47 protein-coding genes and 1 pseudogene (1 of these 48 running past the window's edge) are annotated in these 57,671 nt (G+C 41.3%); 25 read left to right on the top strand and 23 right to left on the bottom strand.

The features are described from left to right. From ACYQ2C_RS14655 to ACYQ2C_RS14640, 4 genes are all read right to left on the bottom strand, one after another. Positions 1-523 carry the start of an efflux RND transporter permease subunit gene (locus tag ACYQ2C_RS14655; protein ID WP_460103837.1) on the bottom strand. 2,711 nt of this gene lie to the left of the window's left edge, so the window shows 523 of its 3,234 coding nt (coding positions 1-523); the start codon lies at positions 521-523; the stop codon falls past the left edge of the window. 13 nt (positions 524-536) lie between these two features. Continuing rightward, on the bottom strand, positions 537-1,739 hold the full coding sequence (locus ACYQ2C_RS14650) for an efflux RND transporter periplasmic adaptor subunit (RefSeq protein ID WP_460103835.1): 1,203 nt from the start codon (positions 1,737-1,739) through the stop codon (positions 537-539). A 32-nt stretch (positions 1,740-1,771) separates the two neighbouring features. Continuing rightward, positions 1,772-3,046: a TolC family protein gene (locus tag ACYQ2C_RS14645; RefSeq protein WP_460103833.1), complete on the bottom strand. Its 1,275-nt coding sequence runs from the start codon at positions 3,044-3,046 to the stop codon at positions 1,772-1,774. A 122-nt stretch (positions 3,047-3,168) separates the two neighbouring features. Next, a complete protein-coding gene (locus ACYQ2C_RS14640) occupies positions 3,169-3,552 on the bottom strand; it encodes a hypothetical protein (protein ID WP_460103831.1) in 384 nt (127 codons plus the stop codon). A gap of 572 nt (positions 3,553-4,124) precedes the next feature. On the opposite strand from ACYQ2C_RS14640, the gene ACYQ2C_RS14635 reads away from it, so the two are divergent. Then, positions 4,125-5,534: a M48 family metallopeptidase gene (locus ACYQ2C_RS14635; RefSeq protein ID WP_460103829.1), complete on the top strand. Its 1,410-nt coding sequence runs from the start codon at positions 4,125-4,127 to the stop codon at positions 5,532-5,534. A 49-nt stretch (positions 5,535-5,583) separates the two neighbouring features. Here the strand turns inward: ACYQ2C_RS14635 and ACYQ2C_RS14630 are convergent, their stop codons facing one another. Continuing rightward, the gene (locus ACYQ2C_RS14630; protein ID WP_460103827.1) at positions 5,584-5,817 is read right to left on the bottom strand and encodes a SlyX family protein; all 234 of its coding nucleotides are present in this window, start codon (positions 5,815-5,817) and stop codon (positions 5,584-5,586) included. Positions 5,818-6,043: 226 nt separating this feature from the next. Between ACYQ2C_RS14630 and ACYQ2C_RS14625 the strand changes: the two genes are divergently transcribed. From ACYQ2C_RS14625 to ACYQ2C_RS14585, 9 genes are all read left to right on the top strand, one after another. Next, positions 6,044-6,973 (top strand): UDP-2,3-diacylglucosamine diphosphatase, encoded by a 930-nt coding sequence (locus tag ACYQ2C_RS14625; RefSeq protein ID WP_460103825.1) that lies wholly within the window; start codon positions 6,044-6,046, stop codon positions 6,971-6,973. 860 nt (positions 6,974-7,833) lie between these two features. After that, positions 7,834-8,592 (top strand): DUF975 family protein, encoded by a 759-nt coding sequence (locus ACYQ2C_RS14620; RefSeq protein ID WP_460048031.1) that lies wholly within the window; start codon positions 7,834-7,836, stop codon positions 8,590-8,592. A 16-nt stretch (positions 8,593-8,608) separates the two neighbouring features. Next, on the top strand, positions 8,609-9,298 hold the full coding sequence (locus ACYQ2C_RS14615) for an RDD family protein (RefSeq protein ID WP_460048029.1): 690 nt from the start codon (positions 8,609-8,611) through the stop codon (positions 9,296-9,298). Beyond that, a complete protein-coding gene (locus ACYQ2C_RS14610; RefSeq protein ID WP_460048027.1) occupies positions 9,295-10,329 on the top strand; it encodes a stage II sporulation protein M in 1,035 nt (344 codons plus the stop codon). The genes ACYQ2C_RS14615 and ACYQ2C_RS14610 overlap by 4 nt, the downstream gene beginning before the upstream one ends. After that, positions 10,316-11,944 carry a DUF4129 domain-containing protein gene (locus ACYQ2C_RS14605; RefSeq protein WP_460103822.1) on the top strand — a complete coding sequence of 543 codons (1,629 nt, stop codon included), beginning with the start codon at positions 10,316-10,318 and terminating at the stop codon, positions 11,942-11,944. Before ACYQ2C_RS14610 ends, ACYQ2C_RS14605 begins: the two co-directional genes overlap by 14 nt. After that, the gene (locus ACYQ2C_RS14600) at positions 11,934-13,235 is read left to right on the top strand and encodes a DUF4350 domain-containing protein (protein WP_460103820.1); all 1,302 of its coding nucleotides are present in this window, start codon (positions 11,934-11,936) and stop codon (positions 13,233-13,235) included. The genes ACYQ2C_RS14605 and ACYQ2C_RS14600 overlap by 11 nt, the downstream gene beginning before the upstream one ends. A gap of 8 nt (positions 13,236-13,243) precedes the next feature. Further along, positions 13,244-14,200, top strand: a complete 957-nt coding sequence (locus tag ACYQ2C_RS14595) for an AAA family ATPase (RefSeq protein ID WP_460048021.1) — start codon at positions 13,244-13,246, stop codon at positions 14,198-14,200. After that, positions 14,197-15,525, top strand: a complete 1,329-nt coding sequence (locus tag ACYQ2C_RS14590) for a DUF58 domain-containing protein (RefSeq protein WP_460103819.1) — start codon at positions 14,197-14,199, stop codon at positions 15,523-15,525. Before ACYQ2C_RS14595 ends, ACYQ2C_RS14590 begins: the two co-directional genes overlap by 4 nt. Before the next feature lie 254 nt (positions 15,526-15,779). Next, entirely contained in the window at positions 15,780-16,214 is a 435-nt protein-coding gene (locus ACYQ2C_RS14585) for a NifB/NifX family molybdenum-iron cluster-binding protein (protein WP_460048017.1), read from the top strand. Positions 16,215-16,283: 69 nt separating this feature from the next. On the opposite strand, the gene ACYQ2C_RS14580 is transcribed toward ACYQ2C_RS14585, so the two are convergent. Together ACYQ2C_RS14580 and ACYQ2C_RS14575 are read right to left on the bottom strand one after the other, a co-directional pair. Beyond that, positions 16,284-16,643 (bottom strand): DUF3192 domain-containing protein, encoded by a 360-nt coding sequence (locus tag ACYQ2C_RS14580; protein ID WP_460103817.1) that lies wholly within the window; start codon positions 16,641-16,643, stop codon positions 16,284-16,286. 483 nt (positions 16,644-17,126) lie between these two features. Then, the gene (locus ACYQ2C_RS14575; RefSeq protein WP_460103815.1) at positions 17,127-17,999 is read right to left on the bottom strand and encodes an ion transporter; all 873 of its coding nucleotides are present in this window, start codon (positions 17,997-17,999) and stop codon (positions 17,127-17,129) included. A 269-nt stretch (positions 18,000-18,268) separates the two neighbouring features. Here ACYQ2C_RS14575 and ACYQ2C_RS14570 point away from each other — a divergent pair, with 269 nt between their 5' ends. The 3 genes from ACYQ2C_RS14570 (at position 18,269) to ACYQ2C_RS14560 (ending at position 19,676) form a co-directional block, all read left to right on the top strand. Next, the gene (locus ACYQ2C_RS14570) at positions 18,269-18,580 is read left to right on the top strand and encodes a hypothetical protein (RefSeq protein ID WP_460048011.1); all 312 of its coding nucleotides are present in this window, start codon (positions 18,269-18,271) and stop codon (positions 18,578-18,580) included. 119 nt (positions 18,581-18,699) lie between these two features. Then, positions 18,700-19,014, top strand: coding sequence for an SUI1 family translation initiation factor (locus ACYQ2C_RS14565; protein ID WP_460103813.1), 315 nt, complete (start codon positions 18,700-18,702; stop codon positions 19,012-19,014). Positions 19,015-19,142: 128 nt separating this feature from the next. After that, positions 19,143-19,676, top strand: a complete 534-nt coding sequence (locus ACYQ2C_RS14560; RefSeq protein ID WP_460048008.1) for an energy transducer TonB — start codon at positions 19,143-19,145, stop codon at positions 19,674-19,676. 92 nt (positions 19,677-19,768) lie between these two features. Here ACYQ2C_RS14560 and ACYQ2C_RS14555 read toward each other — a convergent pair whose 3' ends face one another. From ACYQ2C_RS14555 to ACYQ2C_RS14540, 4 genes are all read right to left on the bottom strand, one after another. Next, complete coding sequence (locus tag ACYQ2C_RS14555) at positions 19,769-21,784, bottom strand: methyl-accepting chemotaxis protein (RefSeq protein WP_460103812.1); 2,016 nt, start codon at positions 21,782-21,784, stop codon at positions 19,769-19,771. A gap of 605 nt (positions 21,785-22,389) precedes the next feature. Next, positions 22,390-23,211: a tRNA isopentenyl-2-thiomethyl-A-37 hydroxylase MiaE gene (gene miaE / locus ACYQ2C_RS14550; protein ID WP_460103811.1), complete on the bottom strand. Its 822-nt coding sequence runs from the start codon at positions 23,209-23,211 to the stop codon at positions 22,390-22,392. Between the two features lie 170 nt (positions 23,212-23,381). After that, entirely contained in the window at positions 23,382-23,831 is a 450-nt protein-coding gene (locus ACYQ2C_RS14545; protein ID WP_460048003.1) for a DUF1289 domain-containing protein, read from the bottom strand. Positions 23,832-23,956: 125 nt separating this feature from the next. After that, entirely contained in the window at positions 23,957-24,103 is a 147-nt protein-coding gene (locus ACYQ2C_RS14540) for a hypothetical protein (RefSeq protein ID WP_460048002.1), read from the bottom strand. 65 nt (positions 24,104-24,168) lie between these two features. Here ACYQ2C_RS14540 and acnB point away from each other — a divergent pair, with 65 nt between their 5' ends. Further along, the gene (gene acnB / locus ACYQ2C_RS14535) at positions 24,169-26,793 is read left to right on the top strand and encodes a bifunctional aconitate hydratase 2/2-methylisocitrate dehydratase (protein ID WP_460048001.1); all 2,625 of its coding nucleotides are present in this window, start codon (positions 24,169-24,171) and stop codon (positions 26,791-26,793) included. A gap of 91 nt (positions 26,794-26,884) precedes the next feature. On the opposite strand, the gene yfbR is transcribed toward acnB, so the two are convergent. Then, on the bottom strand, positions 26,885-27,580 hold the full coding sequence (gene yfbR / locus ACYQ2C_RS14530) for a 5'-deoxynucleotidase (protein WP_460048000.1): 696 nt from the start codon (positions 27,578-27,580) through the stop codon (positions 26,885-26,887). Between the two features lie 267 nt (positions 27,581-27,847). On the opposite strand from yfbR, the gene ACYQ2C_RS14525 reads away from it, so the two are divergent. Beyond that, entirely contained in the window at positions 27,848-28,714 is an 867-nt protein-coding gene (locus tag ACYQ2C_RS14525) for a helix-turn-helix transcriptional regulator (RefSeq protein WP_460103809.1), read from the top strand. A 27-nt stretch (positions 28,715-28,741) separates the two neighbouring features. On the opposite strand, the gene ACYQ2C_RS14520 is transcribed toward ACYQ2C_RS14525, so the two are convergent. After that, a complete protein-coding gene (locus ACYQ2C_RS14520; protein WP_460103808.1) occupies positions 28,742-29,359 on the bottom strand; it encodes a TetR/AcrR family transcriptional regulator in 618 nt (205 codons plus the stop codon). A 559-nt stretch (positions 29,360-29,918) separates the two neighbouring features. On the opposite strand from ACYQ2C_RS14520, the gene ACYQ2C_RS14515 reads away from it, so the two are divergent. The 3 genes from ACYQ2C_RS14515 to ACYQ2C_RS14505 all read left to right on the top strand — a co-directional run bounded on the left by ACYQ2C_RS14515 (position 29,919) and on the right by ACYQ2C_RS14505 (position 35,827). Further along, entirely contained in the window at positions 29,919-31,145 is a 1,227-nt protein-coding gene (locus ACYQ2C_RS14515) for an efflux RND transporter periplasmic adaptor subunit (RefSeq protein ID WP_460103807.1), read from the top strand. Between the two features lie 224 nt (positions 31,146-31,369). Next, the gene (locus tag ACYQ2C_RS14510; RefSeq protein ID WP_460103805.1) at positions 31,370-34,546 is read left to right on the top strand and encodes an efflux RND transporter permease subunit; all 3,177 of its coding nucleotides are present in this window, start codon (positions 31,370-31,372) and stop codon (positions 34,544-34,546) included. A gap of 492 nt (positions 34,547-35,038) precedes the next feature. After that, positions 35,039-35,827 carry a 2OG-Fe(II) oxygenase gene (locus ACYQ2C_RS14505; RefSeq protein WP_460103804.1) on the top strand — a complete coding sequence of 263 codons (789 nt, stop codon included), beginning with the start codon at positions 35,039-35,041 and terminating at the stop codon, positions 35,825-35,827. A 56-nt stretch (positions 35,828-35,883) separates the two neighbouring features. Here the strand turns inward: ACYQ2C_RS14505 and ACYQ2C_RS14500 are convergent, their stop codons facing one another. Together ACYQ2C_RS14500 and topA are read right to left on the bottom strand one after the other, a co-directional pair. Further along, positions 35,884-36,450 carry a DUF6586 family protein gene (locus tag ACYQ2C_RS14500; RefSeq protein ID WP_460103802.1) on the bottom strand — a complete coding sequence of 189 codons (567 nt, stop codon included), beginning with the start codon at positions 36,448-36,450 and terminating at the stop codon, positions 35,884-35,886. 239 nt (positions 36,451-36,689) lie between these two features. Next, a complete protein-coding gene (gene topA, locus ACYQ2C_RS14495) occupies positions 36,690-39,344 on the bottom strand; it encodes a type I DNA topoisomerase (RefSeq protein ID WP_460103801.1) in 2,655 nt (884 codons plus the stop codon). A 293-nt stretch (positions 39,345-39,637) separates the two neighbouring features. Between topA and ACYQ2C_RS14490 the strand changes: the two genes are divergently transcribed. Then, positions 39,638-40,441, top strand: coding sequence for a hypothetical protein (locus tag ACYQ2C_RS14490; protein WP_460103800.1), 804 nt, complete (start codon positions 39,638-39,640; stop codon positions 40,439-40,441). A 134-nt stretch (positions 40,442-40,575) separates the two neighbouring features. Here ACYQ2C_RS14490 and ACYQ2C_RS14485 read toward each other — a convergent pair whose 3' ends face one another. Then, a complete protein-coding gene (locus tag ACYQ2C_RS14485; protein ID WP_460103798.1) occupies positions 40,576-41,067 on the bottom strand; it encodes a hypothetical protein in 492 nt (163 codons plus the stop codon). A 118-nt stretch (positions 41,068-41,185) separates the two neighbouring features. On the opposite strand from ACYQ2C_RS14485, the gene ACYQ2C_RS14480 reads away from it, so the two are divergent. Further along, positions 41,186-41,629 (top strand): universal stress protein, encoded by a 444-nt coding sequence (locus ACYQ2C_RS14480; protein ID WP_460103797.1) that lies wholly within the window; start codon positions 41,186-41,188, stop codon positions 41,627-41,629. A gap of 119 nt (positions 41,630-41,748) precedes the next feature. Here ACYQ2C_RS14480 and ACYQ2C_RS14475 read toward each other — a convergent pair whose 3' ends face one another. Further along, positions 41,749-43,677: an ATP-binding cassette domain-containing protein gene (locus ACYQ2C_RS14475; RefSeq protein WP_460048120.1), complete on the bottom strand. Its 1,929-nt coding sequence runs from the start codon at positions 43,675-43,677 to the stop codon at positions 41,749-41,751. Positions 43,678-44,248: 571 nt separating this feature from the next. Here ACYQ2C_RS14475 and ACYQ2C_RS14470 point away from each other — a divergent pair. Continuing rightward, positions 44,249-46,324, top strand: a complete 2,076-nt coding sequence (locus ACYQ2C_RS14470) for a transglycosylase SLT domain-containing protein (protein ID WP_460115703.1) — start codon at positions 44,249-44,251, stop codon at positions 46,322-46,324. 31 nt (positions 46,325-46,355) lie between these two features. On the opposite strand, the gene ACYQ2C_RS14465 is transcribed toward ACYQ2C_RS14470, so the two are convergent. The 3 genes from ACYQ2C_RS14465 to ACYQ2C_RS14455 form a co-directional block, all read right to left on the bottom strand. Then, a complete protein-coding gene (locus tag ACYQ2C_RS14465; RefSeq protein WP_460047984.1) occupies positions 46,356-47,300 on the bottom strand; it encodes a chemotaxis protein in 945 nt (314 codons plus the stop codon). Between the two features lie 64 nt (positions 47,301-47,364). Continuing rightward, positions 47,365-47,757, bottom strand: coding sequence for a glutaredoxin family protein (locus ACYQ2C_RS14460; RefSeq protein ID WP_460103794.1), 393 nt, complete (start codon positions 47,755-47,757; stop codon positions 47,365-47,367). A 40-nt stretch (positions 47,758-47,797) separates the two neighbouring features. Further along, the gene (locus tag ACYQ2C_RS14455) at positions 47,798-48,706 is read right to left on the bottom strand and encodes an FHA domain-containing protein (protein WP_460047981.1); all 909 of its coding nucleotides are present in this window, start codon (positions 48,704-48,706) and stop codon (positions 47,798-47,800) included. 215 nt (positions 48,707-48,921) lie between these two features. Here ACYQ2C_RS14455 and ACYQ2C_RS14450 point away from each other — a divergent pair, with 215 nt between their 5' ends. Further along, positions 48,922-49,701 (top strand): PP2C family protein-serine/threonine phosphatase, encoded by a 780-nt coding sequence (locus ACYQ2C_RS14450; RefSeq protein ID WP_460047980.1) that lies wholly within the window; start codon positions 48,922-48,924, stop codon positions 49,699-49,701. Between the two features lie 11 nt (positions 49,702-49,712). Continuing rightward, positions 49,713-52,010: a bifunctional serine/threonine-protein kinase/formylglycine-generating enzyme family protein gene (locus tag ACYQ2C_RS14445; protein ID WP_460103793.1), complete on the top strand. Its 2,298-nt coding sequence runs from the start codon at positions 49,713-49,715 to the stop codon at positions 52,008-52,010. Positions 52,011-52,357: 347 nt separating this feature from the next. On the opposite strand, the gene uvrB is transcribed toward ACYQ2C_RS14445, so the two are convergent. The 3 genes from uvrB to ACYQ2C_RS14430 form a co-directional block, all read right to left on the bottom strand. Further along, complete coding sequence (gene uvrB / locus ACYQ2C_RS14440) at positions 52,358-54,355, bottom strand: excinuclease ABC subunit UvrB (RefSeq protein ID WP_460047978.1); 1,998 nt, start codon at positions 54,353-54,355, stop codon at positions 52,358-52,360. A gap of 120 nt (positions 54,356-54,475) precedes the next feature. Beyond that, on the bottom strand, positions 54,476-55,558 hold the full coding sequence (locus ACYQ2C_RS14435; protein ID WP_460103791.1) for a DNA-binding protein: 1,083 nt from the start codon (positions 55,556-55,558) through the stop codon (positions 54,476-54,478). A gap of 775 nt (positions 55,559-56,333) precedes the next feature. Further along, on the bottom strand, positions 56,334-56,723 hold the full coding sequence (locus ACYQ2C_RS14430; RefSeq protein WP_460103789.1) for a hypothetical protein: 390 nt from the start codon (positions 56,721-56,723) through the stop codon (positions 56,334-56,336). A gap of 408 nt (positions 56,724-57,131) precedes the next feature. Here ACYQ2C_RS14430 and ACYQ2C_RS14425 point away from each other — a divergent pair, with 408 nt between their 5' ends. Beyond that, positions 57,132-57,437 (top strand): transposase, encoded by a 306-nt coding sequence (locus tag ACYQ2C_RS14425; RefSeq protein ID WP_460103788.1) that lies wholly within the window; start codon positions 57,132-57,134, stop codon positions 57,435-57,437. Positions 57,438-57,481: 44 nt separating this feature from the next. Next, positions 57,482-57,671, top strand: a pseudogene (locus ACYQ2C_RS14420) (hypothetical protein); the annotation flags it as partial.

Raw genomic sequence — 57,671 nt, 5'->3', positions numbered from 1 at the left:
CTTCTGCAGGTATCAGCAGTAATTTAACGACCCAATCGTTTAGGCTTCTTAAATCAGTCACCGAGTATTGGTAACCCTCTTCTACTTTTAATAAGTATTGGTAAATTTGCCCAAGCCCAGTGGTATTTGGCCCCATTTCTGGCAGGCCAACGCCGTCGGGAATTAATTCACGAGCGGCTTGCAATCGCTCAAAGACCAATTGGCGAGCAAAGTAGATATCGGTACCTTCTTTAAACACCACCGTAACGCCCGATAAACCGGTCTTAGAAATGGAACGCACCTCTTCCACCGTTGGCAAGGCATACATGACCGCCTCAATGGGAAAGGTAATTAATTGTTCGACTTCCTGGGCGGCAAGGCCCGGCGCTTCGGTGTTTATGGATACCTGAACATTGGTAACATCGGGAAAGGCATCTAATTTTAGACTGGGTAATCGCAATAAAATGGCGACACAAGTGGCCAAAAGTGCGATAACCACTAAAAACCGATTATTAATGGCCCATAGAATGATTCGATCAAACATAACCACCTCTTAATTAATGGTTATGCGGATCGAAACCCGCCTTAGCTTGTTGGGATGCGATAAAAAACGCACCGGAGACAACCACCGAATCGCCGTTTTTTAGCCCTTTAATCTCGTGTAAATCACCGAGCTGACGACCAAGCGTGACCGATTTCTCGGCGAACTCGCCCTCATCGTTTTGTACGTAGGCAATCCACTGACCGTCAGGCTTACGAATTAGCGCTTCTTCCGGTAACGCAATGATCGGGGTTTCGGTTTTTAAGAGAAAAAAAACATCGGCAAATAATCCGGGATGCAATTGATGACGCTTGTTTTGCACCGTTAAACGCAGCTTGCGAGTACGAGTCACGTGATCGATGGTGTGTGCTTGTTGTGCAACCTGAGCAAATAAGCTTTTATCACCAACTTTGATAATGGCCGAGTCATTCAACTCTACCTCTGGATTGTCATCGGGTGGTAAAAACGCTTCTACCCAAAGTGTGTTTTCATCAGCAACCGACAACAAAGCCCGCCCGGCTTCGACTCGCTCACCTTGAGCAAAACTATCAGCCAAAATAACGCCGTCAGTGCTTGCCGTTAATGTGTAGTAACCAAACTCGCTGGCTTTTAATTGCGGAATTTTTGCTATGTCGGCTTCGCTGATACCGTAGTTAATTAACGTCGCCCGCGACTGAATAAAATGAGTTTTCGCATTTAAGTATCGTTCTTGGCCAACCGCCTTTTCACCGAGTTCTTGTACACGGCTCCATTGGGAAGACGCGGTTAAATAATCGTTTTGCGACTCGGCAACCTCGGCACTGAACAGCGTGACTAGGTCTCGTCCTTCTGAAACGTGATCCCCCAAAGCCACATGACGTTGCACAACGACCGACGGCACTCGTGGCGAAACCACATAACTGGTGTAACCATTAGAGAGGACTTCGCCCGGTGCATATACGGTGTATTCCACTATATCTGCCTGCACAGTACGAACTGCGATATCGGCAATACTTTGCTGAGACGCTGATAATGCCACACCTTCTTTATGGGCATGGTCATGCCCGTGTTCTTCGTGTTCTTCGTGTTCTTCGTGTTCTTCGTGTTCTTCGTGTTCTTCGTGTTCTTCGTGTTCTTCGTGTTCTTCGTGATTAGAGTCTATGCCCGTCGCATTTAAATGGGCACCATAAACACTTAAAACACTCATAAAAATAATCTGAGTAAGAATTGTGGGTTTCATACATAAGCCTATAAATTCGGGGAATTTTTCTGTTAATTAAATAAATTAAAATCGCTGGTGTTATACAGCGCAGAAAAATTTGAGAGATACATTAATTCGATGGTTTTTAAGAAAAACGCTCTTTCTAGCTCGATACCCGCAACCGCGGTTTGATTGCGTTCTTCGTTTAAGCGCAAGTATTCTGCTGTGCCTATGTCGCCCAATCGCCATTGTTTTTCTAGGAGTAATGTCGAGTTATCAAGCAGCGTATTGGTGGTATTTTTCCAACGCAGATAATCGCTTTTTAACAACCGCCACTGCTGTTGAGCGATAGCAACACGGTGTTTAAAGGACATGGCTTCCTGTCGATAGTAAGCTTCCAGCGCGTGCGCCTGTTGCTGAGCAGCGATGGGTTGATACTTCAAACGCTGGGATTGACCCAGTGGCACACCAAAACGCAGCGCAACTACGGATTCGCTTTCGTCTTCGCCCACACCAATACCCAAGGTCGGTTGGGTTTTAATGGATTTTTCAACAACGGCGGATTGCTGTAGCTGTAGTTGCCATTGAGCTTTTGCCAAAAGAACATCGGGATGGCTCAAATCAGAAGTATCTTCACTAAACACGTAATTTACGAAGATTTCAGCAAGTGCCTGATCAAAAACCTGAGTGTTGATTTCGGTGGATGAAAACCACTGATTAAAAACATACTCGGTTTCTAGAGTGGCACTTTGCTGTGTCGCAATCGAAGCTTGTTTGCGGGCCAACACCAAATCAGCCATGTTTTTGTCAACCAAACCAAGATCACGATTACGAGCCCGCTCGGCCACTAAAGCACTTAAGGCATCAAGCTGCTGCTTTTCCAGTAAGGCTTGGCTGTTTAACCTACGATCACTGTACCAGGTAACATAAACCTCTAAAGCCTCTCGCAGCTGGTTGAGTTGTGCAGCCATAAGCTCTTGCTTGGCGGCAATTTGCAGCAACTTAGCTTGTTCAAGTTGCTCGGAATGAACCCCCGACCAATCCAGTGTCTTAGAGATCCCCACAAACACATTATTGTCGTCGCCGTTTTTTTCTAGCTCGGCTTCCAACTCGTAGTCGTAAAGTGGTCTTTCTAAGCCCTTTGAATCGGACATCTGGGCGAGATATTGATTTTTTAGCACATCGGAACTCGGATGCTTTTTAACCGAATCCAGCAGCCAAAATAACCACTGTCGCTGGCTTTGTTCACTGGCATAAGCGAAGTTTGCACAAACACAGCTCAGCACAACAGCTAACACATAGTTCAGTATTCTTTGGGAAGATCCCAACGTTAAAAACCTTGTCATAAAGAATCCCTACATCAAGCACATGCTATCTGCGAAAGCCAACCATCAACGAGAACGAGATGGAGCCGTCGCGATTACGTGCTATTTAAATTTTAAAAATAGAATAGTTGTGTGCGCAGGGATTACGCGCTTGGAGGTCTGAATAAAGGGAAAGGATCAAAAGAAGTGGTTGGAAAATGATACTTTGAAAGTGCCGCAATACGCTCTTGTGGAGCAGAATCAGTGGATGTATTCAGAATTGCGTGGTGACCGTGTGTATGGCAATGACAGCAATGGTGGCAATCTTTACTCGGTAGTTTGGAATCTTTTAAAGCGGCTTTATCAAGGTTAATCACTGAAGAGTCACCCACTGCGTCTTCGAAATTTTTCACGGTGGTATTTTCAGCGAGCAATTTATGATCGTGCTTGAACTCTAGGTGATCGAGACCGTTTTGATGATATTGATGAATATCAGCAATCGCTGCGAAGGATTGCAATGCAACCATTAACGCAAGGAGTTGTGCCAAGAAAAATTTCACCACTAACAGCTCGTTCAAAAAGGTTCTAAATGAGAAGTTTTTACAATAACAAATTGGCGCAGAAATTTCTATGCGCCATTAAAAGATACAATAATAAATACTCAGTTCAGCGCACAGAGAAATTAACAAACCCCTTCATTAATATGTTTTTTTAGTTATTTATCAGTACTTTAAATAACAGATTTAAAGTAATTTATTCTATCAGTTATCTGCATAATAAACACACGAGAACGTCTTTACTAAAAAAATTCACAGCTGAAACAATCCTTAAAGCTCTATTTTTAGACAGATTCAAAACTGTTTCTTTGCTTGATTTTTGCTCAAGCGAACAAATCTTTCGAAGATATCTACTAAGTCGTAGCAATTATGATAAGTTGAACATTACGTCATCTTAAGCATCTTAAAAGACACGCTTTTCCGACTGAAATCAGAGAACGGCTGTACACTGATATTGGTTTTTACAAAGAGATATACCTATTGTGCTCTTAGCAAAAAAAATAGATTCAAAATCATTCATTCCTAAACGATTAACTCAAAGTCTCTGTGCGTCAGCGGCTACATTGATATTGTTAGTTGGTGGCACCTCTTCGCCAACAGTTAGGGCGGAAATCCGGCTACCCGATTTGGGCGATGGCAGCTCTTCACGTATTTCGCCGCAACGTGAAAAGATACTGGGTCAAGCTTGGCTAAGAGCGTTTAGAGCACAGGTTCGCACCTCTAGCGATCCGCTCATGTACGAATACATTGAGCAGCTCTTACAAGATCTTGCACCCTACAGTCAGTTAAGAGATTACAACTTAGACTTGGTGATTATTCCTAGCCCAACCATTAACGCTTTCGCGGTTCCCGGCGGCGTTGTTGGTGTGAACACGGGGCTCTTCCTGTATGCAGGAACCGAAAACCAAATGGCTTCGGTACTCACCCACGAGCTTGCGCATTTAAGCCAACGTCACTTTGCGCGATCGCTAGAGCAGCAAGCAAATTCAACCATTCCCACCATGGCTGGACTTTTAGCGAGCTTAATTTTAGCGGCGGCGACCGGCAGCACCGATGCTGGTTTAGCGGCGCTTTCTGCAACCCAGGCAGCAGCTTTAGATTCACAGCTCAGATTTAGCCGACAAAACGAGCAAGAAGCCGACCGACTTGGTTTTCAAACTATGATTGCCTCTGGACGAAACCCAGAAGCTGGCGCTGAGATGTTTGAGCGTATGCTACGAGAGTTGCGGTACACATCTAGACCGCCAGAGTTTTTATTAACGCACCCGGTAACCGAAAGCCGCGTGGCCGATGCTCGTAACCGCGCCCAGAAATTTGAACCTAAACAGTACGAAGTTAATCAGCGATTTTATTTAATGCAGGCCAGAGCAAGACTGATTCACTCAGAAAATCCCAACGTGGCTGCGAAGATATTTCGTCACGAACTGGACGGTGAAACGGCGTCAATGGATGCCAGCCGCTACGGTTTAGGTTTAGCATTAACAGACGCAGGCCAGTTTGATGAGGCCGCAGAACAGTTGCGTTACCTGATCGAAAAAGATCCCAATGAAGTCGCCTATATTACCGCACTGGCAAAACTTGAATCGAAACAAGGTAACGCAGAACAGGCAATTACCCGACTCTATGACGCCTTGCAATCGCGGCCACAAAGCCACCCACTCAATGTTGCCTTATCAGAAGTATTGATGGACGCCGGACGCTATTCACAGGCCGAACTGATATTAACAAACCACAGTGAGCGTCGCCCAAAAGACGACTACGTTTGGTATTTACTGGCCGAAGTTCGAGGTTTGGCGGGTAATATTTTGGGTTTACACGAAGCCCGCGCGGAATATTTTATTCTTAATGGTATTTACGACAAAGCTCGAATCCAGCTTAACAATGCTCTAAAAATCGCCGATTCCGACTATAAAAAAGCCTTACTGGAACAGCGACTTGAAGATGTTGATAGGCTTGCGAATGAGAAAATATAAAAACAATCTACTTTAAAACAAACACATAAGATATTGTTTTTATTAGAATTTAATAGTGCGGCGGTCGCTCTTCTAAAGGATCACCGCCCTGTTGCAGCTGATCACGTAAATCTTTAACTCTTCCAACCAGCATATCTAACTTTTTATTCAGTTCGATAATCATTCGATCTTGCTTGGCTATCACTTCATCCAGTGCGGTTAAGCTATCTTCTTGAAAAGCAACACGAGCTTGTAGGTCGTCGATTTGCTGCTGCAAAGATTCGGTCTTTTCAGATACGTTCAAAAATGTCTCGCTTATATCCTGTGGAATAAACACCTATTTTGCCAAACGGGCGCCAATGTAGAAACCCAAAGTCGAAATATTCACGACCAAGGCATCCATGTCGCCAGAATTAACTATTTGGTAAAAATACTGCAACTTTCCTGCAATACACCGCGTTCAATATTCATCCAGCTCAAAAACACCACCCTATTTTTGCTTCCCAGACTCCGGGATATATTTTGATCTGATGAAAGACAACTCTTCCAAGCCCGCCGCCAATTATCGTTCAATTTTCATTTCAGACGTTCATTTAGGCACCAAAGATTGTAAAGCCGAGCAATTAAACCAATTTCTCAAATCACACCGTTGTGAGTCTTTATACATTGTGGGTGATTTTATCGACGGCTGGAGAATGGCGAAAAAGGTGTTTTGGAAGAAAAGCTTCACTCGCGTCATTCGACGCATTTTAAAAATGTCCAAACACGGCGTTAAAATTTATTACATTGCCGGTAACCACGACGAGTTTTTAAGAAAATTTGCAAACAACCGTTTTGATACCATTCAACTCATCAACAAAATCACGCACATTACCGCCGACAAGCAAAAATTATTAGTAATGCATGGTGATCAGTTTGATGGCGTAACGCGCGCCCACAAGATATTAAAATGGATTGGCGATTGGGGTTACGACCTATTGATGTTTTTAAACCGCCAGTTCAACTATGTTCGTGCCAAGTACGGATACGGCTATTGGTCATTTGCCGGGTTTCTGAAAACTCATATTAAACGTGCGCAAATGCATATCTCTGACTACGAAGATGTCGCAGCGCTGTATGCAGCCAAACAAGGCTTTGATGGCATTATCTGCGGACACATTCACCATGCAGCAATGAAGCAGCTTCACAATGTGAGCTATTACAATACCGGCGATTGGGTTGAATCTTGTACAGCATTGGCAGAGAACTTTGACGGCAGCTTTGCTTTAATTGATTGGAAAAATCTGGAGAAAGAGTCTAAGACTTCTGGCAAATCCAGTCACCTTGCTCTAGAGCTTAATTTGTTGTCCAATCAATCCGTAAAGATACTTGCCGAAGACTCTTTGGAGCCCACAAACTCCCAGATTTGTGTAAAAACGGAGAGTAAAAATAAAACAGCAAAACAACTCGAAACCGCCTAAAAAAACAGCACACCGTTTTCGTCTAGCCATTCGTAATTTTTAATATGTGAATGGCTCACTTTTTAGCTCACAGAATTTCTCTCACAAACCTTTCCCTTTCTCAGACGCTTTAAAACATCCCTCTTCCAAAGCTATTAATTTAGAAAGCTCCAAACAACCCAAAATACATACAGACGCAATAATAAAAAACTCCTTTTAACTCACAGTGTTCTGAGGCAAGTGCATTTATCATTCACGCAAAGAGCAATAAGCGTCTAAAATTTTAAAAGATTTGGAGGTGGATCTGCTCATTCTGCCAATAATCAAAATCACACAGTATTTATTAGAAGCAACTAGTTGAGCAGATAAAGTCCCTCATCTGCACAGCTAAACGTTGCAAGCCTCAATGTAAGAGTTTTTTATCAAATCCGAATTACTAAAGAGAACTCTGATTAACTCATTCATGATTTAATCAGAGGGCAGAAATTGACAATGCGATTTCCAATGTCTTCACAATTTCAATCACCTACAGTTTTTGAAATTGGCGACATATCCTTGTGTCCTTGTGTCCTTGTGTCCTTGTGTCCTTGTGTCGCGAGAGACTCTAGGTTAATCAGAGTTTCCTAAATAAAAGACAAGCACTGGTGAGATTATGTTTTTGATCAAACACTAAAACTGCATAAGAAAATAATTTTTGAGTACAAATTTACATCAATCGTTGCAAAAGAATAAACATTGTAGCTTTATTCAAACAATTAGAAGCCTTACGCCCTGATTGAAAAATTTTGAAAAGCAGGAATGACTTAAAACATTTTCAGCGTATTATGGTTGAGAATAAATTTATTCATCAACTTTAGTATTAACCTAACACGGAGGTTTTTATGACTGACGTTTATCAAGCCCCAAAATCCGAACTTTCAGATGCAGAATTTTCCCAAAACAACGGCTCCATTGAAAATGGAATTACAGGCAACTACAACTTAGAAATTGGCGAAGTACTGAGCGAAGCTTGGGCCAGAACCAAAGGTGCCAAAATACCCATTAATGTCGCAGCATGTATTTTCAGTATTATTGCGGCGATAATAATGCTCGCAATAGGTTATTCATTTTTTGAGCAAATTATAGAAAGCGAAAATTCAGAGTCTTTTTTCTCGAGCATGATTACTTCATTTATTTTTGGTGTAGTCCTGACTATTTTGTACATTCCTATGTTCGGTGGCCTACTGATGATGGGTGTAAAACGTGCAGTTAATGCCCCGTTGCAAGTTGGTGAAATTTTCGCGTACTTCCCCAAAATAATACCTCTAATTTTACTGGTCATAGTATCCAATTTATTTATTCAAATCGGATACTTTTTGTTCTTTATTCCAGGAATCTATCTAGCAATTGCTTACAGTATGTCTACCCCATTAGTTTTAGACAAAGATATGTCTTTTTGGACGGCAATGGAAACATCGAGAAAAGCGGTAACGCGTAAGTGGTTCCCAATGTTTGGATTAATAATCATTTTATCCATCATCAACTTTATTGCAGCAATTCCATTGTTCATTGGTCTTTTTTGGACGATGCCTATGTCTCTTATCGCGTTAGGTATTGTTTACCGCAATATGTTTGGTGTAAGTTCAGTATCTGCTAATTAATCGCTAAACTTGCCTTATGAATTTAATCGATGTCCAATACCGCGTCGAAACACCCGAAGGAATTGACCTAATTGCTAAACCCGCGGGGCCTATGGTTCGAGCTGCGGCGTTTGGCATCGATATTTCATTTCGATTTGCGATTTGCTATGCCGTCGCCCTAGCTTTTGACGTTTTCGAATGGTCTATAGGGGTAGTTTTCATTACCCTTTTTATTGTCGAATGGTTTTATCCCGTCCTATTCGAAGTTCTCTATCACGGGCAAACTCCCGGCAAAAAAATCACGGGGATTGTTGTAGTAAACGATGACCTTACCGCGGTTAGCTGGGGGCCTTCAATTATCAGGAATTTATTAAGAACCGCCGATTTTTTGCCGTTTTTTTATATCGGCGGATTAATATTTTCGTTATCAAACGATTCCTTCAAGCGTCTTGGCGACCTCTCCGCAGGAACGGTTGTGGTTTACAAAAATCGTGATACGAAGAAAAAACTCACACTGCCCAAAGTTGCACCCACGGCTCCAGCTAGCGCATTGGATTTAGAAGATCAAATTGCTATCATCGATTTCACGGAACGTGATTCAGAGTTGTCTCAAGGCCGCAAAATTGAACTTGCGAACATTCTTGCGCCCATTCATGGTTTAAAAGACAAAAAAGCGGTTGAACACATACAAAGTATTGGACGCTGGTATTTAGGTGGCAAGGATTGAAACAGCAAATTTTTGAACAACAAAATACAGAGCTTTGGGACGACATTGAATCACTGATAGAAGCAACCAAAACGCTCTCCATTAAAAGTTGGTTTAAATCTTTTAAGTCAAAAAATAGAGCCGTTGATAAAGATTTAGAAACTCGAATTGCAGCACTAAATGCAGAGTTTCCTTCGCATTATCGATCTCTATGCCAGCACTTGGCGACAGCTAAATCTCGGGGCTACACATCTGCACTTGTAGATCGTTTAAATGATTTAGTTCTTTCTTCTCATCATTTACTGTATCAAGAACGAGTTTATTCACAACACCAGTGGCTTAACTTTCTCGCTCACAGCTTTCCAAGCGCTATCCGTAATAACTCAAGATATGTCCTAATAGCGACATTATTTTTTATTGTACCTTTGTTTTTATTTGGTGTTGGTTGCTATCTAAATGAAGAACTCATTTACAGCATAATGGACCCTTTTGACGTTCGTAACTTTGAAAGCATGTACGATCCAAGCAACGACGCGTTGGGTCGCGAGCGAAACGCCTCAGATGATATAACCATGTTCGGTCATTACATCTACAACAATATCAGTATTGGTTTTAGGTCCTTCGCACTGGGTTTATTAGCGGGTGTAGGAACCATTTTCATCTTAATATTCAATGGCATCCATATTGGTGGTACTGCTGGCCACTTAACATTAGTCGGTTATTCAGAAACTTTTTACAGCTTTGTGGTCGGCCATGGCCCATTCGAATTAACCGCTATTGTATTTTGCGGAGCCGCAGGATTAAAAGTTGGAATGAGTTTAATTTCTCCCGGGCCTTTTACTCGACTAGAAGCAATAAGAATTGCCTCAAAAGAAGCAGGAACAATAGTTTTTGGTTCCGCTATTATGTTGCTAATCGCCGCATTTATTGAAGCTTTTTGGTCATCCAGTTCTGCGTTACCCTTAATCGTTAAGTATGGTTTTGGTGCCGCTGGAACAATTATATTAATTTTATATTTTTGTTTCTCGGGTCGACGTTATGCAACTCGATAAACTGTGTATTAACACCAAAAAAAGAAGCCCATGGGAAGCCATTGATCTAGGTTGCAAACTTGCGATTAATTGGTTTAAACCGCTATTTCTACTTTATGCCATTCCGTTTTATACAACGGCATCGATTGTAAGCATACTGTGCTACTGGCTAATTCCAGAATACTTTTGGGTATCGTTTATAGGCATGTGGTTTCTGAAGCCTATTTTTGATCGCGCCCCGCTCTACTTTGCCAGTCGAGCACTTTTTAGTGAATATCTTTCTGTAAAAACAGTATTATCAAATCTCGTAAAAATAAATCGCTTTGATGCAATTAAATGGATTTCATGGCGACGCCTTAGTCCCACTCGTTGCTTTGATTTACCTATTACCGTTTTAGAAGGCTTAACCGGCAGTGACCGCAGCAAACGTTTGTCAATAATGCACGTTCGTGGTAGTGGAGAAGCGATTATGTTGAGTTTAATCTGCTTTTTATCCGAAATTTTATTGGCAGGCGGTTTAGACGCGCTCATATCATTACTTCTACCAGAATCCTTGTACGATAAGTACAGCATACTCACTTCCGATATTGCAGGCGGCCATTTTAACTTTTTTATACTGAGTTATTTTTTTCTTGCACCTCTTGTCTCACCATTCTTCATCTGCTCGGGATTTATGATTTATATCAATCGACGCGTTCAGTTAGAAGCCTGGGATATAGACATTCAGTTCCAAAAAATGGCTAAAAAAGATAAATACAGGTCAACAGGAAACTTATCGTTAACTTTAGCGAGTTTATTACTTGGCTGTGCTTTATTTTCATCATCAACACCAACCTTAGCAGAGCCGGATAGTTTTGATACACATTTATCGGTAGAAGAATTTTCGGAAATAGAACTTGAAGACGAAGTTGTTGTGGAAGATTTGAGCTCCAAGCGACAAATTTATCAACAAGCAATCATTGAGATCTATGAATCCCCTGATTTTCGCCAAACAAAAGAAGTCACCAAATGGCGTTGGAAGCAATCTTCACAGAACTCTGATTCCTGGTCGGATGGATTACTTCAAAAAATCCGAGATTTTTTTCAAAAACTGTTTGAAAGCTCCCCAAAAGTGGATATAGGTGAAGCACCTGATCTAAATATTATCGCCGTGCTGGTGAAATATTTATTGATCGGCGCTTTAATCACTGCCGTTGTTTATTTATTAAATCGTTATAAAGAAAATTTCGCTTTTCTGACGCGTCACATTCAGTGGAAAAGAAAGTTTCGCGCACAGCAACCTAAACCTGAAATACTATTCGGTTTAGATGTGACTAAAGAAAATCTGCCCGAAGATATTCCACAGGAAGTTTTGGCTTTATATGACCAGAATAAACCTCGACAAGCCGTAAGTCTGCTTTACAGAGCCTGCTTAACGAAACTCATGCACCAAAAAGGATTTCATTTTTACGAAAGCCAAACCGAAGGCGAATGCCTGCAAACAGTTACGCGCTCAGGTAATCAGAAAGAGTCTGATTATTTAAAGAAAATCACACAACTTTGGCAATCCGTAGCCTACGGACACACACTTCCCAATCGCTCGCCAATAGAAGAATTGTGCTTATCGTGGCAGGGAGTTTTCCCAAATGAAAATTAAAGTGAAAATTCTGCTAGCGATTATTGTTTGTATCGCAGTCCTAGTCACAGCATTCTTTTTCGTATTCATGGAATCATATACGGAAACAAAAGAATTGGGTTGGAGCGAAAAAGCTAGAATTAATAGGTTTTTGGCCGCACAACAATTTTTGGAAAAAAACAATGCCACAGTAGAGCAAGCAAACAGCTTGCAACAAATCGAAAACTTGGCAGATTCCGACACCATCATTATTAATCGGTATGCGGATGTCGTTTCTGAACAGCAAAAAGAAAAGTTACTAAATTGGCTGTCCGGTGGTGGACATTTAGTCATCGCATTAAATGACACTGATGATCAATCTCTCGGCAACGATCTACTGAGCGACTTGGGTTTTAGTGTTTATTATGAAACCTACGATTATGACTCTACAGATAATACTGAACCTGATGATATTGACACACAAAATACTCTAGAGTCGGAATTAGAAAAAATTGAATCCGATGAAGCCGTAGTTATTGCCGGGGATGTAGATACTAGCGACCAAAACAGTACCAAAGAAGAATACATAACTAAACTCAACTTCGAAGGTATTCCCGATGAATTGAGTATTAATTTTCCGACATTGGCAATTATAGACCATGAATATTTTTACGCTGACGAAGGAAATTACGACGATTATAAACCTTTTTATTGGGCCGGCGATAAATACGGGGTAAGGTTTATACAAATGTATGTAGGCGACGGTTTGATTACTGTTGTCTCATCTACCGAAATTTGGTCTAACAATTATCTCTCCGCCGATGACAATGCATATTTATTAGCGGTAATGACATTAAACTCATCAAAGGTAACTTTTTTATTAGGTTCGAACTTTGCTTCGTTGAGTACATTAATGTGGAAATTTAGCTACGAACTGATTATTTCAATAACATTTATTGTTTTGTTGTGGTTAATTCATCTAGGTAAACGCTTCACACCGCCAGTAACGGTAAATAACCATCAACGTAGATCTCTGATTGAGCATATAAAAGCTGTTGGTAATTTTCATTGGAAAAAGAAGCAACCGCTATTACTGGTCGCATCACTAAGAGAAGAAATCTTGCGCTATACAAGTTTTCAAAGAATTGGACCAAGCCACTCTTTGAACAAATCAAAATCCAAACAAGATATTACAAATTGGCTTTCTAAAACTTGCAACATTGACCCTCAATTTGTGTATAAAGCCATTTATCAAAATGAAATTAGCTCTGAGGCTGAATTCATCGAAATTATTCGCACATTACAAATTGTAAAACTAGAATTATCAATTTAGGCAAATTCATGGAACTAGAAACAGCATTTAATTTAATCAACACAATTAAAAATCGCTTAAATTCAGTATTACTTGGACAAGAAACAGTAGTTGATGAGGTATTAATTGCCCTACTTTCAAACGGTCACATTTTAATTGAGGGTGTACCTGGATTAGGTAAAACTTTACTTGTGAGTGCTTTGGCTAACGCCTTTGATGGTGATTTTAAACGCATTCAATTTACTCCAGACCTAATGCCATCTGATATTACCGGTCATGTTATGTTTGATACCGAGAGTAATAAATTTCGATTACGCTCAGGTCCCGTGTTTACTAATCTATTATTGGCCGATGAAATTAACCGCGCTCCGGCCAAAACCCAAGCCGCATTACTTGAAGTAATGCAAGAACGTCAAGTGACTATTGAAGGCCAGTCAAAACCCTTGTCGAAACCATTTATGGTTTTAGCTACCCAAAACCCTATAGATCAAGAAGGTACCTACCCTCTACCTGAGGCTGAACTTGATCGTTTTTTAATGAAGATATTTATTGATTACCCATCCTTTGATCATGAACTCTTGTTGGCAAAAACGTTAACAACTGGTTCGGTTACTGATCAACAACAAAAACAATCAAATGATGTTATTAATAAAGAAGATTTGTTAAAACTTCAGCAACTTGCTAGCGAAATTACCATCGATGACCAAGTAATTGATTACGCGGTTAAATTAGTTCGTATAACTCGCGAGAGTGCCGCAATTCAACGCGGCGCAGGCCCTAGAGCAAGTTTGGCATTATTGAGAACCGCTCGTGCCAGAGCTTTGATTAATGGCGGTAGCTTTGTAACGCCCGATGACGTAAAACAGATGGCATTTCCGGTAGTACGGCATCGTATTCAAATCGCTGCCGAAATGGAAATCGATGGGCTTACGAACGACCAAGTTTTGATGCAAGTATTTAATCAGGTAGAAGCTCCACGAGTATGAGACCCACCGAAAAACTCTTAAAAATTCTACTCGTTTGGGGTTTACTGGCACTCATTACGGCCGTTTTACGTATTTTCTCGGTATCCGCTGCGGATCTACTGAGCTCTGTGTGGGTGGTAGCGGGTATATTTATTGTGATTGTTGCTTTCGTTGATTATTTCTCTGTAGGGAAAATCATAAGACTGGGCATTCGACAACAGATTCCAAGCTCTTTAGCACTTGGTAACAATACAAAATGTTCATTGAAAATTACCAATACCTTAGCTCGTGATATTGATATTACTGCCGCGTTCGCGCCCAACACAAAAATAAAATTTGAAGGTTTTCCGCTACAGTTTTTGTTAAAACAAGGCACGTTCAACCTTATTAATTATCATATTAAACCTGTAGACCGTGGCAATACCACCATTGCAGCGCCTGTTTTCCGAATAAAGTCTCGCAATGGTTTATGGGATTACAAAACGTCACTTGGTAACGATACTGATGTAAAAATTTATCCGAATTTCTCTCCTATCGCCCAGCTATCAAATATGGGTGTAGAACGACAAATACAACAATTAGGTATTCATTTGTCTCAGCGTCGCGGCGAAGGCATGGAGTTTAAGCAATTGCGCGAATTTGTTGAGGGCGATTCTCTCAGGCAAATTGATTGGAAAGCAACTTCGAAAGCTAGAAGGCCTATTTCACGTGAATATCAGGACGAAAAAAATCAAGAAATTTTCTTTTTACTCGACTGCGGAAGACGCCTACGCCAAAAAGACGATGAATTGAGTCATTTTGACTACGCTCTGAACGCCATTTTACTTACCGCTTATATTGCCATACGCCAAGGTGATTCCGCCGGATTTTTCAGTTTTGCGGGAGACAATCGCTATTTAAGTCCAGTTAAGGGCGTAAATGGCGTTAATACTCTACTCAATAACCTGTACGACATTCAAAGTACACTCGAAAATACCGATTTTTTGAAGCTAGCAGAAGACTTTACCGTGCGCCACAAACGTCGATCGTTAGTTGTATTGGTTAGTAACATTCGTGAAGAGGATCATGACGATCTTATAAAGGCAACTCGATTACTGTCGAAAAAACATATTGTCTTGGTTGCAAGTCTCAAAGAAGCCTCGCTTGAGCATCAACTCCAAGAACCTGTCGTAAATTTTGATTCTTCGATTGCATTTACGGCCACGCATAAGTATTTGCATGAACGCAGCTTAGTCATTAAGAAATTGCGTTCAGCCGGAGTGTTTGTTATAGACACATTGCCTGAGTTTTTACATGTTCGTCTAGTAAGTGAATATTTCCGCTTAAAACGCAGCCACCTACTTTAAAATTCGACATTAATTGTTCTGCTAATCAAAACCAAACTTAAATTTAGAACCAACACACTTCATGAAATAGCGAAGCTAAGGTTACAAACCTCGCGATGACAATGCGTAAATACGCACCAAAAGACAGGTACAAATTTACCAGAGCGGCTTAATCTTTCTTGGCTTAATATTTCTAATTGTCAATTGTGATAGATCAATTCGAACAGATGCTTATAAATTAAGCTAGCAAGAGTTAAACATCGGAGGTCGTAGTCATGTCCGTACTTCATGCTTGTACAAAAAATCCTTCTCAATTGCTTGTTGCGGTCGCCACAGATGACGAGTTAACCTTGTCTTCTCATGCAGGCAGAGCCAAACACTGGGATATTTACACAATCTCTAGAGATAACGCTCAATCGAAATTCTTGTGGAGTATTGCCTTAAACTCATCAGGCACTTTGCACGAATGGCATGTTAGCGACGATGGCAATCGCCACCCATTGCATCAGGTTGATTATGCTATTGCCGGATCGGCGGGAGACGGAGTAAGAAATAAGCTAGCTTTACGAAACACCGAACTCATTACTACTAACGAAGCCGATGTACAAAGTATTTTGCGTTATTTTATTGAAGGTCAAAAGCCGCCGTCAAATCACGCTCATGAGCAGATTTGTTTAGATCCAGAACACCGAGCGGCCCGCTCAGCATAACTAAAACTAATACAACATTGACCAGTAGCAACTGGTCAATGTCTTTTTTGTAAATCTATTTTAAATTTATTACTGTCGGTAATCGTCCAAAACTTCTTGACCCCAACCCAGTAATTTTCCAGATTTAAAGACCAGCGGCGTAGTTACCTTTTCACCATCTTTATCATCGGAATCAGTCGTAGAATAATAAAGCACGTAGATTTCCGAGTTATTGATTGTGAATGCTTCGGATTTTTCTGGACTTCCCAATTTTTCAACAACTGAATCTCTACTTTGGCCTAAATCCAACAGACTGATTTTTTCGGCAGTAATATTGTGTGATGCACTCCAATCAGATGCCGTATTGCCTGCCACAAAAATGCATCCGCTCAGCAAACTGGTTAAGCCAAGGCTCAATACACTAATACGGACCAACTTTAGTGTTTTCATAATCTCTCCTAATCGGTTTCTCTATTTAATCATCTAAGTTTCAAGATCAGACGCAACGGCTCGAATAATGGTTGCAGTAAATATAGGAAACTCTGATTAACCTAGAGTTTCTCGCGACACAAGGATGTGTCGCCAATTTCAAGAACGGTAAGTGATTGAAATTGTGAAGAAATTGGAAATCACATTTTCAATTTCTGTCCTCTGATTAAATCATGGATGAGTTAATCGGAGGTTCCTATAGATATTTTTAAAGATCATTCTTAATTAGACAGATAGAAAACCCTAATTTGGCTACAGTTTTAGCGAACGACAACAGATGTCACGGCAACAAAAGCCAACAACACTTTGATTTTATTTAGAAATTTTACCCGAGCAAAGACATTCGTTACTGAAGAATCTTGAATTTTCTGTGCAATGCTTCCACATTAATTACGCTGTTAAATATCTCTTTTAGAAGTATTTCACACAATCCAAAACACATAATTAAAGATGCTCAGGTAAAGGGGCGCCACATTCTTTACAAAATTTAGAATGGCGCTCATGGCCGGATTTTTCACAGTTTGAACAAACAATACGAGTTCGCTCTAAGAGCATTTCTTGGTTGATTTCAGCGGTTAAAATCCCTGTAGGTACCGCAATAATAGAATAACCCGTTAACATTACAAACGAGGCAATAACCTGTCCCAGTGAAGTTTGTGGTGTAATATCGCCATAACCAACGGTTGTAATAGTAACAATCGTCCAGTAAACGCTGGTTGGAATACTGGTAAAGCCATTTTCTGGCCCTTCAACCACAAACATTAATGAACCAAATACGATGGCCAAAATTAATACGGTACCAAAAAAAACCAGTATTTTTCTTCTTGATGCAATAATTGCCCGCAGCAGTAAGTTCGCCTCTTGTAGATAGCGAATTAATTTTAAGACCCTAAATATTCGCAAAACTCTTAGCAGGCGAATAACGATCAGATAGTTGGTATTTGCTAAAAATAATCCGAGATAACTGGGTAAAATAGCCAGCAAATCGATGATGCCGTAAAAACTGGTCATATAACGCCAGCGATTAGGTGAACAATACAAACGTAAAATGTACTCGACAGTAAATAGAATCGTAAAAGACCACTCCAGAACCCATAAATAGCCGCGAAAATTTTCCGACAAGCTGGAAATAGAGTCAAAAATTACGACAAATACACTGATAAATATCGAATAAATTAAAAAAAGATCGAAGGCTTTTCCGGCCGGAGTCTCGGTACCAAAAATCACCCGATATAAATACTCTTTTCGAGACTCTTTCTGTTCTTCTGAGAAAGTTTGTTGGGCATTTTTAGCCGCGTTATTCTCCGAATTTTTCACTTTACCTTCCGCATTGCTTTCTCGAGATTGCTAACCACGCAAAAATTTAACTGTTGAGAACCGTAACAAAATGATTTTGGTTCAAAATACAACTACTTGTTCGTCATCAGTACCATTACATACTCTAGTGATTTGCAAACAGAAGCAAACAACTTTTAGGACCGCTGGAATGAGCTCGAATGAGCACCCAGCACAACCACCCATAAGAAAATTGATGTACAAACCGCGATAATAATATAATTACAAATTTATAATCCAGTGAGTGACTCATGATCTCTTTAGTGAAAACGCTAAGATGCCCTTATTGTGATGTTCCAGTCAGCAAGGAGTTATTAAAAACCCAAGGCTCACTAAAGGCATACCTAAACCGCAAAGAATTTCCTTGCCCTCATTGCACCAAAGCCATAAAACTCCCAGAAAACGCTGAGTCCTTAGTGTCGATTGGTCTGTTCACCGCTGTCATTCTTGCTCCGTTGCTACATGTATGGCGATTTGAAGGTTTGAATCCTCTGTATGCGTTTGGAATTGGTTGCGCTTTGATCGTTTTAGGAATGTCCAAACAAAAACTGGTCAAATCTTAAACTCTTTGTAGATCCGTTTGTAAACCTTTAGGAACTTCTGATTAACTCATCCCTGGTTTAATCAGAGCTTCCTAAACCCACCTTGAATATTCACTTACTTTTACATTGGAATATGCTGTATGGCTAAGGAATCAAAATTAGTTTACTCAACAGAAGTCGGGCGAGTAAAAGAAGAACCTGAATCCAAAGAGGCACCGCCTAGCGATGGAATTGTGCGAATTTTGCGAGAAACCAAAGGCAGGAAAGGCAAAGGAGTCAGTTTAATCACAGGAATTCCTGACAACCACAAAGATATCGCCAAATTTTTGAAACAAAAACTCGGCGTTGGTGGGGCGGTTAAAGACTTTACTATCGAAATGCAAACCGATGATCGAGAAAAAATAAAAGTATTATTAGAATCAAAAGGTTACATCGTAAAAATTGCTGGAGGCTAATTTGGCTTAAGTGTTGCTCTATTACTCAACATCAATAGAACTGTGCCAAAAAACTGTCAATTTGGCGCGATTGAAGTTTTCTTTAGTAATTGATGTTAATAGATAGACGAGTATTTACGGAGTAAGGTATGGACCAATCTGTTATTTGGCAGCTCATCGATACGAGTGTAAAAGTCTCTTTAGGCGCCCTACTAACTGGCTCTTTTGTTTGGTTACATCACTGGCGAAAAGCTCACCCCAACGATAACGCGTTTCTTAATCGAAGAATCGAACTGCTTGAAAAAATCGCCGCTGATGTAGGCAGCGTAAGCCACGCGTTCTCAAAATACTCTTCCTTAATATCTGAATCCATAAAGTTTGGCGACCGCTGGCCAAATAGTCGCAAAGATGAACTAAGTTTAATTAACAAAGAATTAGTACAACAATTTAGTAAACTCGCCGAAGCAGAAGCAACTCTGTTAATGCTTGGCGAAAAGAACATGGAAAAAACATTACGATTTTACGGCGCTAAAATCGCCATTTTTAGAAAAGAAGCTTATGTTGGAAGACAAGACATTAGCACAGAAGAAATTAACAAAATAAAGCTGGAAATCAATCAATTAAGAGAGAATTTTTACGATATTTTAAGTCGTAAATACGACAAACTTTTAGGTCCCATTTAAGAACAGGCAGATTAAACCTTGCAATAAAAAATGAGCGCATAAAGCGCTCTAAATCATTTGTTAACTCCCAAATTTAATACGTATTAAATTTGTTACTTTAGACCTTTTAGTCTTTGGATAGCTTCAACATCTTGATCAATCTTATCCATTTGTCGAATCATGTTTGAAATATATTCACTGCTTTCACGCACCTCATCACCAGCAGAAATGGATGATTTTACTAATATATCAATCTCTGAGCTTAGCATATTGTTACTTTCAGAAATGCGCTCTAAAAATGTCTCGGTATGTGAAATTGCAGATTGAATAGAGCCAATTGAGCTGGTTACGGCATTAATGGTATCGCCTGTTTTATTAAGACTATCTTGCGTAGTATGAGACAGCTGTCTAACCTCATCGGCAACAACCGCAAAGCCTCGACCCGCATCACCCGCCCTAGCCGCTTCAATCGCAGCATTTAATGCTAACAAATTGGTCTGATCGGCAATACCAGAAATAACACTTAAAATATCCAAAACTTCTTCAGAGTTATGTCGCAACTCATTAACCTTTGTGTGCAGCTGATGACGCTCTCCAGATTGTTGAGCAATATCGTTAGAAAAACCCGAGAATTTTTGCTGTACATCCGACAGTATTGTTCCAGTTTTATCTGCGTATTGAGAGACATTGTCAAAAATTCCGGTAACTCGCTGAAGCACATCTCGATACTCGTTAATATAATTAATCAAAGTATTTTGCAGGCTTGATATTCGTTCCATGCTATTGATTTTACTAATAAAATAATATTCTCTGAAATTCGCATAATGAATTGGGAAATTGTCAGCAAAATCGTCTGAAAAACTGCTGCCACTCTCTACTTGAAAAAAGAATAACGCAGTTAATGTTTGATTCATGTGAACGCCAAGCAACTCACCAAACGTAGAAAAACCGGCGACAGGGATATCGCTAAATTCTTTTAGCGAATTTAACTTATCTGCATTATTTAATCGTCTCAAAATACAGTCGTTTGCGATCATCGCCAAAGGCTTACCCGGCTTGCTGTTCATCATTTTCTGATAAGCATTATGGGTAGACTGAACAAAATCTTTGGCTCGGACTAAGATTAATTCGTCACCCATTTGTAAATCGCAGAAAAAACTAATCGTTTTATTTTCTATGTCTATATTAGAGACTGACCGTATAAATAGCTCATTATTGATATTAATGGCAAACGAGCTTTTACCCAAGGTTGCAGCCAAGTTTTGCGGCGTGCAATTTAGATATTCACACAAGGTATCGACCGGATTAACAATTTCCATTGTCTGAGGTTTGATAATGCTGTGTACTGTTCTCGTATGTACGTCGGATTCTGCAATGGTAAGATGAAAAGGCGTAGCTTCGAAATTATGAGATTTTAGCAAACTGTAACGAATATTTTTTGCCAACTTCACAAAGATCATCACTGCTTGGTTATGGGCTGTTTTATTACCGTCATAAACATACGCTTTTTGGAAGTCTAACTTACCACCGGCGGAGCCACCTATAAAATAACAAGGAAAACGATTGCTGGCATACAAACCGCGCATAAAGAAGCTTTCACTGGCTGAAAGCCCATCAAAGAACGTAATGGCTAAGCAATCTTGATAATTTACTTTAAAAGGTACATCTAGGCGTAAAAACTCAGATTTTATTTTATTAATTCGTTCTTCGGGCGATAATTTAATATTTCCCGAACGGATATCTTCGCAATGTAAAGGCACAGTTTTAATAGCAACCTTATCGAAAATAGCGCTACTAAAACTTTGCACAACGATATTATCCCAACTCGAATCTGCTCGATGATACAGATTAGAATCACAAGAACTCAATTCGCCGGCGGTCATCACACCAACCACATTTCTTGCAAAAGGCATTGCAGACTTCAACCGTTGTATGGTTTGCTCAAAATCCAGATGCGGTGAGACAAAAGCAATGACTAAACTGCATTCATGAGGAGCGTGATCTAAGCTCGCTAGCTTTTGTGAGGAAATTTGACCAGAGGCTAAACTCAACACCTTGACGGGTTCGACGAGCACGCCTTGTTTCTTAACGGTTAGATCAGAGTTTTTACCAAAGCCAAACCAACCCATGTGGATATCCTGATGCGAAGAATTAAATGTTGAATTTTATTTCGGCTGAACACAGGATAACTATAGACATTGGGTAAGAATTTGCAGAGATTTTACCTTAAAATTACATGTACGCTAGAGCGCTATTGCTAACTATAGCATTTAAATAATGCATTTTTACGCACATACCATCCCACATAGAAAACAGTATTGTGAAGTAAAACCAGAGTTTAGTCAGTAAACCTATTAAAGGAAACTCGGATTAACCTAGAGTTTCTCGCGACACAAGGATGTGTCGCCAATTTCAAGAACGGTAAGTGATTGAAATTGTGAAGAAATTGGAAATCGCATTTTCAATTTCTGTCCTCTGATTAAATCATAGATGAGTTAATCAGAAGTTCCTAAAGTTAAAGACGTTTGAGATCTTAAAAAACCATCTCGCTAAAACAGGTATTTTAGCAATATTAATTAGAATATCATTTTATGCAATTAAAACTGAATCAATAAGGCTGTTGTTGCTGCTGTAATTACCGCCCTACTTCAGCCTCACGGGCCGTGGTTGCTATTGAAGAATATTAGCAATTAGTTTTCTTTAAATTTCTAATATTATCGACTCATTGTATTAATTACCTAGGAACACCACTATGAAAGCGAAAATCGTCATCTTCCGATAAAATCAATTCAGCTTCTAATTGCCCAAATTTTTCAATTCTTTCATCAATTAATTTTTGCTCTTTCTTTGATGTAGCCGCGACCTTGCGAGCCAAGGCTAGATAATCTTCGTAATGGCGCGCTTCCGATTTTAATAAACGCAAATAAAAGGTTTTTAAGTCTTCATCAAGTAACGGAGCCAATGAAGCAAAACGTTCACAGGAACGTGCTTCAATGTAGGCGCCAACAATTAATTTATCAATCATTGCCGCAGGCTCATGGGTGCGAACTTCTTGCAATAATCCTCGCGCGTAACGAGAGGCAGAAATTTCTTCGTAAATAATTTCTCGACTTTGAATAATATCCAGTACCTGCTCAAAATGCTGAAGCTCTTCTTTGACTAGCGCAACCATTTTTTTGACAATATCGGCATTAAGTTCGTCGTCGTTTTTTAGTTCTAACTCAATATTAAATGTGTCTTGCTTGGATGTATGGTTATTGAAGTCTTGACGAAAATACACAAAGTTTTCGTAGGGTTTTACCCATGCTTCAATCTGTCGTTTACCTTCTTCAGAAAGCGCGTAGCGCCGCATCATTAACATGCCGGTTTGGGCGGCTTTTAACTCGCACTTACAGTGATCAATCAGCAATACTGGTAAATTTTCAGGTTTTGCAGCTTCCTCAAGCCATCGCTTAGGTGTCTCACACTTTAAGAAACGATGAATAGGTTCGAGTAACGCTAGGAAACGAGGATGAATCGCTGTCGTTGGTGTTTGAAGGTTGGAGCTCATAATCATAAAAAATAATCAGATTTTAACATTAAATATTCCAGCAACATTTTAACTACTGTTAAAGCACATCGTTATCGTGTGCTTAAAAAAGATTATTTTTTAATGAGTACATTAATTAATCTGAACAGAATTGTCACAAATGTAAAAATCAAAGCCTAATTGATAGCGCTTATCAGTTAGACTGAAGGCTGAAAGTATCGATCAAAGTGAGCGCATGATAGCAAATAAAAGTCTTGATCAATAAATTTGCGAATATCGACCAAAGTGCAATTCCTAAATTCAGGTAAAACTTTTATACCGTAGTCTTCGGGGAATAGAATTTGACTAGCGCCTGCTTTTAGCAACGCAAAAACCCAACAATAAGGGTTTTGCTGCATGTCATAGTTAATTTGTTGATGCCTCATTTGAGACACTAGAAGATTTTGATTGACGATTTCGATTTTGTTGGCCACAGTTTGAGCAAGAAATTTCTCAAGCCTTGCGATTATTATCCGCTGTTGTTCTTCCGTATATGAATTCCACTCGATAACTTCGTGATGAAATCTTTTACATCCGCGGCAAACTTCGTCACCAATTCCTGTAGAACATATACCAACACACGGTGTGCGCACGGGTGTAAACACCATTTATTTAGGATCTCCTTGGTTTAACGAGTAAGATTCGAATCGATAAATCAGATCTTTTATGATCAACTTGAGCAGTTTCTATTCGTTAGCAATTTGCAATTGCTAACTTTGACAGACGCTGGAGTCTACAAAGGCCGCCAAATTCTTAACAGTTTAGTGGAATTCTTGTAGAATTGTCGCCCCGATTGACCGGCGGATTTGTGAACAGCATCTAGATGACTGCGTTTATCCGGTGTTTTCACACTGTCGAGCAGTCGATCCATGTGTGTCATGGATAGCCTCCGGCAGCAGAGATCCTGTAGTCAGGAGTAACCCATATTAAAAGAGGATATCAACCGTGCTTGAAGCTTACCGTAAACACGTAGAGGAGCGCGCTGCTGAAGGCGTACCTCCAAAGCCACTAAACGCCGAGCAAGTTGCCGGACTTGTTGAGTTGCTAAAAAATCCACCTGCAGGTGAGGAAGAAACCCTCGTCGATTTGATTACAAATCGCGTACCTCCTGGTGTTGACGAAGCGGCCTACGTAAAAGCTGGATTCTTGTCTGCCATCGTAAAAGGTGAAGCAACAAGCCCACTAATCTCAAAAGAATACGCTGTTAAATTGCTGGGCAACATGCACGGTGGTTACAACATCGAAACTCTTGTTGAGTTACTCGACGACGCAGAGCTAGCAACATTAGCTGCTGAAGAATTAAAACACACCCTATTAATGTTTGATGCTTTCCACGATGTAGAAGAAAAAGCGAAAGCTGGCAATGAAAACGCGAAAGCTGTTATGCAATCTTGGGCCGATGCAGAATGGTTTACCAATCGCGACAAAGTTGCCGAGAGCATCAAAATGGTTGTTTTCAAAGTAACCGGCGAAACCAACACTGACGACCTTTCTCCTGCACCAGACGCATGGAGCCGTCCAGACATCCCTCTTCACGCGCGCGCTGCGTACAAAATGACTCGCGAAGGTCTTGAGCCTGAAGAGCACGGCGTAACTGGCCCAATGAAGCAAATCGAAGACATCAAAGCAAAAGGTTTTCCTGTTGCATTCGTTGGTGATGTAGTTGGTACCGGTTCTTCACGTAAATCAGCAACAAACTCAGTACTCTGGTTCTTCGGTGACGATATCCCAGGTGTACCTAACAAGCGTGCTGGCGGTGTTTGTATCGGTAGTAAAGTCGCTCCTATTTTCTTCAATACCATGGAAGATGCTGGCGCGCTGGTATTCGAAGCTCCTGTTGATGAGCTAAACATGGGTGACGTGATTGAAATTCGCCCATACGACGGCAAAATTTTGTCTGAAGACGGTACCGTTCTTAGCGAATTTGCGTTCAAGTCAGACGTGATTCTTGATGAAGTTCAAGCTGGTGGTCGTATTAACCTGATCATTGGCCGTGGCTTAACCACTAAAGCACGTGAATCTCTAGGTTTACCGGTAACTGACATTTTCCGTGTACCAGCAGCCCCTGTTGATTCTGGCAAAGGCTTCTCTCTTGCGCAGAAAATGGTCGGTCGCGCTTGTGGTTTACCAGAAGGTCAAGGCATTCGCCCAGGAACCTACTGTGAACCTAAGATGACTACCGTTGGTTCACAAGACACCACTGGTCCTATGACTCGTGATGAGCTAAAAGACCTTGCGTGTTTAGGTTTCTCTGCTGACCTAACTATGCAGTCTTTCTGTCACACCGCCGCTTATCCAAAACCAGTTGATATCGATACTCAACACACCCTTCCTGATTTCATCATGACCCGTGGTGGTGTATCTCTACGTCCAGGCGACGGTATCATCCACTCTTGGTTAAACCGTATGTTGCTTCCTGATACCGTTGGTACCGGTGGTGACTCTCATACTCGTTTCCCAATGGGTATCTCCTTCCCAGCTGGTTCTGGTCTTGTAGCGTTCGCAGCTGCAACCGGTGTTATGCCATTGGATATGCCTGAATCTGTATTGGTTCGCTTCAAAGGTGAAAGACAACCTGGCATCACTCTTCGTGACCTTGTACACGCTATCCCTTACTACGCTATCCAAGAAGGTCTTTTGACTGTTGAGAAGAAAGGTAAGAAAAACATCTTCTCTGGTCGTGTATTAGAAATTGAAGGCCTTAAAGGTTTGACCGTTGAGCAAGCGTTTGAGCTTTCTGATGCGTCTGCTGAGCGTTCTGCGGCAGGTTGTACCATCGAGCTAGAAGAAGCGGCGATCAAAGAGTACTTAACCTCTAACATCACCCTACTTCGCTCTATGATTGCTGATGGTTACGGTGATCCACGTACTCTTGAGCGTCGTGCACGTAAAATGGAAGAGTGGCTAGCTAACCCATCACAATTGAAAGGTGACGCCGACGCAGAATACGCTGCTGTTATCGAAATCGATCTGAGTGAAATTAAAGAACCTATCGTTTGTTGTCCAAACGACCCAGACGATGCCAAATTGTTGTCTGAAGTTGCGGGCGACGCAGTTAACGAAGTGTTTATTGGTTCTTGTATGACCAACATCGGTCACTTCCGTGCAGCCGGTAAACTTCTAGAGCAACACAAAGGTGCCATGAGCACTCGTATGTGGATCTCTCCTCCAACCAAAATGGATGAACACATTTTGATGGAAGAAGGTTACTACAACATTTTCGGCCGTGCTGGAGCACGTACTGAAATGCCAGGATGTTCATTGTGTATGGGTAACCAAGCACGTGTAGCGCCAAACTCTACCGTTCTTTCTACCTCTACCCGTAACTTCCCTAACCGTTTGGGCGATGGTGCTAACGTTTACCTAACCTCTGCCGAACTTGCTTCTGTTGGTGCGATTTTAGGTAAATTACCAACTCCTGCTGAATATATGGAATTTGCTAAGAATTTGGATTCAATGTCTGACGAAATCTATCGTTACATGAACTTCAACCAAATTTCTGAATTCCAAAAGAACGCAGAAGAAGGCAAGCGTATCGCTGCCACACAAATCGATGAAGTTCGCGTATAAGAACTGAATCAATAAAAAAGGCGACCATTTGGTCGCCTTTTTTGTTTATACAACGTTAGTTATAAAAATGTTACCAATAGAAGTACAACTTTTAAAAATTAGAGACTTTATTGGTGTCGGTACGAGGTGCACGTAAAGTTTTGATGATATCTAAGTGACTCATACCGCGGAAATCGATTGGCACACCAGCAACACGCTGGTTCTTTGCGGCAAGTAACTCTTCGTGTGATTTCTGTTTGGTTTGCAGAAATACCTCTAAAAAGTAATCGACCTCACGTAAACCACACTCTTCAATTTGCTCTTCCAAATTATTAACGGTAAGAATGTATTCCTCATTACCATTTGCGAGCTCGGCTTTAGCCTTAATGTACGCTGATAGATTGTCAGCCGCTTTTAGAAACTTTTTCTCGTCTTCGCTGATACCATTACCACAAATAAGCGGACGAAACCGCTCTTGTAGCTCTTTGGGCAGCATAGCCACTAAAGAGTCTTCAGCATCTTTCTCTATCGCCTTATAGGCCCTTTCAATATCTTTTGAGTAATACTTTATAGGTGTTGGCAAGTCACCGGTGATTGCCTCTGCGCAATCGTGATACAACGCCAAGGTAGATAACCGGTCAGCATTAATATTGCCACCGAACAACTGGTTGTTAATACAGCCTAAAATATGGGCTATAACACCAACCTCCCAGCTGTGTTCCATCACAGTTTCTTTTAAAGTGTTACGTTTTAAGCTCCAACGCTGAATCCAGCGCAACCGACTTATAGTCGAAAAAAAGCCACTCACACCAAAACCTCCGTCAAAATAATTACGTATTTTATGCAGGGATATGTACGCAAGAAATCAGCCATGAATATACAATTAATTTTTGATCATAAACACTGCTTAGGAACATAGTGAGTCATAATTTTACGAGTTTCAAATTCTAAATCAAAAAAACCTGTAGCTTTTTAGGCTACATTCGAATTCTGTGATCAAGCACTCGTTCAACTGGTAGCTAGCCACAACAACATACAGGTTAAACACCCTACATATAGTATGACTCTAAAAAACATGCCTGAAAACACGACATATAAATTTGACACTCTACTGCGCTATAAGCTCATTGAAATCATTTCATTATGGGAAGGACGCTTAACTACCAATCATTTGTGTCAGACTTTTGGCATAGGAAGACAACAAGCGTCTAAAGAAATTAACACCTACGTCAAGAACATCGCTCCACGTAATCTAGAATACGATTCTTCGTTAAAAGGTTATAAAATTACTAAACATTTTCAGCCCTTGTTCAGCCAAGCCGTTGTTGAAGAATATCTTAACTATTTAAGTGAATTGGGTTTAGGTGAAAGTTTAATAAAACATTCATATGATCAAAATCATCTTTTAAATTTTGAAATTATTAAGCAACCCTCTAGAAATATTTCTCCCGTTATTCTTTCTGGATTAATTAGAGCGATTCGTGAGAAAAAAAGAATAGAACTCGGATACATTTCATTAAGCAACCCCAAGATTGAAGATCGAATTATTGAACCGCACTGCTTAGTGAATACTGGCCCTAGATGGCATATACGTGCCTATTGTGAAAAAAACAGAGATTTTAGAGATTTTGTATTAAGCAGATTTCGAGGAGAAGTTGATGTATTAGATGACGCTTTAGTTTCTAGCTCAGACGATGAGTCGTGGCATACTGAAATTAAAATTAAATTAATTCCCGATACTAGGCTTAGCAGCCAGCAACGTAAAATCATTGCCCAAGATTACAATATGACTCGCAACAAATTAATTATTAAAACCCGAGCAGCATTGGTTTATTACGTATTAAAGCAGTACCAGATTGATCCAAAAAAAATCGAAGTAAAGCCAGAGGCGCAACAATTAATGATAGAAAATATTAATGAGCTAGAAAAATGGTTTTATTAAAAACAAACTCTATACATTCGCGCTAATTTAAGTTGATTGAACTCCAAGTTCTTTATCTAAAAGATTTTCGACAATCAATCTTACATTAGCGCCCGGCCATTGTTGCTCGGAGAAAGTCACTTTAGATAAAACACAACCTTCAAACAATAAAACCAAGGTGTTTGCCAAAATTTTAGGGTCTTTGGCACCCGCCGATTTTGACAATTCGAATAAAATATCCCGAAACGATTCTCTGATCTGAAAAATTGGTTCTAGAGCCGGATGAAATTGCCCTCTAAGCTCGATCGCAATATTCGCAGACGGGCAGCCATGACAAGTCTCTTCTTTAGGACGCTCGGCGAAATTGGCAAAAATAGCCACAATTGCAGCGCGGGCATTGGTATCGTTTTCAGAAAGTATACGATTAAGCTCAAATTCAAATCTAGAGTTTAATTGTTTAATGTACTCAACAACCAGTTCGTCCTTAGACTGAAAATTCCTATACAAGCTCATTTTATTAGTCTGAGCTTCTTCAACGATTGTATCGATAGCGACATTATGAACGCCCTGCCGATAAAACAGCTCAGCCGCGGCTTCAAAAATGCGGTCTCGTACACGAATTTTCGGAGACTTGTCTTTACAAGCTTTATTATTAGATTCAGTCATAAAATCTCTTGACGAACAATGTTACTCATCAGTAACATAACAAAATGTTACTCCATAGTAACATTTTTCAAAAACGTAAAGATAGAGGCAAATTGAGATTAAGAAATCTTAATTCAATGATCAAATTCACTAAATAACATTGCCGGCAAAGTGTAACTATTATCTACTGCTTACGTTAAAGCATTCCGTTAGATAAGCTTATTAATTTTAAAAGGTCTTGTTTTTAGAACAAACGCTTGGATTTGTTAAATTGCTACATACAACATTTTCTAATGTAGGCAATATAAAAAATATATTAAATTATTTTAATGTAGCTTTGCCCAAAGTCCGTATGTAGATTTTTAAAAATACGCTTTCTAAAAAGTAATTTTATCTGATCTGTTTTTTAGTACAAAAATTCGAGAAAATAGTCGAATTCGCCCGCGATCACCTTAATAAGTTTGAACGAGTACAGAGAATACTCGATCACATTTTAATCTTAGGCTGTTATCTTTTACAGCACTTTCAATTTAAGAACTTACACTAAATTAAGAGTAACCGAGCTCAAGGTAACAAGCTTATGTCCGCTCAGGATCAAATTTCACAGACATTCCTACCACGTCTTTCATTGCGCAAAAAATCTCTCAATAGCGTTGCTGTTGCTGTATTTAGCTGTTTATTGCTCAACGCATGTAGCGATGCTCAAAGTGAAACAACCCCACAATCTGCACCGGCCTTACCTGTTGTTAATGTCGATACTATTGAATATGAGTACGTCTCTGATTGGTCGGTTTACACCGGTGAATTTCAAGCAATAGAAACAGTTCAACTGCGTCCACGAGTTGATGGCTACATCAACAAAGTTACCTTTGAAGAAGGCAGTATCGTTGCTAAAGGTGATGTGTTGTTTGAAATAGACCCAGATCCCTATCAACTCGAATTAGAACGTGCTCAAGCGGCGGTAACCAGAGCAGAAGCTCAGGTGCAGCTGGCAAAAGCCGAGTTAAAACGCAGTGAAAGACTTGTCAAAGGCCAGGCTGTATCCGAAGAAGAATACGGTCGACGTTTGGCGCAAAGCCAAACTGCTGAAGCAGAATATCAGGGTGCGATAGCGCAACTGCATGAAGCCGAGTTAAATATGGGCTATACCCAAGTTAAAGCGCCTATATCTGGTGTTATTTCCCGAGCAAACATCACAGCCGGTAACTACGTTACTGCTGGCTCAACGGTGCTGACTTCTATCGTTTCTCGCGATCCAATGTATGTTGTCTTTGATACCGACGAACATACCTACATCAACTCTATTAGCCGTCTCTTTACCAACAACAACGTGTTTGAGTCAGAAAAATCCACTTCTATTTTTGTGGGTTTTGCCGGTGATGAACAATATCCAATAAGGGCCCAATTGAATTTTATCGACAATCAATTAAATGCAGGTACCGGGACAATTCGAATTAGAGCCTTAGTAGACAATCCTAACGGTGTTATTTTACCGGGCATGGTTGCACGCGTAAAAATGCAAGTAACTGAAGAATATGAGGCTGCTCTAATTGAGGACTCCGCAATTTCAACTGATCAAGATAAAAAATATGTTTTAGTTGTAAACAATAAAGGAGTTATCGAATACCGCCCAGTAAAATTAGGTGGCTTGCATGATGGTAAACGAATTATTCGTGACGGTTTAACGCCCGGTGATGCTGTTGTTATAGGCGCAGGCTTAAGAATTCGCCCAGGAATGATGGTAGATACCAAAGAAATTGCTGAGACAAGCGCAGAGAAAAAACCCACTCCTCTAGCAAAACACTAATCTAGCGAAAAAATAGAAAGAGGCTTAACTTCTTTCTATTTTTTAAATCATATATTTTTTGAAAAATTTGTATTTTTACAAGCTTATATTTTTTGAAACTTGGTTTTCGAAATTTCGGTTTTACCATTTTTTTTCGCGTTAATTAAAGTCCGCCGTTAATAAAATTACGTTAATTCATTACGTTATTTGAATGTAATTGCAAACCACCAGACTATGTGCATTTTATGAACTTTACTCACTTTTTTATCGAAAGACCTATCTTTGCTGGTGTTTTATCGATACTTATTTTCTTGTCGGGTGCAATTGCAATATTTGAATTGCCAATTGCCGAGTATCCCGAAGTTAGTCCGCCAACCATTGTTATTTCTGCTCGCTATCCCGGTGCAAATCCAGATGTTATTGCGCGCACGGTCGCAGCACCTATTGAACAAGAACTTTCCGGAGTCGAGGGTCTTACTTATATCGACTCTAAGGCTCAACAAGATGGCACTCTGCAAATTTCGGTTGTATTTGACCTTGGCGAAGACATCGATCGCGCGCAAGTTCAAGTACAAAACAGAATTGCCCAAGCCCTGCCCAGATTACCGGCCGAAGTACGAGCCCAAGGCGTTACCGCCAATAAAAGCTCACCCGATTTAACCTTGGTGGTGCACTTATATTCACCTGATGGACGCTACGACGGCCTTTATTTACGCAACTATGCTCTTATCCAAGTAAGAGATACCCTACTTCGGTTACCGGGTGCAGGTGAAGTTCGTATTTTTGGCGCCGGTGATTACGCAATGCGTGTCTGGTTAGATCCTCACAAAATGGCCTCTCGCGAACTTGCAGTCAGCGATGTTATTGGTGCCCTACAAGAACAAAACGTGCAGGTGGCGGCTGGTTCTGTTGGCGCATCACCCATGAGCAGCTCGGCTCAATTTCAGCTTGCCATCAACTCCCAAGGTCGCCTTAAGTCAGAGCAAGAGTTCGAACAGGTTATTGTCAAAGTCTCTCCAGACGGACAAATTACCTATTTAAAAGATGTTGGACGCGTAGAACTTGGCGCCAGCGAATACGCATTACGCAGCTTCTTAGATAATCAGTCTGCGGTTGCTCTACCCGTGTTTTTATTACCCGGTGCTAACGCATTAGAGCTTGCCAGCAGTGTTCGCTCGACCATGGCTGAGCTAAAAACCCGATTTCCAGATGGCATAGATTATTCGATTGTTTACGACCCAACCGTATTCGTTAAAGATTCAATCAAATCCGTAATCAATACCCTTCTAGAAGCTACTCTGTTAGTGGTAATTGTAGTCTTGCTGTTCTTACAAACTTGGCGCGCGGCGTTAATTCCAATTATTGCTGTTCCTGTATCTATTGTTGGTACCATGGCGGCATTAATGGCATTTGGCTTCTCAATTAATACGCTAACGTTATTGGGATTAGTTTTAGCCGTGGGAATTGTGGTCGATGACGCAATTGTTGTGGTCGAAAACGTCGAACGCGGTATTAGTGAAGGATTAACGCCAAAACAGGCGGCGCACCGTTCCATGGATGAAGTAGCCGGTCCTATTGTGGCGATTTCACTGGTACTCTGCGCAGTATTTATTCCACCCGCCTTAGTTGGCGGCTTTAATGGTGCCTTTTACCAGCAGTTTTCGCTAACCATTGCCTTTGCAGCGGTATTATCGGGCATTAATTCACTAACGCTATCTCCTGCACTGTGTGCGGTAATTTTACGAGATCATCGTGAAAAGCCTGATTTAATTCAGCGCGGCATTAATGGTGGTTTAAATTGGTTCTTTGTTCCTTTTAACAAATTCTTCCTTAAGTCTTCTGAAGGTTATCTGAACTTAATTAAGCGAACGTTCCGCATCAGCATTGTAATGCTCGTGGTTTATGTTGGCTTAGTCGGACTTGCAGGATTTGGATTTACTCAAGCACCGAAAGGATTTGTTCCTGAACAAGATAAAGGCTATTTAATCAGTATTATCGCTCTACCTCCCGGCGCCTCTATTGAGCGAACCGAAGAAATTGTGCGACAAGTTGGTGAAATCGCCCTGAGTACTCCCGGCGTGAAAAACGCGGTTCAGTTTCCCGGCCTTTCTGTAAACGGATTTACACGTACATCAAACAGCGCCATTGTTTTCTTACCACTGAATTCTTTTGAAGACAGACCACCTGAGCAGACCGGACAAGCGTTAGCAAATACTCTAAATCGCAAAATGTCTGCGGTTGAAGGTGCTTTTGTCTTTGTGGCAGCGGCACCGCCCATTCGAGGATTCGGCCCCGCTGGTGGTTTCAAATTACAAATTGAAGATCGCCTTGATCTCGGTGCGGATAAACTCTACCAAATCACCCAAGAGTTTCTGGCTAAAACTCGGGAGAGACCTGAAATCGTTGCTGGCTTTACCAGTTACGAAATTAACTCGCCTCAAATATTGGCCGATGTTGACCGTGAAAAAGCCAAACGGATGGGAATTGATCTACAAGACCTATTCTTAACTCTGCAAACCTATCTAGGCTCATTTTACGTTAACGACTTTAATCAATTTGGTAGAACCTACCGAGTAATTGTTCAAGCCGATCAACGTTTTAGATCACAACCCGAAGATGCACTGATTCTTCAAACACGCAACAATCTTGGCGAGATGGTGCCTGTGGGTTCGGTGGTAGAATTAAAACCTAGCTATGGTGCTAACACGGTACAAAGATACAACGGCTACCCCAGTGCAGACATTAACGGAAAACCAGCGCCAGGCTTCAGTTCAGGCCAAGCAATCGCCGCAATGGAAGAAATCGCCAAAGAAGTATTACCACCGGGAGTAACCTATAGCTGGACGGAAATTTCATACCAGCAAGTGAACGCTTCCGGCAGTTTGGCACCCATTATGGCGCTCATTGTACTGCTAATATTCTTAGTGTTAGCAGCTCAATATGAAAGCTTAAACCTGCCTCTTGTGGTTATTTTGATCGTCCCCATGTGCCTATTAAGCGCGGTTGCCGGGTTGATATTAACCAATTCGGAAGTGAACATCTTCACACAAGTAGGACTGTTTGTGCTGGTTGCCTTAGCGGCTAAAAATGCCATTTTAATTGTTGAGTTTGCCAAAGAACAATTAGAGGAAGGGAAAAGTGTTCGCGAAGCCGCGCTGGAGTCATGTCGATTACGTTTAAGACCAATCATTATGACTTCGTTTGCGTTTATTTTTGGCGTATTACCTTTAATGCTTGCGTCTGGAGCGGGAGCGGAAATCCGACAAGCATTGGGAATTACCGTGTTCTTCGGAATGATTGGCGTAACGTTTTTCGGCCTGATATTCACACCAATATTTTTTATGGTATTTCAGACGATGGTGCAAAAGTTTTCTAAACCCAAGAATGTGGTTTATGTCGAACAAAAAACTACAACTCCATAGATAATTCACCAAGCCCCAGTACCCTCACGTATCAATGTGAGGGTACTCATTCCATCCTCTACTCAAGTAACTCCTAAACAAATTACTGACAAATTCTCACCGAACTCTGTGTTAACCCCCACGTACAATTCCCTGTTAAGTTAAGTCTGCATTAAACTTTATATCCGTTACTCCGCCTATTTATGTTGCATCTGTGTGACATTGAAGGCTCCTCAACATAAAGGCTATTGGCGGTTTACTCTTTTTTACCGACGACAAATGTCAAATTAACGGCTTCCACTTCACATTAATCTTTTGAAATTTGTCACATTAGAGTAGTATCTAATCAAGACTGCGCAAAAGTAGCAACTTACTCCTCGATTAATCATACTTCTATATGTATTCAAGATCTTCGATAAAGCCAGTCTATAAGTTTCTGTTCAACCAGGTTCAGATTAACGACTATTCAATGTTCGTATTTTGCACGGCGTTAGTTATTAGGGAGAATTATCAATGCTTGCAACTATCAACCACAATGAAATGCTGCCACTAACGCGATTACGTGAGCTTGCAGACTCAGAAGCTGAAGCCTATCAAACCGCCGCACCATTTGCGCACGGCGTTTATGACAATGTTTTTTCACCAGAACTTTTAGATGCCGTTATCGAAGAGTTTGAAGAAGGTGAAAAACAATGGCGTCAGTTCGAATCAAAATACGAAAAAAAGCTGCAAATGAATCAGGACGAATTTATGCAGCCTATTACCAGAGCATTTATTCATAATCTCAATTCAGAGCCTTTTCTTAGATTTCTCGAAAAATTAACCGGTATTGAAGGATTAATTCCCGACCCTTACTTGGTCGGTGCTGGTCTGCATAAAATACCACCAGGCGGAAAACTCGGCGTTCACGTTGACTTCAACAAGCATTCACACATGGATGTTGTACGCCGAATTAATGTTCTAATTTATTTAAATAAAAATTGGAAAGAAGAATACGGCGGTTACTTTGAACTTTGGGACGAGAAGAAAAGCGGTTGTCAGAAAAAAATTCTACCGGTTTTTAATCGTATGGCTATTTTCAGCACCACTGCCACCAGTTTTCATGGTCATCCAGAACCACTTACCTGCCCCGAAGACCGCTGCAGAATTTCTTTAGCTTTGTATTACTACACTTCTGCTCGTGGCGAGCAGCAAGCAAAGGCACACAGCACTCAGTTTTTGAACGAAGACGGCAAGCGTGAAGAATTAAAATTTGAAAATAGTTTTATGGATAAAATAAAACGCAAATTAGGTTTTCACTAAACAAAGGCGAGTTTACTCGCCTTTTTTATTGTCTGAAAACACGAACACTAGAAAGATTACTCTTCTCGAATCAGCTCTCGGTTTGATTCAACAAATTGACTCAAACCATCGTATATTGTCTTTACTAAATTAATTGTAATAATTAATTTTTTATCAACACTCTTGGTTTCACCAATCTCTTCAAACAATGGAATTAACGTAGATTGGCTATCGGAATTAGCCTTAAAACCATGCTCAAAAACGGTTTTATAAGCTTCAGATAAGTATTGCACTAGAGAATTAAACCAAGACCCAGGAGTACTTTTTAGTTGATACAGCTCCGCTAAAATAAAATGCTCTTCTTCACCACTATTCAGATCACAAGACGCATAAAACAACTTATCAACAGACCGTCGGTACGACTCTGGGTCAGCTAAAATTCCTCTGGTTGGTGCCGAGTACACTTCTGCAACAAAAGATTCAAGAGCGATTTTAAGTAAACTTAATACGGCTTCTGTTTTCGCTTGAGTAATTAGTTGACCGTCTGCTTGTATTGCTGACTTACTGACTTCAAGCTCATTAATCAGCAGCTTAGCGAATGAAAGCTTCTGACTAACGACTCTCGAAAATTGATTTGCGCTCAAAATTTTGCTCGAAATAAGATTACGTTTACGATTTTATTTCACTTAAACACGCTTAGGTTAACACCTGAGATTCTCTTGTCAAAAGCACGTTTTGTTTAGACAACTTCACTAGAGTGCAGAAGCTAAGTGTAAAACCCAAGTACTAAGCGTAAATGCAAAAGCGAAATAAATAACTAACACCTGAATTAAAAGAAGAAACTCAGATTTACTCCGAGCTTCTTCTGTAGTTTACGAGTGTATTATTTCTTCGCTTTTGTCTCGCGTTTCTGTTTTTTAGAAACAACCCACTTCCCACCTTCGTAATAAGCTTGCCAGCCAGTGGCCTTACCGTCTATTTCAGTTTGTACATAATGCTCTTTTGTCTTGCGACTAAAGCGTACAATAGTGCGGTTGCCTTCATCATCAGTGAGCGGGGCTGTAAATAAAAATGTATATTTAGAATCGATTTCGTTTTTATGTGGCAGTAGCTCGTCAACAAACGGCGCTCGCGTTTCACGATTTTTCGGGAACTGACTTGCTGCTAAGAAGATACCCGATGCACCATCACGCAGAACATAGACATCATCTACTTTCTGACACTTTAGCTCGGGCATAGGCACTGGGTCCATTTTTGGTGGAGCCGCTTCGCCATTTTTCAGCAGTTTACGAGTGTTTTTACAGCTTTCGTTGGTACAGCCAAAATACTTACCGAAACGCCCCGTTTTAAGTTGCATTTCGCTGCTACATTTGTCGCACTCAATAACAGGGCCATCGTAACCCTTAATTTTATAACTGCCCTGCTCGATTTCATAACCTGAACAATCGGGGTTACGGCCGCAAATGTGCAGTTTGCGGTGATCATCGATCAAATAGCTGTCCATGGCTGTATTGCATTTGGCGCAGCGACGTTTAGAACGAAGTTGTTTAGATTCGGCTTCTTCGTCTTGTTCAACATCCACGACCTCATCACCCGAGACCAAATTCATGGTGTTTTTGCAACGCTCTTTTGGCGGCAGCGCATAACCGGAACACCCTAAAAATACACCCGTACTGCCGGTGCGAATTTGCATGTGTCGACCACAGGTTTCGCACTTAATATCGGTATCCGTTGGCTGATTTTCACGCATACCAGCATCGGGATCTTGAGCTTTTTGCAGGTGCTCAGAGAAGTCTTTATAAAAATTATCGAGAACGTCTTTCCAATTCACCTTTCCGTCGGCAACATCATCAAGGGTTTCTTCCATTCGGGCGGTGAAGCCGTAATCCATTAATTCATTAAAGCTCTCTTGCAGACGTTCGGTAACAATATCCCCCATTTTTTCTGCGTAAAATCGTCGGTTCTCGGTACGAACGTAACCCCGATCTTGAATGGTAGAAATAATGGATGCGTACGTGGAAGGACGACCGATACCACGCTTTTCGAGCTCTTTGACAAGACTGGCCTCGGTAAAGCGTGCCGGAGGCTTAGTAAAATGTTGGTTGGGATCGAGCTTAACAAGATCCAGTTTGTCGCCGACTTTAATATCGGGCAGAACTTGATCTTCTTCTTTTTTACTTACCAATGGTTGTACTTTTAAATAGCCATCAAAACGAATCACGCGGCCACGGACTTTAAGTTCGTGATCTGCGGTTTTAATCGTCACCGAAGTACTGGTAAATTCTGCCGGTGGCATTTGACACGCCACAAACTGCTGCCATATCAGAGCGTATAATCGCTCTGCATCGCGCTCCATACCTTTAAGCTGCGCAGGTTGCAAGCTTACGTTTGACGGTCTAATCGCCTCATGCGCTTCTTGAGCGCCCGCTTTACTGGAATATGATATTGGAGCTTCGGGTAAATATTTTTTTCCGTAGCTCTCTAAGATGTAGTCTCTACACGCAGCCACAGCCTCTTTACTCAAGTTCGTTGAGTCGGTACGCATGTAAGTAATATAACCCGCTTCATAAAGACGCTGAGCCATTGTCATGGTTTTTTTAACACTGAAACCTAAACGATTACTGGCCGCCTGTTGCAGTGTTGAGGTGATGTAAGGCGCAGACGGTTTTGATTGCGTTGGCTTGTCTTCACGGTCAGTAACCGTGAAATCGGCACCGGAGAGAATATTTACGGAGTGATCTGACTGCTCTTTGTTGGTAGGACGATAATTCTCACCCTTGTATTTTTTTACTTCAAATCTAAAAGCATCTTTTTGTTTGTTTTTTAGATCGGCAAACAAAGACCAGTATTCTTCAGGAATAAATGCCCGAATTTCATTCTCACGCTCAACGATCAGCTTAACAGCCACCGACTGCACACGACCGGCGGATAAACCTCTGGCGACCTTCTCCCACAACAAAGGCGAAACCATGTAACCGACGATTCGATCTAAGAAACGTCTGCTTTGCTGCGCTTCGACTCGATGCATGTCTAGAGGACCTGGTGATTTGAAGGCCTCTTGAATAGCTGACTTGGTAATCTCGTTAAACACCACTCGACGGTAGCGCGATTCGTCGCCCCCAATGGCTTCACGCAAGTGCCAGGCAATGGCCTCTCCCTCTCTATCCAAGTCGGTTGCGAGATAGATGGTGTCTGCCTTACTGGCTAAAGATTTTAATTCAGATACGACATTTTCTTTTTTGGGAAGAATTTCGTACTCAGCAGCCCAATCGTTGTCGGGATCAATACCCATACGTTTAATAAGCTGTTCTTTGGCTTTGCGTTGTTTATGAACAACTTTTTCTTCAGGCGATAGTTTACGGGTTATAGCTGCCTGACGCGCACGCTCTTTTGCATCGACGACGGTACTTTGGCTTCCACTGGTGGGCAGATCGCGAATATGACCAACACTCGACTTTACGATGTACTCATTGCCCAAGTACTTATTAATAGTCTTAGCTTTGGCAGGTGATTCCACAATAACTAACGATTTTCCCATGTGATCCTTCTAGAGCGTACTGTTTGTTTTATAGTCAGTTGACGAAATTTCAGCGTTCAGATGCGCATATATAAGACCTGAATCTGCAAGGGTCAAGTTTGGTTATAGCAAAAATGTATGAAAGTACTTAATAAAAGACCCAAAATTCTTGCAAAACCGATCGTTATTTATGTTATCGACCGGTAAATAAAGTAGTTTATATAACTCTATGATTTTCATGAAAATTTATCATTAAAAAATACTCGCTCGCGGCCGATAACGATTGTAATTACTCCATCAATTTCGGGTTTAAAATGAATGCTTTTTTCGCTTTCATTCTTTTTAGCATAATTTGCGTAGGTTCACTGTTAGTTGTCAGTTGGGCTAATCATATCGAGACTCGCAATCGTCTCATTCGCCAACGCATTCATATATTAAAAAAACAATACGAAGAGATACAACAACTCATCATCACTGTAGATCAAACAGTAGAACCTCGCGTGATTGTAAAATTACTTAATGAAGAAAGTTTGTCTATTTTAGCGTCAGCCAGAGAATTAGATAGTGATGATAGTTTTATCATCGCGGCAACAAAAAATGCTGAATCTTTAAACAAAGAGCTCTCTGAAGATAAAGAACCTGATAAGCGAATTTATCGTATACGCGAATCCGATGCACAAATAGCATTGGCTCAATACCATCTTGAAAAAGCAGCCAATGTGCTAATACACAAGCAGTCTAGAGGAGAAATCAGCTACGAAGAACTCACAGATTTTAAATTGGCATTACTGTGGGCAAAATTGATGCTCACCGTTTATTCCTTGATCGCACAGGGACATCAAGCGGTAAGCCGCGGCGAATTGCTTCCTGCAAGGGCATATTACCAAAAAGCAAGAGGCGGACTGACACAGTCGTCCCATCCCGATAAGCGGCGTAAATTACTCATAAAAGAACTAAAAGAAATTATTGATGGAAAAAAACAATCAATATCTGAAGACTTAATGCCGGAAAACGACTACAACCCAGACCGGAAAATCAAAGAAGATAATCTACTCGGCGAAGATTTTGACGAAGAAAATAACCTGGAAAACGCTAAAAAAGGTGCGGCGGCAGGTTGATTTAAACACAAAATGGCAGAACTTCTTTTTTATAGAATGACTTTTTACTGAAAGACTTTTTTGCTGAATTCATTTTGAATTGCGATAAGAAACGTAACGCGATTAGATTTTCCCGTGTTTATAGAGCTTAAACATTATTTGACAGAAATTAAAACTTCTCGCAATTGCTCCAAAAATTCGCGAACGACTTCTAATTTGGTAGAATTATTCTCGTTCCAGTCAACAAATACTCCCTGAGTTGTACAGCCAATAGATGCAATATTCTCCAGAATCTCGTTGTTCAGTAATAACGCTGTAAGTTTTTCTTCCGGTAAATTAATCGCCTCGACTTTTTCCCAAGTTTTTGCCAAATGAAGATCGTGTTCATACCCTTGTTTAAACAGAAAAAAAGTGCATTTCGGCGGATGTTGAGTATGCCAAGGTTGTTGATAACGCATGTAAGAATTTACTTTAACCTTGAATTTTGATGGCCAAACACACATTGTTACCATTAAACCCATCTTGCGAGCATCGTCACGTAATTTAGCAAGTCGTTGTTGTGTTTTTGTGGGTTGCATCATCATAATTGGGCCAACGGCAAGCGCGATGGCGAGTAGGACAAAAATTAACGGTGTCCAATTTTGCATTTTGTTGCACCAAATCAAATATTTTTTGTTATCAATCGGCTAGTTTATTATTTGCATGAGTTCGCTGCTACTACTAGCTTCTACTACAAAAATATCTATACCAATTTCGGAGGTCACCATGCCCAGCTATCAACACATAATTGCAGGCTTAGACTTATCGCCTGAGTCAAAACAGGTCATGGAGAAAGCAAAATTTTTGGCAGAAAATTCAAACGCAAAACTTTCTATCGCACATATTATTGAACCATTAGTGTTTACTTACGGTGGCGATATTCCTATGGATATCAGCTCCATCCAAGAACAAATCCGAGTGCAAGCAACCTCTGATCTGGAAAAAATTGGCGCTGAGTTTGGCGTTGCGACGGAAAACCAATTTGTTTTGGTAGGCCAACCCGCCAGCGAGCTGCACGATTTAGCCGCTAAACAAAACGGCGATTTGATCGTGGTAGGTAGCCATGGTCGCCATGGTTTATCGTTACTGCTTGGATCAACGTCTAACTCGGTACTGCACGGCACCGAATGCGATGTGTTGGCGGTTCGAGTGAAAAAATCTACGGATTAATACAGCTTTAACGATGCTGCTTTAAGTTTAAGGAAACTCTGATTTGATCAGAGTTTCCTTGGTTGAGGCCCATGCAGTGGGTTTTACCTAAACTCTCACAATCAAACAACTAGCTTGTCTTATGCTTCGCCGTTAGCCATTGCTTCGAGTTCAAGCCAACGCTCGTAATACTCGTCCAAATTACTTTTTAATTTTTCGTGTCGATCAAGAGCTGCCTGAATTTTATCTTGATCTTGCGAATAAAACGCTGGATCACCCATTTCAGCCTCAATCGATTCGATATCCCCTTCTAAGCTTTCTAGCTTACTGGGTAATCCGTCTAATTCACGTTGTAATTTATAACTAAGCTTGACCTTGGCTGCTTTGACTTCTTTTGGAGCTTCGACTTTCTCTGCATCTGCAAGCTTTGCAGGTTCCTCATAGGTCGATTCAGCAACAGGTTTTTCGGTGTTGGAAGGCCATTGACCGCCCTGGGCAATCCAATCGTCGTAACCACCAACGTATTCTCGAACTCGGCCGTTCCCTTCGAAGGCAATGGTGCTGGTAACAACGTTATTGAGAAATTTACGATCATGGCTTACGAGTAAAATCGTACCTTTGTAACCGCCCAACACCTCTTCAAGTAATTCAAGAGTTTCTACGTCAAGATCGTTAGTGGGCTCATCCAATACCAGTAGATTACTGGGTTTACTGAATAATTTAGCGAGTAGAACCCGGTTACGTTCGCCGCCGGAGAGTGCCCGTAAAGGCGTTCTGGCTCTTTCGCCGGTAAATAAGAAGTCCTGTAAGTAACTGATGATGTGTTTTTGCTTACCATCGATTTCGATGAACTCTCTTCCCTCGGCAATATTATCCACCGGAGACGCATCCAGATTTAACTGCATTCTGAGTTGATCGAAATAACTCAGCTCAATGTTGGTACCCAGCTTCACCTTGCCTTGTTGAGGCGTTAAATCGCCTAAAACAATTTTCAACAAAGTACTTTTACCGGCGCCGTTAGGCCCAATCAAACCAATACGATCACCACGAACGATCGTAGTAGTAAAGTTAGAAATGATTGCGCGGCCATCGTAAGATTGACTAACGCCTTCTAACTGAGCAACCAGCTTACCCGAGATAGAGCTATCGGTAACTTTTATGTCGGCATTGCCAACACGATTACGGCGTTGGCTGCGTTCATCACGCATGGCCTTAAGGGCACGAACACGGCCTTCGTTGCGGGTACGTCTGGCTTTAATTCCCTGGCGAATCCACTTCTCTTCTTCAGCGAGACGTTTATCAAAAAGCGCATTGTGGCGTTCTTCTTCGGCCAAAAGCGCTTCTTTCTTTTCTAAAAATCGTGTGTAGTTGCCAGAGAACTGAAATAAATTACCGCGATCAAGCTCAACAATACGATTAGCGAGATGCTCCAGAAATGAGCGATCGTGGGTAATAAAGACAATAGCGCCGTTGAAATTAAGCAGCTGTTTTTCTAACCACTCAATCGTAGAAACATCAAGATGGTTGGTTGGCTCGTCGAGCATCAACACTTCAGGGTCGCGAACCAAAGCGCGAGCCAAAGCAACGCGCCTGCGCCAACCACCCGATAACGAACGCATGATTTTTGTGCCATCCAAGTCTAATCGGGTAAGCACTGTGTCAATGCGTTGGTTAAGTCCCCAACCGTTAACCGACTCTATATCGTGCTGTAACTTGGCCAACACATCAAAATCTTTATCGCTTGAAGCCGTTGCAGATAGGGCCTCGTAGTCGGCAAGCCACTTAGCAAGCTCCCCCAAACCTAATGCAACAGACTCTCGTACAGTAAGTTCATCAGCGTCTGGTAGATCTTGCTCAAGTCTTGATAAAACTAAGTTTGGTTTACGCCACACACTTCCGTCGTCAAGCTCTACATCTCCAGCTAAGACCTTCATGAGACTCGACTTACCGGCGCCGTTTCGACCAATCAAACACAATCGATCGCCAGGGTTTACCTCCAAATTTTGTTGGTCAAGTAAAATCGTTTGACCGTAGTTTAAGCTGGCATTTTCAAGTTTTATCAATGACATATTGTTCGATTCTAGGGGGTTTGGAAAACGCGCCATTGTAATGCTCAAAGGGATAAACCCCAAATGTTAAACACGTAATAGATAGCTGCGAGCTACAAATAAATACCTTCGCAGTTTTACCTAATGTTTATCGAGGTTTTTAGAGCAGTCTTACTCTCATAAATTTGTGAGTTAATCAGCCAATTTAAGACCAGGCTATTTTTGGCAGCTCGCGTTTTTTTGAACACCTTTTATACTCATTGAATCGCAAATCGAAACGAGCATCATCAAAAGTCAACTTTTTAGAAGTTTTTGTAAGTGTTCGATTGTGTTGATCAGATGCCGCTTTTTAGCGATAAACTGGGGTGGTCAGGTGAACGAAATTAATGAGTCAACAGATACGAATACAAATATCTGTCTTTTTAAAGGTTGCAAATCTACCTTTTTTACGTTTATGTTGGCGGATCTTAAAACTGAGATCGTCAAATAAGTGGCGAAAGCACATCCGTACTTGCGCAAATTCTCAACTCAGCAAGGCGCTTTAAGATTGAACGCAAATTTAAGAGCAAACCAATCTCAACTGAGGTTAATCATGCAGTGGTTTTCAACAGGAATGTTATTGTCAGTAAATAAAGGAATTAAGACTGGTCCCAGTTTAGCGTGTAACTCAAACGCTAAAACTTCTGCCCCTGGCCTTCAGATGAAAGCGGTGACTCGCCTTCGATCAAATACATCCATTGTAAAGATTCTGGCTACAGGCATTATTGCCTCCATTTGCCAACAAGCCGCAGCCGTAACAACACCAGAAGAACTGGTAAAACTGGCGGAACAACGCACTCTTTATTCGCAAATTGAAAAAGATCTCCAGTCTCGAAAAATTAAATACGAAGATATTGATTTCTCGAAACTCGAAGGTTATCCATTGGTTGCCTACCTAGAGTTTCAAAATCTCAACAATAATTTGTCAGCGGCGAAATCCGAACAAATTTCCGATTTTTTGTCTCGCTATCCTGATTCTTGGCTGTCCGGAAGATTAAGAACTAACTGGTTAAACTATCTCGCGAGCAAAAAACAATGGCAAACTTTCGCGAATTATTACGATAGCTCCCTCAACAACACAGAACTTCAATGTAAGTCGTTAGATTCTCGCTATCGTCAAGGCGATAAGTCTGTACTGAATGAAGTAGCGGCTGTTTGGAATGAAGGTAAATCGCTGCCCAAATCTTGTGATTACATTTTTTCGACTTGGTTAAAAAGCGATGCCTTCGACGCGAAAATTGCGTGGCAACGTCATTTTAAAGCCATTGAAGAAGGTAACGCCTCTTTAGCGGAATACGTATCACGTTACATTAGCGCCGATTTACAGCCATTGGCTAAAGAACTTCGCAGTATTTATCACTACCCTTCGAAACTCGAACATCTTCTAAAGCTGACACAAGCTCCCAAAGAAATCGAAGATGTCATCCATTACGGCGTAAAACGCTACGCAAAATACAACCCTCAAGCCACTTTGAGACTTTGGGAAAAGTTTGACTCGGCCTATCTTTTAGAAACCGATAAACGTAATGAAACGACCGAGTTTTTGGCGTATCGACTTATCTTGAAAGACGAGCCGGAACTCGCTAATCGTCTACTCGAACGCAACAAGATTGCCAGCGAGCGAGTAACCGAAAAGCAACTTCGTGCCGCCTTGAGCAAGAAAAACTGGTCACAAGTAGATAGCCTAATAAGCAATCTATCTACCGAAGCGCAAAACAGTAATCGCTGGCAATATTGGCGACTACGTGCACAAGAATCGCTGGCAAAATTACCAAAAGAAGACATTCTTCGTGGTTACACCGCTATTTCTGGTGAGCGAGACTTCTACTCATTTTTAGCCGCCGAACGTTCAGACTCTACCTACAACCTAGGTCATCAGTCGATACCGGTTTCTCCGGCAATTGTCGAAAAACTGGATTTAAACCCACATTTGCAGCGCTCTAGAGAACTATTTCTGCTCGGTAAAGTTAATCAAGCTCGAATGGAATGGCAGTTTGGAACTCGCAATCTCGAAGCCGAAGATCTTATTAACGCCGGACACATAGCGCACTCCTGGGGATGGCACAGAAAAACCATTGAATCTCTCGGTCAAGCCAAATTTTGGGACGATCTGGACTTAAGATTCCCAATTTTATACAACGAAGAATTTCAAAAAGCCTCGCAAGCCACAACAGTTGCCCCAGAGTATCTGTTGGCTATTGCTCGGCAAGAAAGTGCCTTTGCGGTTGATGCTCGATCACCGGCAGGAGCAATGGGACTAATGCAGCTGATGCCCGCGACAGCCAATCAAACCGCTCTCAGTATTGGCATACCCTACCGCAAATCAGATTTATTGATTCCCGAACACAATATTCTGCTTGGTGGCAGCTATTTAAATCAGATGTTACAAAAGTTTAATGGCAACCGAATTTTAGCAACAGCGGCTTACAACGCAGGCCCCCATCGCGTGTCGGGATGGCTAAACCCCCAAGATAAACGCGTTGATTTTGACGTATGGATAGAAACCATTCCCTATAACGAAACGCGAAGATACGTACAAAACGTACTAACCTATTCGTTAATCTACAGTCATTTGATGGGTGTTGAAAAACGCTTGTTAGAGCAGAATGAATGGAACGAGCCGCTGTAATATTGGCCTTCAAAACATTGAAATGCCCACTTTAGTGGGCATTTTCTTGATGTCTGGCTACGAGCTTTTGAACCGCCTTGGCCACTTCGTCAGGTTTGAATTTAGATAAGAATTCATCACACCCTACTTTATCAACCAACGCTTGATTAAACGCGCCGCTCAGTGACGTATGCATGATGATGTAGACATCTGCTAGCTCTGGGTCACTGCGCACCTCGTGAGTTAACCGATAGCCATCCATTTCGGGCATTTCTGCATCAGTGATCATCAATAGCAAAGATTCGTTGATGGGTTTGTCTTTCGCTAATTTTTTGAGAACCTGTAAACCCTCTACGCCATTTTTAGCTTGGATACATTTAAGGCCTAAATTAGCGATCGTAGAGGTCAGCTGATTTCGTGCAGTCGCTGAGTCATCTACGGTAAGAACTTTTAAATCGAGAGATTGAGCATACGTCCTAAGATCTTGGTTTAAAACATCAGCGGAAATATCTGTTGTATAAGGAATTATTTCCGCTAGCACTTTCTCAACATCAATAATTTGTACCAGCTTATCGTCTAAATTGGTAATTGCCGTCAAAAAATTATTGTTGCCGCTGCTCAAGGGCGGTGGCGAAATCTTCTCCCAATTTAAATTCACAATTCGATCAACCTGCCCGACCAAAAAGCCTTGAACAGAGCTGTTATATTCACTGACGATGAGATTCGTTGGTTGACCCGAACCAAATAGCGGACGGCCACCCAAAGCAGACTGAAGATCGATAACCGCGAAGCTCATGCCGCGGATATGGGCCACCCCGCAGATTGCCGGATGACGATTAGGAACAGCGGTAAGTGGAGGAAGTTGAACAACTTCTCGTACCTTGAACACGTTGATAGCGTATATCTGACGGGAGCCTAACTTAAAGAGCAACAACTCCAGTCGATTTTCACCAACGAGTTTGGTTCTGCTATCGATAGTTTCTAACAGTTTGGACATGCTGCGTCGATTCCCAAATCAATGATGCTTTAAGTTTAGCAGTTCAATGGAAATCGGCTTTTTTTTAGAGATCTTTAATTTGTGATAGCCAGTTTTCGATATCTTCCGTCGAAAAAGGCCAATAGAGGCAAGTGTCTTCCAATCTTATGGATTGCTGCACCACACCGACCGGGGTATCAACTAACGGAATTGTCTCAGTATCGTTGCCCGTAATTGACTCCAAAGGACTTTCTGGAATAAGCCAATTAAACCTCTTCAACACATCGCCAGAGACCAACACAGGAATATGTACCGAGAAGGTGTTCAGTAGATAGGCGTGATTGATAATATCCCACTCCAAAACTTTTAGTTGATGGCGGCTCAATACTGGCCACAACTCAACTTTTGCCTTTTCGCACAACGAGCAGCCCAGAGTGGTGAGCAAAACAACGTGATCTTGGTTTGGAACTACACTCATAAATTCACACATTCACATTCCAATCGGCCTTTAAAAAGGCTCAAAAAACAAACAGAAGCGCAGACACCAAAATAAGTGCTAGCACCAAAGAGCCTATCAAAAGTAATTTAATACCTACCCCGCCGTCGTCATCTCTGTTAACGGAAACGCGAGAATTAGTGCGTTCTACGTTACGCGCAGTTGAATTGGAAAAACTTACAGACACAGGCTTTGCGGGTTTTGGCTTGATATTTTCTGTTCGAACTGATGGCGCACCTGCTTGAATCATTTCTTCTGAAATGGCAGATCTAACCATAGTTTTATCGGAATCGTTCTGAGGTCCATTGACCTTAAATGTTAAACTGTCAAAACGAAGTTCATCACCGGGATTTAAAATAGTCGTGGAGATGGGTCTTCCATTGACATAAGTGCCGTTCGAAGAATTTAAATCAGACACCTCAAGCCGATTATTTCCTACCAATCGAAATTGCGCATGATGGCGCGACAAATGTGCCAGCAAAATTACAATGTCACAGTCTTTTGCACGCCCTACCGTAAAACCATCACGAATGTCATAGTGATTTTTCGATAAACCCACTTGTTGAGCGGTAATCGACCAACCCGAAGGTTTAGCAATATTATTTGTGTCAGATACAGAGGTTGCCGGATGTTTTATCGCCGCCTGATTTTTTGGATCGATAATTTTTAACCGCGTTGAGCCTAGGGTAATCTCATCATTAACGTAAGCACGCACTTTTAAACCTATGCGACTGCCATTCACAAAAATTGCTTGCTCACTTCGTTTATGAATGAGCAAATCTTCGCCACGAACAAAAATTTCTAAATGACAAGCATCTACATTTGGATCGTGAATGACTAAATTGTTGGTTGAGGAACTACCAACTGATACTTTTGGCTCAACTAACCAAATACCATCTTTGTTGTCTCCTACAACTTTAAGCTTGAGCATGCCTAATCTCTTAAAATCCTGTAAAAATTAGCGATTAATTTACCTTAACGGATAACCTGTTACCATAACTAGGTCTTGCATATAGGCTAAATTGATTTTTGGTTTATGATGAATCTTATTAAATTTAAACCGTCAGTATCTGCACGGTTATTTATTTTTCAGTGTCCTGTTAAATAAACTACAAGATAGCTAATTTGAAAACGTGAATAGTTAATATGCCATTAAACTACGCAGCCGAATCCCATTGTGGAGCTGTGAGAACTAACAACGAAGATTCTTTTTCAGCAGATGCTGACATGGGTTTATTTATGGTCGCCGATGGTATGGGTGGTCATAAAGCCGGAGAAGTCGCATCTGCGGTCGCAATTTATCAAAGTCGTCGTTATTTGAACGAAGGACTGAGTCTAGCCGATGCGTTGAACCAATCACATAAAGATATATTAGAAGTTGGAAGCGGTATTAACAAAATCGGGATGGGTTCAACCGCGGTAGCACTTCAAAATTACGGTAGAAGCTATGAAATCAGCTGGGTTGGCGATAGCAGAGCTTATCTTTGGGACGTAGATGATGGCAGCGGCAGATTATCGCGATTAACTCACGATCATTCATTCGTACAAACCTTAATCGACCAAGGCCAAATAAGCGAATTAGAAGCGCGCCATCACCCCCAAAGAAATGTCATCACCCAATGTTTGGGTAATCCTCAACAAGACCAAGTTTATCCGGGTTCACGTACGTTTAATTGGAAACCCAATCAATGGATTTTACTGTGCAGTGACGGCCTTACCGGTGAGTTACAAGATGAACAAATTGCGCACATTTTGGCGGGATCATCAGACTTACAAGAAGCCGTAAAGTATCTAATGAATCAAGCCATAGCCAATGGCGGTCACGACAACATTAGCATCATCATTATCGAAACACCTGCCAAGGCAACCAGACTGAGCAAATTTCGGTCACGAGTTAATGCTTTATTCAATCGCGATAAAAGTTGACCGGCACACTCATGGAATTACCTGGCTATAAAATTCTAAAAAAAATAAACCAAGGTGGAATGGCGACGGTTTATTTGGCCCTACAAGAAAGCTTAGACAGACGTGTCGCGCTAAAAGTAATGTCGCCAGTATTAAGCGCCGATAAGGGATTTACCGAGCGCTTTCGCCGCGAAGCCAATATTGTAGGTCAACTCTCACATCCCAATATTATTGCGATTTACGACATTGATGAATACAAAAAAATCAAGTATATCGCCATGGATTATTTACCAGCGGGATCGGTCACCGATCGAATCCACGAAGGTATTTCTGCCCAGGAATCGTTAGACATTGTTCGCCAAATGGCCTTAGCGCTAGAACATGCCCACGATAAAGGTTTTATTCACCGCGATATTAAACCAGAGAATATTCTCTTTAGAGCCAATGGCATTCCAGTGCTGTCGGACTTTGGTGTTGCCCGAGCCGTCTCAAGCAATACTCAAATGACAAATGCCGGCACTGTGCTCGGCACGCCCAACTATATGAGTCCTGAACAAGCGCGAGGTAAAGAACTTGACGGACGTTCAGACCTGTACAGCCTTGGCGTTGTTTTTTACGAAATGTTGGTTGGTCATCCGCCCTATCAAGCAGAAGAAGCGGTCGCTGTCGCAATACAGCATTTAACTGCTCCGATACCTAAACTGCCTGCTGAGCTTTCGGTGTATCAGCCGCTCATAAATCGCCTGCTCGCCAAAAAACCGGAAGATCGTTTTCAATCCGCGCGAGAAGTGATCGATTTTATTGACAGCTTTAACGCAACACTGGCAATCCATAAACGATCGTCTGGAAACGCTCCAGAAATTTCAACCTACGATTTATTTAAAGCATTAATCGCCACCAGTTACGCCCACATTACAAGCTCTATTAAAAAGAAAATAGGCGCAGGCCCTACAGTTAAAAAACTAGAGACCGAAATCAGTGAAATAACACCCACCGAAGTAAGGCCCCATATATTCGGTGCCGGCGGACTTGGCGTATTAGTCTACCGAAGAATTAATATACGATTAGCCTTAACAATAATAACCGTGGTAATTGCGGCCGCAATTGTAATTATCTGGGCAAGTATGGGTTCTGATTCAAGCAGTCAAGTTAATGACATAGATACCGTTATTGATAATCCTAAGAATCAAATAACATCTACTGAAAATAGCGCTAACTCAGAAAATACTCAGCCTCTTGATGACGGTATAAAAAATTCAGCAAATGAGCCTCAAGAGCTAGCGATCGCGCCGAAAAACAACCCTGAGACATCTGTAAATACAGCGGCCACCGCTGGATCTGTGGAGCAGCCAACAACAAAACCGTCACCCCAAAAGCCGACAAAATTTTCGGTAACGGTAAAAACACAACCTAAAGATGCGCTTGTTCGAATTATGAATATTCGCGAACGTTATCAAGATGGAATAAAACTCGCGCCCGCAAGATATCTTGTCAACGTCACAAAGTCTGGCTACTTTGATTTTCAACAATGGTACGAAGTGACCAATAACAATCTAACCATTGAAATTAATTTAACTAAAAAACCCACGGCGGGAAAAATAATTCAACACAAACTTGCTGACGGCACCAATGCTCCAGAAATGATTGTGATTGAACCCGGAAATTTCATCATGGGCAGTGTCAGTTTTCCAGACACGCAACCAAGACGCGAAGTGTCTGTGGATCATTATTTTGCCGTTAGCACGACCGAAATTACCTTTGAAGATTTCGATAAATTTACGCAAGCGACACATTCAGATTTTATTGGTGACCAAGGCTGGGGACGAGAAAAACGCCCAGTCATAAACGTTACTTGGTTGCAAGCCACAGCCTACACGCAATGGCTATCCAAACAAACCCAGCAAAAATATCGCTTAATTACCGAACTTGAATGGGAATATATTGCGAGCAATTACGGTAACCAAGAATATCCTTGGCCCGGCGAAGAAGAAGATGGACGCGAAAAAGCCAACTGCCGGTCGGGATGCAAAAGTACATTTTCAACATTTTTAACGCGAAAAACGGCACCAGCAAAAACTTACCCGCCCAATACACTTGGAATATTTGAATTAGGCGGTAACGTGGCCGAATGGACGCAGGACTGTTATTACCCTTCCTACGATTCTGCGCTCAATAAAAACACCGTAGATTGCGAATTTCACTCGGTTAGAGGCGGCAGCTACCTCGACAAAATCGATGAACTGAATGTGTTCAGGCGAGAAAGTTTTCCAGGTGATCAGTTTGAACGTGATTTAGGTTTTAGAATTGTGTTGGAATTACCCGGTATCTAAACTGGAAAAACAACCATGATCTAAAAACAAATTTGGTGCGATATTAAAAGCAGAAATACCGTCGTTATTAAAGACAGATACACCATAAAGAAAACGCTGACTAACTTAGAAGAACCTCTGATTAACTCATCCGAAAATTAGTCAGAGGGCAGAAATTGACAATGCGATTTCCAATTTCTTTAAAATTTCAATCACTTATAGTTCTTGAAATTAGCAACACATCCTTGTATCGAAAGAAACTCTAGGTTAATCAGAACTTCCTAGAGTTTCCTCTATTTAAATTAATACTGTTTTGCAAAGCTTATAACAAAAGCTACTGGCTCGGTTTAATTTGCCGAGCCACTTTGTTACATTTTATTTTTTAGCGTTTGAATTTTATCGCGATATTGAGCGGCTCGTTCGAATTCCAAGTCTTTCGCCGCCTGCATCATCTTCTGCTCAAGCTGGCCGATGGTCTTCCAAATATCCTGCCCTTCTTCAATTTGAATTTCATCTTTCGATTTTTTGCCACGCTTACTGGACTTAGAACCGCCACTCGCCGAGAAATGCGCACCTTCCATAATATCGGCAATACGCTTCTTAATTCCTTTTGGCGTAATTCCGTGCTCTTCGTTATACGCTATTTGTTTGGCACGGCGACGCTCCGTTTCATCAATAGCGCGTTGCATAGATCCGGTTATTTTCTCTGCGTATAAAATAGCACGACCGTTCACATTTCGCGCCGCCCGACCAATGGTTTGAATCAATGAGCGATCCGAACGCAAGAAACCTTCTTTGTCGGCGTCAAAAATCGCTACCAGAGAGACCTCCGGCATATCTAAACCTTCTCGCAGCAGATTGATACCAACCAACACATCAAACTCACCCAAACGAAGATCACGAATAATTTCTACACGCTCAACCGTATCAATATCAGAATGCACATAACGCACACGAACACCGTGATCTTGCAAATACTCGGTAAGATCTTCGGCCATGCGCTTAGTTAATACCGTTATTAAAATACGCTCATCGGCATCCACGCAGCGTTGGATTTCACTCAAACAATCATCCACCTGCGACGTAGCTGGGCGAATTTCAATGATTGGATCAACCAGTCCGGTAGGACGCACCACCTGCTCAACAACCTGCCCTGCATGCTCAGCCTCATAATTGCCGGGCGTGGCAGAAACGAAAATAGTTTGTGGGGCAAGACGCTCCCACTCATCAAAGCGCAAGGGCCGGTTATCTAATGCAGATGGCAACCGAAAACCGTATTCAACCAAGGTTTCTTTTCGGGAGCGATCGCCGCGGTACATTCCGCCAATTTGCGGAACAGTTACATGAGATTCATCAATAACCAGCAACGCATCCTGAGGTAAATAATCGAATAACGTCGGCGGCGGCTCACCCGGATTACGCCCAGAAAGATATCTAGAATAGTTTTCAATGCCCGTGCAGTAGCCTAACTCCTGCATCATCTCTAGATCGTACTTGGTACGCTGCTCAAGACGTTGTAACTCAACCAATTTATCCATATCCCGCAGCTGAGCGCGGCGATCTTCCAATTCTTCTTTAATTAAATCGATGGCAGACAGTATGCGACTACGCGGCGTTACGTAATGAGATTTCGGATAAATTGTCACTCTTGGAAGCTTACGAAAGACCTCTCCTGTTAATGGATCAAAAACAGAAATATTATCGACCTCGTCATCAAACAACTCCACACGGATAGCATCACGGTCCGAATCGGCCGGATAAATATCAATAACCTCGCCACGCACACGATAGGTCGCGCGGTGAAAATCGGCGTCGTTACGCGTGTACTGAAGCTCGGCTAAACGCCGAAGAATTGATCGTTGATCTATGTGATCACCGCGCACCAAATGCAAAACCATTTTCAAGTAAGAATCGGGATCACCCAAACCATAGATGGCAGAAACCGTCGCAACAACAATGGCATCATTGCGTTCCATCAATGCTTTGGTGGCCGAAAGCCGCATTTGCTCGATATGTTCGTTAATAGAAGCGTCTTTTTCGATAAAGGTATCGGAAGAAGGCACATACGCCTCTGGCTGATAATAGTCGTAGTAGGAAACAAAATATTCCACAGAGTTGTTTGGAAAAAACTCTTTAAATTCACCATATAACTGCGCAGCCAACGTTTTGTTGTGCGCCATAATCATGGTGGGACGCTGTATCTGTGCAATAACATTAGCGATGGTGAAGGTTTTACCTGACCCAGTAACACCCAGCAAAGTTTGGTGAGCAAGGCCGGCTTCAATACCTTCTACCAGTTGTTTGATGGCCGTTGGTTGATCACCGGAGGGCTTAAACTGACTTTCGACGACAAATTCTTTATTCATGTAATCTCTAATTAACGTTTTGCTCAAAATTTTATTCGAGCGAACCGAAAGCAAAGCAGCAAACATAACACAAAGCACCGGCAGGTTTCTGCCCAGTGTTTATGCCTTATTTTGCTTTTGTTACTCGGCAATCCCGGAACCCGAACCGTGCTCATTCTTATCTTGAATAGGTTCTAGCTGAGATTTATCCAGCATTTTGACCATAACCGATTCTAAAGTGGTCTTTTCAGTTCTGAGCTCGACAATTGTAATCTCGCTTTGCCGTAGCTCTTGCTCTAAACGCTTTACAGTTTCACGCGCACTATTAAGCTCACGCTCACCGCGTTGATGGCTACTATGCAGCTCCGCCTGACTCTTCGACAACTGATCAGCCAAGTCACCATTGGTTTTTTCCAAACCCACTACCCTGTCACGAGCAGCCGCAAGCTCCCCAGCTAAATTCTGATGTTGCTCAATAGCCTGCTTATACTGCAACTCAAGTGATGCCTTTTCAGCCACCAACTTGGTGTTTGCATTGGTTAAATTACTGATCTCAAGCCGCTGTAGAGAAATCGTTTCAGACAGAGCCTTGGCCTCCAACTGCCAATGCTGTACCTCAGCCTCGTGTCTGCGCAAATCTTGATCGCGCTGTTCCTTTACTGAGGCTCGGTAGTGCTCTAACGCCTCTCTGCTGTGTTTGTGCTTTTCTTCAAGAGACTGAATTTGTGATTTCTTTTCATCCAACGATACCGACAATCGACCGTGCTCAAGGTTGATAGATACCAATTGCTGCTTTAATGATTCGTAATCGGTAGATAACGCTTGAAACTGTTGCGTTAAATCATCAAACGCTTCCGTTTTAGCGGCTAACAACTGATTTAAATGGCTCTCCGATTGTACAAGTGCGTCTATTTTTCCAACCAGCGCATGCTGTTGGTCAGCAAAATCGTGCTCCACGCGAGTAATTTGCACCTCGGCCTGCTGCTGCAATTGCATCGACAGTTGTTTAACCAACTCTAAAATTGGCTCTGCAATACTCTCTTGCTCACTCAAAATAGCCGTATCTTGAGATTCAATCTCTCTCAAAAAACGATGGATTGTCGTTTTTGATCCCGTGTTTCCTAACTCAGCACGAACCGCATCAATGGTTGGATTACCACCCTTCGAAATCACAGATTCTCTGGCCAATTTGACAGATTCTAGATCAATTCCCGGTCTCGCCATATTTCATAGCCCAAAGCAGTTTGTTTATCATATCGTACCATTACGTATTTGATATTACATACTATGTTTAAGGACAATTAATAATAAATAAAAATAAATATAAGATTAAATAATCTATTATTATTTAATCTTATATAAAAACTAGATCATTTTTCAACCAAAAAATACTTCAAAAATACACCTCACCATCAAACCCAAACCAAACTACAAGCTAAGAATTCACCAGCACATGAGCTCGAATACTCCAAAAAAGCGTCTGGGAAACTTCTAATCCAAGATGAAAATAACGCCGGAGCTAGAGGCAGAAAAATACAGGGTCAAAAAGAGGCCAAACAAGCCAAGAAGAAAAAGACATTACCGCCGAAACCGCAATGTTGCTCACTAGGATCTGAAGAATGAGTAACGGGCAAAATATGGGACGCAAAAATACTAGATGTACGAAATATCGAATATCTCTGCTAATACAGATAAGTAACCTACAACACAGGCAGAAATATGGAGAACAAAAACAAACGAGAAGTTGCCGAAGTAGACCCTTCAACAAAGCTTATGGAAGAAAACTCTAAAACAACCTTCCCAACCGTTGAACGCTAAAAACTGAAATGAAGCCCTAACGCTAACGTCACATAGAAGCAGGACGTGGCGCAAATTTTAAGAACGGTAAATGGTTAAAATCGCAAAGAAATTGAAATCGCAGTTGCAATTTCTGCCTCTAATTAACTCATTCTAGAATTAATCAGAGGCTCTCAGAACATTCAGCAACAGCCCATCTAAATTACAACTCACCTTTTGTGTATGTACCCTGCAATAACTCACAACTCGATTTCAAACCTTCGGCTTCTTCTGGAGATCTTTTGTAATAGAAGTAAATAGCTTTTGCAGTTTGCGTGTTATCACATTTTGCTTGAAAAGGTTCTGGACAACTGGCGAGATAAGTAATTTTTGCGGCAGGCCCTCCCAGATCAACCGCCGCTTGAGAAAAGCCTTCGCACTGCGCTTTAAAATTTTCCTTTCCCATGCCGGCATTTTGAACACAATCTTTAACTTCGATATTTATTCCTAAAAAGACAGCGTTTGTCTCAAGAAGACAGGCTTCTTCAGCCAATACGTTCATGCTAAAAAATGATTGACAGATAAGTGCGATAACTAAAGATTTTTTTAACATACATTAAACTCTAACCTTAAAGATAGACACAACTAAACAATAGGAACCCCTGATTAACTCATCCATGATTTAATAAAAGGACAGCACTCGCCCCAGCAACATCAGCAATACAAAAACTTGCACACAATAAATGCCGCTGAGTAATATTGAGGTTTTTAATATCCAGAAGCGGATAGATACGCACAAAGAATATACTTAAGCATTAAAAAAACAAGATGCTAAGTATTAAAAAGTGTTGGCAACCGAATTACCTAACTATGCACTTTTCTTATTAAAGGAAGCTCTGATTAACCCAGAGTTTCCAGCGACACAAGAATGTGTCGCCAATTTCAAGAACGGTAAGTGTAGTGGTTTAATAATCTCGTACCAGCTTGTAGGGTAAACTGCCCCAAACAAAGGAACCTACAAATGGCCTATAAAAACTATCCTCCTAAATTTAAACACGAATCAGCAGCTCTAGTTTTAGATCAAGGATACACCATTCAAGAAGCGTGTGACGCCGTGGGTGTTGGTCAAACAGCGATTCGACGCTGGGTAACTCAACTGCAAGAAGAACGAGCCGGAAATACGCCTCAAAAAGCTAAGGCATTAACCGCTGAACATCAAGAAATTCAAGCACTAAAAGAAGAAGTTAAACGCTTGAAACGGGAGAAAGAAATATTAAAAAAGGCATCAGCGCTCTTGATGTCAGAAACCTTCAACGGTTCCAATTAATTGATGCATTAAGTGCGCAGTACAGTCAAAGAGAATTGTCTGACGTGTTTGATGTACCTCGCAGTACTTACAACTGTTATCGTCAGCGCTTGCTAATCCTAGATATGGAACGAATTCGTTTACGCGCTAGAGTAGTGTCTATTCACCGAAAGTCTCGTGGTAGCGCCGGTGCTCGTACGATTTGCGGCGTACTCAATCAATCGGGAGAATCCATCGGGCTTTTTAAAGTAAGGC

The sequence above is a fragment of the Sessilibacter sp. MAH3 genome, from assembly GCF_054658275.1.
Note: the sequence above shows the minus strand (reverse complement) of the source record. Positions and strands in the feature narration are given on the sequence as shown.

What these genes read in the sequence shown, in the direction of transcription:
- ACYQ2C_RS14485 (WP_460103798.1), bottom strand. Translation starts at nt 41,067, where the DNA reads ATGCAAAATTGGACACCGTTAATTTTTGTCCTACTCGCCATCGCGCTT.
- ACYQ2C_RS14455 (WP_460047981.1), bottom strand. Translation starts at nt 48,706, where the DNA reads ATGCTCAAGCTTAAAGTTGTAGGAGACAACAAAGATGGTATTTGGTTA.
- ACYQ2C_RS14505 (WP_460103804.1), top strand. Translation starts at nt 35,039, where the DNA reads ATGCTTGCAACTATCAACCACAATGAAATGCTGCCACTAACGCGATTA.
- ACYQ2C_RS14615 (WP_460048029.1), top strand. Translation starts at nt 8,609, where the DNA reads ATGAATTTAATCGATGTCCAATACCGCGTCGAAACACCCGAAGGAATT.
- ACYQ2C_RS14445 (WP_460103793.1), top strand. Translation starts at nt 49,713, where the DNA reads ATGGAATTACCTGGCTATAAAATTCTAAAAAAAATAAACCAAGGTGGA.
- ACYQ2C_RS14560 (WP_460048008.1), top strand. Translation starts at nt 19,143, where the DNA reads ATGGACCAATCTGTTATTTGGCAGCTCATCGATACGAGTGTAAAAGTC.
- ACYQ2C_RS14480 (WP_460103797.1), top strand. Translation starts at nt 41,186, where the DNA reads ATGCCCAGCTATCAACACATAATTGCAGGCTTAGACTTATCGCCTGAG.
- ACYQ2C_RS14470 (WP_460115703.1), top strand. Translation starts at nt 44,249, where the DNA reads ATGCAGTGGTTTTCAACAGGAATGTTATTGTCAGTAAATAAAGGAATT.
- ACYQ2C_RS14515 (WP_460103807.1), top strand. Translation starts at nt 29,919, where the DNA reads ATGTCCGCTCAGGATCAAATTTCACAGACATTCCTACCACGTCTTTCA.
- uvrB (WP_460047978.1), bottom strand. Translation starts at nt 54,355, where the DNA reads ATGAATAAAGAATTTGTCGTCGAAAGTCAGTTTAAGCCCTCCGGTGAT.
- ACYQ2C_RS14645 (WP_460103833.1), bottom strand. Translation starts at nt 3,046, where the DNA reads ATGACAAGGTTTTTAACGTTGGGATCTTCCCAAAGAATACTGAACTAT.
- miaE (WP_460103811.1), bottom strand. Translation starts at nt 23,211, where the DNA reads ATGATTATGAGCTCCAACCTTCAAACACCAACGACAGCGATTCATCCT.
- ACYQ2C_RS14580 (WP_460103817.1), bottom strand. Translation starts at nt 16,643, where the DNA reads ATGAAAACACTAAAGTTGGTCCGTATTAGTGTATTGAGCCTTGGCTTA.
- ACYQ2C_RS14430 (WP_460103789.1), bottom strand. Translation starts at nt 56,723, where the DNA reads ATGTTAAAAAAATCTTTAGTTATCGCACTTATCTGTCAATCATTTTTT.
- ACYQ2C_RS14590 (WP_460103819.1), top strand. Translation starts at nt 14,197, where the DNA reads ATGAGACCCACCGAAAAACTCTTAAAAATTCTACTCGTTTGGGGTTTA.
- ACYQ2C_RS14475 (WP_460048120.1), bottom strand. Translation starts at nt 43,677, where the DNA reads ATGTCATTGATAAAACTTGAAAATGCCAGCTTAAACTACGGTCAAACG.
- ACYQ2C_RS14625 (WP_460103825.1), top strand. Translation starts at nt 6,044, where the DNA reads ATGAAAGACAACTCTTCCAAGCCCGCCGCCAATTATCGTTCAATTTTC.
- ACYQ2C_RS14435 (WP_460103791.1), bottom strand. Translation starts at nt 55,558, where the DNA reads ATGGCGAGACCGGGAATTGATCTAGAATCTGTCAAATTGGCCAGAGAA.
- ACYQ2C_RS14585 (WP_460048017.1), top strand. Translation starts at nt 15,780, where the DNA reads ATGTCCGTACTTCATGCTTGTACAAAAAATCCTTCTCAATTGCTTGTT.
- topA (WP_460103801.1), bottom strand. Translation starts at nt 39,344, where the DNA reads ATGGGAAAATCGTTAGTTATTGTGGAATCACCTGCCAAAGCTAAGACT.
- ACYQ2C_RS14540 (WP_460048002.1), bottom strand. Translation starts at nt 24,103, where the DNA reads ATGACACACATGGATCGACTGCTCGACAGTGTGAAAACACCGGATAAA.
- ACYQ2C_RS14520 (WP_460103808.1), bottom strand. Translation starts at nt 29,359, where the DNA reads ATGACTGAATCTAATAATAAAGCTTGTAAAGACAAGTCTCCGAAAATT.
- ACYQ2C_RS14570 (WP_460048011.1), top strand. Translation starts at nt 18,269, where the DNA reads ATGATCTCTTTAGTGAAAACGCTAAGATGCCCTTATTGTGATGTTCCA.
- ACYQ2C_RS14450 (WP_460047980.1), top strand. Translation starts at nt 48,922, where the DNA reads ATGCCATTAAACTACGCAGCCGAATCCCATTGTGGAGCTGTGAGAACT.
- ACYQ2C_RS14555 (WP_460103812.1), bottom strand. Translation starts at nt 21,784, where the DNA reads ATGGGTTGGTTTGGCTTTGGTAAAAACTCTGATCTAACCGTTAAGAAA.
- ACYQ2C_RS14525 (WP_460103809.1), top strand. Translation starts at nt 27,848, where the DNA reads ATGCCTGAAAACACGACATATAAATTTGACACTCTACTGCGCTATAAG.
- ACYQ2C_RS14425 (WP_460103788.1), top strand. Translation starts at nt 57,132, where the DNA reads ATGGCCTATAAAAACTATCCTCCTAAATTTAAACACGAATCAGCAGCT.
- ACYQ2C_RS14490 (WP_460103800.1), top strand. Translation starts at nt 39,638, where the DNA reads ATGAATGCTTTTTTCGCTTTCATTCTTTTTAGCATAATTTGCGTAGGT.
- ACYQ2C_RS14600 (WP_460103820.1), top strand. Translation starts at nt 11,934, where the DNA reads ATGAAAATTAAAGTGAAAATTCTGCTAGCGATTATTGTTTGTATCGCA.
- ACYQ2C_RS14565 (WP_460103813.1), top strand. Translation starts at nt 18,700, where the DNA reads ATGGCTAAGGAATCAAAATTAGTTTACTCAACAGAAGTCGGGCGAGTA.
- ACYQ2C_RS14545 (WP_460048003.1), bottom strand. Translation starts at nt 23,831, where the DNA reads ATGGTGTTTACACCCGTGCGCACACCGTGTGTTGGTATATGTTCTACA.
- ACYQ2C_RS14620 (WP_460048031.1), top strand. Translation starts at nt 7,834, where the DNA reads ATGACTGACGTTTATCAAGCCCCAAAATCCGAACTTTCAGATGCAGAA.
- ACYQ2C_RS14650 (WP_460103835.1), bottom strand. Translation starts at nt 1,739, where the DNA reads ATGAAACCCACAATTCTTACTCAGATTATTTTTATGAGTGTTTTAAGT.
- ACYQ2C_RS14465 (WP_460047984.1), bottom strand. Translation starts at nt 47,300, where the DNA reads ATGTCCAAACTGTTAGAAACTATCGATAGCAGAACCAAACTCGTTGGT.
- ACYQ2C_RS14605 (WP_460103822.1), top strand. Translation starts at nt 10,316, where the DNA reads ATGCAACTCGATAAACTGTGTATTAACACCAAAAAAAGAAGCCCATGG.
- ACYQ2C_RS14510 (WP_460103805.1), top strand. Translation starts at nt 31,370, where the DNA reads ATGAACTTTACTCACTTTTTTATCGAAAGACCTATCTTTGCTGGTGTT.
- ACYQ2C_RS14595 (WP_460048021.1), top strand. Translation starts at nt 13,244, where the DNA reads ATGGAACTAGAAACAGCATTTAATTTAATCAACACAATTAAAAATCGC.
- ACYQ2C_RS14460 (WP_460103794.1), bottom strand. Translation starts at nt 47,757, where the DNA reads ATGAGTGTAGTTCCAAACCAAGATCACGTTGTTTTGCTCACCACTCTG.